The organism is Massilia aerilata (assembly GCF_042656905.1).
Taxonomy (GTDB): Bacteria; Pseudomonadota; Gammaproteobacteria; order Burkholderiales; family Burkholderiaceae_D; genus Telluria; species Telluria aerilata.
The window spans coordinates 1-42,930 of the sequence record NZ_JBHSMZ010000002.1; the positions used below are offsets into that span (position 1 = coordinate 1).

Below are 42,930 nucleotides of genomic sequence, written 5' to 3' on the forward strand. Positions count from 1 at the left end.
CACAATAACTCTTCCTTACTGCTCTCTTGCGTTTACAACAGGTTCATCCCGGAAACCCGCGATGAACCTTTTTTTTAGGCGCTTTTTTCCATTTCGCGCCGCCAGGATGCAGCTCGCGCTGCCCGGCTGCGCTTCGTCGCATCTTCCTTCCGCAGCCTGTCCGGCTGGCTACAGTGCAGCCATCCATGGTAAGTTCCACGCTGCTCAACAAGGAAAGCCGATGACGACTCCCGCCCGCGCCCAGCACCCGCTCGACATGTTCGCCCTGTTCCGGCGCTGGCCTGCATCGGTGTGGCGCAACCTGGTCTATACCGCCTTGTGGAGCAGCCTGATCGGCCTGGCCCTGACAGCCTTTTTCGTGCTGATGGGCGCCCGCACGACCATGTCCGGCCCGAGACTGCTGGGCATGACGCTGCTGACCTCGAACACGATCGGCTTCCTGATCCACTTTGCGCTGGCCGCCCTGCGCAAGGCCTTCCCTGCTGCGTGGGCGCGCCGGTCCTGGGCGATGCGCGCCTGCCAGGTGCTGCTGATCGAAGCCTGCGCGGTGCTCGGCTTTACGGTGCCGGACGCCCTGCTGCGCGGCGCCGACCCGGTCTCCGCCCTGCTGCGCGACGGCGCCCTCGCGCCCATGCTGCCGATGGGACTCGTGATCACCGCCCTGACGATGACGATCCTGGCCGTGAACGAAAGGCGCTTTGTGCGCGAAACGGAAGCCGCGCTGCAGCAGCAGAAGATCGCCGAAGCCGGCCGGTTGCTGGCCGAAGCCCGCCTGCGCACGCTGCAGGCCCAGATCGAGCCGCACTTCCTGTACAACACCCTGGCCAACGTGGTGAGCCTGATCGGCAGCGAGCCGGATCGCGCGAAGCACATGCTGGAGCGCCTGATCGACTTCCTGCGCGCCAGCCTGTCGGCCAGCCGCGCCGAGCAGGCGAGCCTGGGCGCGGAGCTCGACCTGGCCGGAGCCTACCTCGACCTGCTGGCCGTGCGCATGGGCGCGCGCCTGCGCTGGCGCATCGAGGCCGGCGCAGACTGCCGCGATGTGAAGATCGCGCCGATGCTGATCCAGCCGCTGGTCGAGAATGCGGTCATGCACGGCATCGAGCCCAAGGTCGACGGCGGCGAGATCGTCGTGCGGGCCGCGTGCGGCGAGGGCCTGCTGCGCATCGAAGTCAGCGACGACGGCATGGGCCTCGGCCTGGCGCCGCCGCGGCCCGGCGGCGGCGTCGGCCTGGCCAACCTGCGCGAGCGCCTGCGCAGCCTGCACGGCCCCGGCGCTCAGCTACAATTATTGGAAAACCAACCCGCCGGCGTGACTTCGCGCCTGCTGCTGCCACTGGACCCAGCGTGACCACCGCCCTGCTCGCCGACGACGAACCCCATCTGCTGTCCTATCTGGAGGAGCAGCTCGCGATCTCCTGGCCGGAACTGAAGATCATCGGCCGCGCGCCCAACGGTATCGAGGCCCTGCGCCTGATCGACGAACTGGCGCCCGAGGTCGTCTTCCTCGACATCCAGATGCCGGGCCTGAACGGGCTGCAGCTGGCCAGCCGCCTGGGCGAAGGCGGCAGCGCCCCTGCCGTCGTCTTCACCACCGCGCACGAGCAGTACGCACTGCAGGCCTTCGACAGCGAAGCCTTCGACTACCTGCTGAAACCGATCCGCCTGGAGCGCCTGCAGCGCACCGTGGCGCGCCTGAAGGAGACGCTGGCCGAGCGCGCGCCCGCGCCGGCGGCGAACCCGGAGGCCGCCGCGCAGCTGGCCGCGATGCTGCGCCAGCTCGGCGTGCCCGTGCCCGGCGCGCCGCCTGCAAGCTTGCCCGCAGCGCCGGCCGCGTCACCGCTGCAATGGATACGCGCGGCCCAGGGCCAGGAGACGCGCCTGATCGCGGTCGACGAAGTGATCTACTTCCAGAGCAACGACAAGTACACCAGCGTCTTCATCGCCGACGGCGAGCACCTGATCCGCACCCCGCTGCGCCAGCTGCGCGAACAGCTGGATGCCGATCGATTCTGGCAGATCCACCGCGGCGTGATCGTCGCCGCCCGCCACGTGGCCGGCACCCGCACCGACTTCCGCGGCCGCCTGCTGGTCAGGCTGAAGGGCCGGCCGGAAGAGCTGGTGGTGAGCCGGAATTTCGCGGACCTGTTCCGGCAGATGTAGGGGATTTTCCAGCCGGGCAATCGGAACAGGCGTATTCGCGCCTTGGGTTACCATGGGTGCGTTGCCGTCAAGCAAGGACCGGGATGTCCACGTTTCACGTACCTACTTCGAATCTTCGCCGCATTCACCTCACGCTCACCCTCGCGCTGGTCCTGGTCGCCGCGCTGGGCATCTTCTTCGTCCGTGAGGTCGTCGCCCTGCAAACGGCGATGGACAAGCTACGCGACAACGACCAGGCCCGTGTCGAAGTACGCAGCGTGCTGGTCGACCTGCTCGATGCGGAAACCGGACAGCGCGGCTTCATCCTGACCGGCCAGGAAAGCTATCTGACGCCATACTATCGCGGCAAGAACCACATCCGGGAAAGCATACGCCGGGTCCAGCAATCGGCCGGCGCCGAGGATGAGCGCGTGAAGGATCTCCCGAAAATCCTGCAGCTGGCGGAACGCAAGCTGGAAGAGCTGGACCGCACGGTGGTGCTCAAGAAGCAGCAAGACCACGCCGGCGCGCTGGCGGTCGTGATGGGCGGCTACGGCAAGGCCACCATGGACGAGGCGACCCAGCTCATCCAGCGCAACATCGAGCAGCTGCGGCGGCAGCGGGACGAGAATATCGACCGGCTCGATGCACGGCTGCGGCGCGCCGCCGTCCTGCTGGTCCTGATCCTTGCCACGGTGTCGGCGCTGGCCGCGCATGCCTGGCGCTCGCTGTCGAAAGCGGTCGCCGTCAACAACAGGCTGGCCCAGACGCTTTCGCGGGAGGCGTCCAACGATGCCCTGACGGGTCTGCCGAACCGACGCTTCTTCGACCGCTGGGCGCGCCAGCTGGTCAACCGGAGCCGCCGCGACAAGGGCGCGTTCACGCTGCTGCTGATCGACCTCGACGGCTTCAAGAAGGTCAACGATACGCTCGGCCACCTGGTCGGCGACGATGTCCTCAAGGAGGCCGCCCGGCGGCTCCAGGCGAGCCTGCGCGGCGGCGAGCTGCTCGCGCGCCTGGGCGGCGACGAATTCGGCCTGCTCATCGAAGGAACGATCGCCCGCACCGACCTGGAAAAGCTGGGACGCCGGCTGATCGACTCGCTGTCGCCCAGGCTGCACCACCGGCTTGCGGATGGCGCGGTCGGCGCCAGCATCGGGGTCTCGTGCTTTCCGCATAACGGCGACGATATCGACGCCTTGACCGAGGCGGCGGACGGCGCCTTGTACCGGTCCAAGGAAGGCGGCCGCGGCATGGTGTCGTTCGCGCACATCGGCAGCAACGACATGATCAAGGCACGGCCGGACGGCAGAGCCTGAACATCACTTGCCGGTCCCGACGCCCTGGTTGCGCAGGATATCGCAGGCCGTCCCCACGTGAAAATAAAAATTCGGCAGCGCGAATGTCAGCAGATGGCTCTCGCCGCTGAAGCTGCGCCTTTTTTATCGCGGCGGGAGGAAGCGGAAGGTCGGCTCGATGTTCATCGCGTGCAGGCGGCGCACGATCTCTTCCAGTGTCGCGTCCTTCAAGAGTACGCCATCCGCCGTGCCGGCCTTTGCCTTTGCAGGGGCCTTGGCCGAAGCCGGGGCCTGGACCTCGAGCGCGAACGGCTCCGCCGCCAGCGCCTCGCTCGCCGCGCTGGACGCCGGCTCCACCGGCGCGGGTGCCGGCGCGGGCGCCTGTTTCTGTTCGAGCTTGTGCAAGGCCTCGCGGAACTGCTCGTCGGCGATGCTGTCCAGGCCTTCCAGGAAGGCCGCCTGCCCTTGCAGCGGCGGCGCCATTTCCAGCCCCGATTCCTCGGCAAAGGACGCGCCCATGCCCGGATGGATGAAGGCCGCCCACTTGCCGCTGCGCGGGTTCAGGCAGGGCGGCAGGTAGACCGGCGCGGTGGCGGCGTCGGGCGCCAGCTCGGTCTGCGGAAAGTAAGTCCGCTGCAGCAGTTCCAGGAATTCCTGCGCCTCGCCGGCCGGCACCGGCGACGCCAAGGAAAGCCACAGGCGATAAGCGCTGGCGCCGTCGATGCTCACCGCCGGCGCCGGCAGGCCGAGCTCCGCCTGCAGCGCGTTCGCGACCCGGCACAGGCGGTCCCAGTGCCCCGCTTCGCCATCGCCGAAGACCTTGCGGAAGGGGATGGCAAACGCGCGCGCCAGGCCGTCCGCCGTGGTCAGCTTGATGGCGAGCGTGGTCTTGCCGGCGACATGGGCGGCCAGCGCTTCGCGCGTTACCGCTTCGGGCGCGAGGTAGAGCCGCGTCAGTTCTGCGATCAGTTTTTCCATAATCCTCCTAGTTCATTCCGCCGCGGCGGGCGGCATTCTTGCCGAGCGCCGCCAGGTCGAGGTCCGCGTCGCCGTGGTCGATGGCTTCCTTCAGCACGGCCTGCAAGGCGTCGCCGAAGGCCAGCGGCAGGTTCTTGCCCTGCCCCGCCTCCACTGCCAGGCGCACGTCCTTCTGGCCCAGGGAAAGCTTGAAGCCGGCAGGGCTGTATGCTTGCCGCGCGATCATGCCGCCATAGCCTTTATACACGGGCGAGCCGGCAAACAGGGTGGTGGTGATCAGGTCGATGAAATTCGCGGGCGGGATGCCATGCGCACCGGCCAGCGCCGCGCCCTCGCCCATCGCTTCGATCGCGCAGGCCAGGGTCAGGTTGCAGGCCAGCTTGACGGCATTCGCCTGCTCGGGCGCCTCGCCGAAGCGCCAGGTCTTCTGGCCCATCAGGTCCAGCAGCGGCTGCACGCGCGCGATCAGTTCGTCGCTGCCGCCGGCCAGGATGTTCAGCTTGCCGGCTTCGGCCACGTCGACGCGGCCCAGCACCGGCGCGGCCACGTAGCCGACGCCCTTCTCCACATGCAGCGCCGCCATCTCGCGCGCGAACGCGACGGAGACCGTGGCCATGTTGACGTGGATGCTGCCGGGCGCCATCGCGTCCAGCACGCCGCCGGCGACCATCACGTCGCGGGTCGCGTTATCGTCGGCCAGCATGGTGAAGACGACGTCGGCGATGCCGCATTCGGCGGCCGTGGCGGCCGGCCTGGCGCCCTTCGCGGCCAGGGCCTGCACGGGGCCGGGGTTGCGGTTCCAGACGTGGACGATCTGGCCTGAACGCAGCAGGTTGGCGGCCATGTGCTGGCCCATGCTGCCCAGGCCGATGAATGCGATGGTCATCTGGGTATTCCTTACGTTAGCGCTGATACCGTCGTTCCCGCGGAGGCGGGAACCCAAGTCATATTAAACCAGCAATCCGGCAAGCACGCTGCGAGCGCGCCTGTCGGGTGCGCTCAGGGACCGTCCGCCGCCGCCCGCAGCGGCAGGCAGCGCCAGGGTTCGACCATGTCGTAGTAGCGGTTGCGCACGCCCACCTGATAGCACACCTGGTTGCCCGCCACCTGGTCCAGCGGCAGCCAGGCGACCGGACGCTGGCCGTAAGGCTCCAGCCGGTCGACGGCGACGACGTCGTCGATCCGGCTGTCGGCGCGCGGGCGGAACTGCACCACCAGCCGCTGCCCTTTCGCCAGCGGGGTGTCCAGCTGGACGGCGATGCCGACCCGGCCGGCTTCGCGCACCAGAAGGCCGCGCGGCCGCGGCATGCGGTCGATGGCCGCTGCGAACGCCTCGCTCCCTCGCTTCAGTTCCAGCGCATGGTCGTTCAAGACCAGGTTGATGTCGAATCCGGCCCGCTGGAAAGCGCTGCGATACAGTTCGTAGCCTTCGAGCTCGGGCGGGAAATCCGGTTGCGCAAGCGCCGCCAGCACGCGCCGCGGCGCCTCCTTCCCGTAGCGCTTCACGAAGACCTCGATCAGGCCGGCGCCGAGCGGGTATTGCAGCCGCCAGTCGAGCTTGCGCTCCAGCGTGCGGTTGTCGAGCACCTCGTCCTGGCTCAGCAGATGGCGCCGGAACATGGCCGCCACCGCCAGGCTTTCGAGCCGGCGCATCTCCGCATCGTCCCGGTAGGCCGGCTCCGACCAGTGCGCGAGCCCCTCGTTGAACAGGGACATCCTGTCGAGTCCCCGTCCACGCTCGCCGCCGGCCAGCCAGCTCGCGATCACGTGCACGGTTTCATGGACCAGCGTGTTCTGCCAGCCGGGCTCCAGGTTGACGCGGATGCGGTTGTGCCTGGCCAGTCCCGCCGTGTGCTTGATGCTGCCCGCCAGGTCGACGTCGATCAGCGGCGCCTCCCCGATCTCGACCGACAAGGCCTGGGCGGCGGCGGTGAAGGCCTTGTCGGCCTCCTTCAACTCGCGCTCGTCGACCTTGCGGCCGGCGGGAACGTTGAACGTATAGTGCGCGGTGACGACTTTCCTGGACCGCTGGTCCGCCGCCATGGCGGCCACGGCAACGGAGGCGCCGCCGTCCGGCTCGTCCTTGTCCTTGTCCCGCGCCAGGACCATGGCGACAAGCAGGGCAATCAAGCCGCCGGCGCACATCACGATCACGAACGCCCGTTTCTGCGCCAGCCGCGCCAGGCGCAGCATGCCGGCCCCGCCGGCGCCGGCGAACAGCAGCCAGGCGGCCGCCAGGCAGGCCGCGGTCAGCGCGGCCACGGACCACACCGTGTCCCCGGCCCATCCCTGGGTCGACCAGCCATCCGCGATCAGCTGGGTCGGATCGAGCGCGGTGCCGGCGCGCGGCCAGGCGCCCCTGAGCAGCATCAGGGCCGCGGCGCCGATCGCCAGCAGCGCCCAGGCAAGGTAGCGCAGGAAGCCGAACAGCAGGCCCAGCGCCAGGCCGGACGCCAGCAGCAGCGCATAGCGCAAGCCCAGCCAGGCCAAGGACGCCACGGCGACTGGTTCGTCGATGGAATGGCGCAGCCAGGCCTGCAGCGCCCAGCCGAGGATGGGCGTGGCCGCCGCATAGACGAACAGGCAGGCGCCCGCCACCATCAGCTTGGACAGGAAGACCTCGCTGCGCCGCACCGGCAGGCCATCGAGAAAGGCCAGCGTGCCATCCTCGAGTTCGCGCGCCAGCAGGCCGCTGCCCATGGCGAAGGACAGCAGCAGCGAGAGGAAGGCGCTCTCGGTCCAGCGGGTGCCGGCAAACAGCGTGAAGCTGCGGTGCCAGGTGTACAGGTCGCCGGCCGCGAGTTCGAGCAGGTCGAGCAGGACCAGGACCACGAGCAGCCAGGCGAAGGGCCGCATGCCCGCCCACTCCTTGGCGATCAGGACACGCTTCATGGCAGCGCCTCGCGCACGGCGCCCAGGCGATAGCGGCAACCCAGGGCGGAATCGAAGGCCTCGGCCATGACGAACACGCGGGTGCCGGCGGCAAAGGTGGCAGGCAGCACGCCGCTGGCCGCCGCTCCGGCCCAGTAGGCCGTTTTCGGGTCGACGTAAGCGTCCCCCGGACTCAATGCTTTGTAGCGCACCGTCAGGCCGGCCGGGGTAGCGCCGGTGATCCGGTAGCGCAGTTCGGACATCGCGCCGGCCAGCCGGGTCGCCTCTACCCGCAGCACGGATGGCTGCGCCGGGCCCTGGTTCTGCCCCTGATCCTGGCGCATCGCCAGCGCCAGTTGCGGCAAGGGCAAGCCTTCCCGCGCCAGCAGATCGGCCGTGGCGGCGACCCGCACCAGGCTGCGCGCGTCGTCGCTGGTCGGCTGTCCAAGTGCCGCGCGCATCAGGCTGCGGTAGCGCGCCGGGCCGAGGCGCTCATGCAGGATCTGCACGGCGCGCCATGCGTAAGCGCTGCCCAGGCATTCGCCGAGCACTTCGTCGGTCGTGTCGGCCTCACGCAGGGCGGTTTCATCGTCCATGCCGTGCGCGCGCAAGAGCCGCGAGGCGAAGTCCGCGCGGCGCCGCAGCAGCGCCGCGTAGCCCTCGGTCCGTTCGGCTTCCCACCAGGCGCTGAAGCCGCGCAGCAGCCAGGTACGGTCTTCGCGCCACACATAGGCCGGCGACTGGTCGAGGATTTCGGCGATCCTGACCGTCTCCCGCAATTGCTGCAGCGCCAGCTCGGGCGCGCCGAGCGCGGCCCGCACCACCAGCTGGTTCGGACGGGCCTTGCCGAAGCTGATCTCATGCGCTTCACGCCAGGCATCGGGCACCAGCGACACCGGCGCCAGCTGCCGCAGCCCGAGCCAGGTCCGCACGGCCGCAAGATCGGACGACATCTGCGCCGCCAGTTGCGCCGCCGGCATGCCGCCGACATCGCCGCGCCAGCCGACATGGACGACGGGATCGCCCCGGCTGGAGACGGCCTGTTCCAGGCGGAAGGGCGGCGGCGGTTCGCGCTTCTCGAGCAGCGTCGACAGTCCGGCGACGAGGCCGAACGCGAACGCCATCAGGGTCCGCGCACGCGACGACATGCGCCGCGCCAGCACGACCGCGAGCGCCCCGCGCGCCGACACCGCCAGCATGATCGAGACGCCCATCAGGCCGAGCGCCAGCCCGGCGGTGATGGCCAGTTCGCGCCAGGGCGGCGGCGCCCCCAGCAAAGCCATCGCATCGCCCGCGACCAGGAAGGGCGGCCATTCCGCCATGGGCTGCTGCACGCGCTCGCTCAGGGTGGCGACCAGAAGCAGCAGCAGACCCCAGACGACGAAGCGGAAACGCAGGGTCAGCGCGATGGCGAAGGCGCCGGCATACACGAACAGGAGATAGACGATGCTGCGCAGGGCGACCAGGCCGACCAGGCCTGCGCGCAGGTAGACCTGGTCGCGCACGACATACAGCGCGATGCAGAAGGCCGGCACGAAAAACAGCATCAGCGCGCCCCAGCCGGCCAGCCATTTCGTCAGCAGCACCCTGCCGCGGCCGATCGGGAGCGTCTCCAGGAACAGCTGGGTGCCGAGACCGTATTCGCGCATCACCAGCCGGTTCGGCAGCACGACGGCCGCCAGCGTGCCGAACATCACGACCTGCGAACGCCAGGCCTGCAGCGGCGAGACCGCGCTTTGCGCGGCGATCCACAGCAGGGCGAAGATCGCGCCGCCGATCAGGTGCAGCAGCAGGACGAAGCGCCAGTGCTCGCGCCATTCCTTGCGGGCCAGCGCCATCATGCCGCGCGCAGCTCGTCGGTTCGGGCAAAGGCCAGGAAGATGTCTTCGAGGCCCAGTTCCTCCACCGCGGCGCCGGGCGGCAGGCTGGCGCCCTCCCATGCGGCGGCGTCGGCGCGGTAGACGTCGCCCCGTACCCGCTCCCATCCCGGCTGCTCGAAAGGCTGGGCCAGTCCCGCGATCCGCCTGACTTGCGCGCGCAGGCTGCGGACCGTCCCTTCGAAGCGCGTCGATCCGGCCTGGATGATGCCGACCCGCTGCGCCACCTGCTCCACCTCGCCGACCAGGTGCGAGGAGAACATCACCGTCGTGCCCTGCTCGCGCTGCAGTTCGATCAGCTGGTCGTTGAATTCGCGCCGCGCCACCGGATCCAGCCCGGTGGTCGGCTCATCCAGCAGCAGCAGCGGCGGCCGCGAGGCGAAGGCCAGCGCCAGCGACAGCTTGGTGCGCGTGCCGCCCGACATGGCCGAGGCCTTGCGGTCGGTCGGGATGTCGAGGCGCCGCAGCAGGCGCTCGAACTCCTCCGCGTCCCAGGTCGGATAGAACTCGCCGACGAAGCGGCCGAGCTGGCGCGCCTTCATCCACGGATAGAAATGCGGCTCCTGTGGCACGAAGCCGATCTTCTGCTTGAGCCGGACCGGCACGGACTTCACCTGCTCGCCGAACAGCTCGATGCGGCCGGCATCCGGCGGGCTCAAGCCCATCAGCAGGCGCAGCGTGGTGGTCTTGCCGGCGCCATTGCGGCCCAGGAAACCATAGATCTCGCCTTCCGGCACGGCCAGGTTCAGCTCGTTCAGGGCGAGCACCTTGCCGAAGCGGTGCGTGATTTGTTCGAGGCGCAGCAAGCAGGTCATCGTGTGTCGGGCAATGGGAATGTTTCCATCGTAATACAAATCGCGAGAAGTTGTATCTCTTGCAACGTCGAATTTACAAAATTATGATGCTGCGTCGGCAGGAGCGCTGCGCCACGCGAGTGTCCTTCACGTTAAGCTGGAGGTGCAATGGAAATCGCCGCCGCCACCTGTGTCCTCCTGCTGGTCGCCACGACCTTCATCCACTACGAGGTGCTGCGCCTGCTCACCGCCGGCCTTCCCGTATTGCGCATCCGGCCGCGCGTGCAGCTGATCTTCGTGATCGTCGGCGCGTTCGGGGCGCACTTCCTCGAGATCCTGCTGTATGGCGGCGCCTACTATGTGCTGGCCACCTGGTTCGACATCGGCAGCATGGGCCAGCCCGGACAGCTGCCGTTTTCCCGTTGCCTCTACTTTTCTGCCGAAACCTATACTACGTTGGGTTATGGGGATGTGCTGCCGCATGGGGACTTGCGCCTGCTGGCGGGGCTGGAGGCGCTGAACGGGATGCTGCTGATCGGGTGGACCGCGTCTTTCACTTTCCTGTCGATGGAACGCTTCTGGGGCCAGGGCCAGCGGTAAAGCAGGCTTTCCCGCGGCTCGCGCTCGAGCTTACTTACCGAGGGTCGCCGGCACGATCATGGCGATCGTCGGTTTACGTATTTGCATGACCCCACGATACGCTCGCACCGGGCGCCATTGCATTCTCGAGCGCGGCCCGCAGCATGTCCAGGGAATAAGGTTTCGGCAGCGTATCCACGTCTCTCAGCGGCGTCGCGCTGCCAAAGCCGCTTGCAAGCAAAACACGTAGATGCGGAAAGCGGGCTTTTGCCAGCTGGATCAAGTCGTCGCCCTGGATGCCCGGCAGCTGCTGGTCTGCGATCAGCAGCTGGATATCGGGCGTAAGTTGTTCCAGCGCCGCCTCCGCGCTGCCGACCGCGACAACCTCGTAACCAAGGAACTCCACCATGTCGCGCGTGTTGTTGCGGATGTCGGCGTCGTCTTCCACCAGCAGCACCTTGGTGTCCAGATGCGCCGCCGGTGCGGCCTGGTGCCCGATGCCCGCCGGCGCCGGGACGGCGGCTTGCCGCTGCTTTTCGTTTGCCAGCACATGCCGGATCTTCCTGGCCAGGCTCTCCTTGGTATAGGGCTTGCCGATCAGTTCAACGCCGCGATCGAGGCGGCCACCATGCACGATCGCATTTTCCGTGTAGCCCGAGGTGAACAGCACCGCAAGCCCTGGAAGACGTTCTTGCGCTTTGCGCGCAAGTTCGGGACTGCGCAAGGGCCCCGGCATCACGACGTCGGTGAACAGCAGATCGATGTGGGCGCCGCTGTCGATGACGGTCAGCGCGGCGCTGGCCTCATTGGCCTTGAGCACGCGGTAGCCGAGCGTGGTCAGGATATCGACTGCCGTTGCGCGAACGGCGTCGTCGTCCTCGACCACCAGGACGGTTTCGCTTCCGCCAACGACCGGCTGCGTTTCCAGCGGCACATAGCTATCTTCCGCATCGCGCGAGCGCGGCAGGTAGAGCTTGACGGTCGTGCCTTCGGCAATCTCGCTGTAGATCTTGATGTGTCCGCCGGACTGCTTTACCAGACCGTAGACCATCGACAGGCCGAGGCCGGTGCCCTTGCCTTCCGCCTTCGTCGAAAAGAAGGGCTCGAAAGCCTGGCGCATGACTTCCGGCGACATGCCGCTGCCGGTATCGCTGACGGCAATCGCCACGTACTGGCCGGGCGCAACATCCGGGTGGGTGGCGCAGTAAGCGCTGTCGAGCAGGGCATTGTTCACTTCGATCGTCAGCTTGCCGCGCCCGTCCATCGCGTCACGCGCGTTGATGGCCAGGTTGAGAACGGCATTTTCCAGCTGAACGACGTCGACCGAGGTGCTCCAGAGGCCGCCGGAGACGACGGTTTCCATCTCGACTTCCTCGCCCAGGCTGCGCCGCAACATGTCTTCCATGCCCGTCATCAGGCGGCCAATCTTGACCACCTTCGGCTCGAGCGGCTGCTTGCGTGCGAAGGACAGCAAGGAACTGGCCAGTTTGGCGCCGCGTTCGACACTGGCCAAGGCATTCTCGACCCTGCGGCGAACGGCCGGCATGGCATGCACGTCCCCTGAAATCAGCTGCAAATTACCGGAAATAACTTGCAAGAGATTATTGAAGTCGTGCGCGACGCCACCGGTCAGCTTGCCGATGGTTTCCATTTTCTGCGCCTGCTGCAGCGCGGCTTCGGACTGGCGCATGGCTTCCGCGTGTTGCAGCTCGGCCGTGATGTCCCTGCCGATCGCGTGGATGAAATGGGTGTCGGGCACGGCCGTCCAGGACAGCGTGCAGTAGGTCCCATCTTTCCGGCGGTAGCGGTTCTCGAAACGGAAAACGTGGGCGCCGCTGCTGAGGGAGCTGACCCTGTCGATAGTGGGCTGCAGATCGTCGGGATGCACGAGATCGAGGAAAGAGGTCCCGGCCGCCTCCTGCTCGGACCAGCCCAGCGTCGACGTGAAGGCCGGGTTGACGGCCGTCAGCCTCGCGTCGAAATCGGCGATCAGCATGATGTCTTTCGACAGGCGCCAGATGCGATCGCGCTCGGCCGTGCGCACCGAAACCTGCTCCTCCAGTGTCGCGTTCAGGCGGACGAGTGCTTGTGCGGTCGCTTTCTGGTCTTCGATATCGGTGTTGCTTCCGATCCAGCGAACGACCTCGCCACCCTGGTTATGGATCGGTACGCCGCGCACCAGGTGCCAGCGATACGCGCCATCGTGCCGCCGGATGCGGAACTCGACTTCGTATTCGCGCCCTGCCGCGAGCGAGGCCGACCAGCGATCCACCACGGTGGGAATGTCATCCGGATGGATGATGCTTGCCCAGGCTTCGCCATCGAGCTCGCCTTCGCGCGCGCCCGAATACTCGTAGACGCGCTGGTTGAACCAGTCGAGCTGGCCGGTCGCCGGCGCCGTCCACACCTGGTGCGGCATGGCGTGTGCAAAGGTGCGGAATTTTGCTTCGCTTTCGCGCAGCGCGGCTTCCGTTTGCACCTTGACCGTCGTTTCGACGACGACGGCGAGCACGCCGGCAATCTCACCGCTCTCCTCGACAATCGGAGAATAGTCGAGGTTCATCCAGACCGGCTCCGGCTGGCCGTTTCGATGCAGCGTCAGCTGCTGGTCGACGTAACTGAGCGTGTCGCCGCGCATGACCACCTTCATTACATGATCATTGAAGTCCGCCACTTCAGGCCAGCCTTCGCGCACCTTCGATCCGAGCAGCCGCGGGTGACGCCCGCCTGCAAAGCCCGAATACGCATCGTTATAAATCATGAAGCCGTCTTCGCCCCACAGGGTGACGATCGGCACCGGTGAACGCAGTATTGCGCCGACGGTCGTCTTCAGGACCCCTGGCCAGACTTCGATCGGTCCCAGCGCGGTTTGGCCCCATGGGAAGTCGCGTATCAGTTCCGCAGTGTTACCGCCCTGGTCGAGGAAGCTGAAGGTATGAGAGGACATGTACGAGATTCCGATGGGCCAAAAGGCCCAATTTTACGCGTTCATGGTCGTAAGTACGAACCGCGCAGCGGCCAGCACGAAAAAAAACCGGAACACGAGGTTCCGGTCTTCGATACAGCCAGCAGCCCGATCAGCGCCGCAGTCAGCGTTTCCTCGGCGCCGGCAAGTCGGTACAAACGCCCTTGTACACCTCGGCCGCCATGCCGATCGACTCGCCCAGGGTCGGGTGCGGGTGGATGGTCTTGCCGATGTCCACGCCGTCCGCGCCCATCTCGATCGCCAGGGCGACTTCGCCGATCATGTCGCCGGCATTGGTGCCGACGATGGTGCCGCCGACGATGCGGTGGGTCTCGGCGTCGAACAGCAGCTTGGTGAAGCCTTCGGCGCGGCCGTTGGCCACCGCGCGTCCGCTTGCGGCCCACGGGAAGTGGCCCTTCTCGACTTTCACGCCCTTGGCCTTGGCTTCGTCTTCGGTCAGGCCGACCCATGCCACTTCCGGATCGGTATAGGCCACCGACGGGATCACTTTCGCGTCGAAGTAGGCTTTCTCGCCGTGCGCGGCTTCCGCAGCCACGTGGGCTTCATGCACGGCCTTGTGCGCCAGCATGGGCTGGCCCACCAGGTCGCCGATCGCGAAGATGTGCGGCACGTTGGTGCGCATCTGGCCATCCACGCCGATGAAGCCGCGGTCGGTGACCGCCACGCCTGCGTTCTCGGCGCCGATCTTCTTGCCGTTCGGGCTGCGGCCCACGGCCACGAGCACCAGGTCATAGGTCTGCGGTTCGGGGGCGGCAGCGCCGGCTTCGGCGGCTTCGAAGCTCACCTTGATACCCTCCGGCAGCGCTTCCACGCCGACGGTCTTGGTCTTCAACATGATGTTGTCGAAGCGGTGCGCGTTGTACTTCTGCCAGACCTTGACGGCCTCGCGGTCCGCGCCCTGCATCAGGCCGTCCATCATCTCGACCACGTCGATGCGCGCACCCAGGGTCGAGTACACGGTCGCCATTTCCAGGCCGATGATGCCGCCGCCGATCACCAGCATGCGCTTCGGCACCTGGCGCAGTTCCAGCGCGCCGGTCGAATCGACGATGCGCGGATCTTCCGGCACGAAAGGCAGCTTCACGACCGAGGAACCGGCAGCGATGATGGCCTTCTGGAACTTGACCACCTTCTTGGCGCCGTCGGCTGCCGTGACTTCGATGTGGTTCGGGGAGAGAAAACGTCCGACACCCTGCACCACGTTGACCTTGCGGCCCTTGGCCATGCCGGCCAGGCCGCCGGTCATGGTCTTGATCACGCCATCTTTATACGCGCGCAGCTTGTCGATGTCGACGTCCGGCTTGGCGAAGCTGACGCCGAGGTCGGCCATGTGCGCGGTTTCGTCCATGATGTGCGCCACGTGCAGCAGCGCCTTGGACGGGATGCAGCCCACGTTCAGGCAGACGCCGCCCAGGGTCGCGTACTTCTCGACCAGCACGGTGTTCATGCCGAGGTCGGCGGAGCGGAAGGCGGCCGAGTAGCCGCCCGGACCCGCGCCCAGCACCATCATTTCGCATTCGACGTCGACCTGGCCGCTGTAGCTGGCGGCGTTCGGCGCCGGCACGGCGTTCGGTGCGGCTGCGTCAAGCTTGTGGGCCGGTGCGTAGGAGTCGGTCGGGGCGGCGGCGGCGGTCGGGGCCACGGCTTGCGCGCCGATCTGCGCGGCCGGTTTATCGGACGATGCAGCAGGCGCAGCGGCCGGAGCAGTGCCAGCGCCGGCTGCTTCGTCCAAGAGCAGCAGCAGCGAGCCCTCGCCCACCTTGTCGCCGACCTTGATCTTCACTTCCTTCACGACGCCGGCGTGGCTCGACGGGATCTCCATGCTGGCCTTGTCGGACTCCACGGTCGCCAGCGACTGGTCGACCTTGATGGTGTCGCCCGGCTTGACCATCAGCTCGATGACTTCGACTTCCTTGAAATCCCCGATGTTCGGGACCTTGACTTCAATGGTGCTCATCTTGTCGGCTCCTTACAGCAGCGTCTTGCGCAGGTCGGCCAGGACGTCGGCCAGATAGGCGGCAAAGCGTGCCGCACCGGCGCCGTCGATCACGCGGTGGTCGTACGACAGTGCGATCGGCTGCATCAGGCGCGGCTGGAAGGTCGAGCCGTCCCACACCGGCTTCATCGCCGACTTGGACAGGCCCAGGATGGCCACTTCCGGTGCGTTGATGATCGGCGTGAAGTTGGTGCCGCCGATGCCGCCCAGCGACGAGATGGTGAAGGTCGCGCCCTGCATGTTGGCCGGCGACAGCTTGCCGTCGCGGGCCTGCGCGGACAGCTCGCCCATTTCGGTGGCGATCTGCGAGACCGATTTCTTGTCGGCGTCCTTGATGACCGGGACCACCAGGCCGTTCGGGGTGTCGGCCGCGAAGCCGATGTTGTAGTACTGCTTGAGGATCAGCGCGCCGTTCGGCTCGTCCAGCGAGGCGTTAAAGGCCGGGAATTTCTTCAGTGCGGCGACCGAGGCCTTGATCACGAAGGCCAGCATGGTCAGCTTGACCGGCGACTTGGCTTTCGCATAGGCGGCGTTGGAATCGACGCGGAAGGCTTCCAGGTCGGTCACGTCGGCTTCTTCGAAGTGCGTGACGTGCGGGATCATGACCCAGTTGCGGTGCAGGTTCGGACCGCTGATCTTCTTGATGCGCGACAGCGGCTGGACTTCGGTCGGGCCGAACTTGCTGAAGTCGAGCGACGGCCATGGCAGCAGGTTCATGCCTGCGCCACCGCCACCGCCGGCGGCGGCCGGTGCGGCGGTCGGGCCGGCGGCCATCACGCCCTTCACGAAGCCCTGCACGTCCTGCTGGGTGATGCGGCCCTTCGGACCGGAACCCTTGACCTTGCCGAGGTCGACGCCCAGTTCGCGGGCGAACTTGCGCACCGACGGCGAGGCGTGGGCGTTGGCGAAGCTCGGCGCCGGGCCAGACGATGCTGCGGCCGGTGCAGCTGCAGCTGCCGGTGCTGCTGCCGGTGCGGCGGCGGCAGCGGACGGCGCGGCAGCAGGAGCCGCTGCGGCAGGCGCCGGCGCGGCGGCGCCACCGGCTGCCGTTTCAACCAGCAGCACCAGCGAACCCTTGGCGACCTTGTCGCCCACCTTGACCTTGATTTCCTTGACGGTACCGGCGTGGCTGGACGGGATCTCCATGCTGGCCTTGTCCGATTCGACCGTGATCAGCGACTGTTCGACCTTGATCTGGTCGCCCGGCTTGACCATCACTTCGATGACTTCGACTTCCTTGAAATCGCCGATGTCCGGCACGGTGACTTCGACGATGCCGCCCGATGCCGCCGGCGCGGCTGCGGCAGGCGCCGGCGCCGCGGCCGGAGCCGGTGCAGCGGCTGCAGGTGCCGGAGCGGCAGCCGGCGCCGGGGCAGCGCCCGCGCCCTCAGCCTCTTCCAGCATCAGCATGACCGAACCTTCGGCAACCTTGTCGCCGACCTTGATCTTGATTTCCTTGACAACGCCGGCATGGCTGGACGGGATCTCCATGCTGGCCTTGTCCGATTCCACCGTGACCAGCGACTGGTCGACCTTGATGGTGTCGCCCGGCTTGACCATCAGCTCGATCACTTCCACTTCCTTGAAGTCGCCGATGTCGGGGACTTTGACTTCCACAATGCTCATGTTGGGTAGCTCCGTTTTTATTAGTTAGCTGTAAAACCGTCGTACCCGCGCAGGCGGGTACCCAAGTTTCTGTGGTCTGCCACGAACTTGGATTCCCGCCTTCGCGGGAATGACGGCTTCTCGAGCATTACTGGGTCACAGGATTCGGCTTGTTCGGATCGATGCCGTACTTCGCGATCGCGTCCTGCACCACCGACGCCGGGATCTTGCCTTCCTCGGCCAGGGACTTCAGCGCGGCGACCGTGATGTAGTAGCGGTTCACCTCGAAGAACTCGCGCAGCTTGACGCGCGAATCCGAGCGGCCGAAGCCATCGGTGCCCAGCACCTTGTAGGTGCGGCCATTCGGGATGTAGGCGCGGATCTGCTCGGCGAACATGCGCATGTAGTCGGTGGTCGCGACGATCGGGCCTTGCGTGTCCTTCAGCAGCTGGGTCACGTACGGCAGGCGCGGCGCCTCGAGCGGGTGCGTCAGGTTCCAGCGGTCGGCATCCTGGCCGTCGCGGGCCAGCAGGGTCAGCGACGGGCAGGACCAGACGTCGGCGGCCACGTTCCAGTCGTTCTTCAGCAGCTCGGCGGCGAATTCCGACTCGCGCAGGATGGTGCCGGAGCCCATCAGCTGGACGCGGTGGGCGGCGTTCTGGTCGCCTTCCTTGAGCAGGTACATACCTTTGAGGATGCCCTCTTCGGTACCCGGCTTCAGGCCCGGCTGCTCGTAGTTCTCGTTCATGATGGTGATGTAGTAGAAGACGTCTTCCTGCTTCTCCACCATGCGCTTCAGGCCGTCCTGGATGATCACCGCCACTTCGTGGCCGTAGGTCGGGTCGTAAGGAATGCAGTTCGGGACCGTGGCCGCGATGACGTGGCTGTGGCCGTCCTCATGCTGCAGGCCCTCGCCGTTCAGCGTGGTGCGGCCGGCGGTGCCGCCCATCAGGAAGCCGCGGGCGCGGATGTCGCCTGCCAGCCAGACCAGGTCGCCAACGCGCTGCATGCCGAACATCGAGTAGAAGGTGTAGAACGGGATCATCACGCGGTTGTTCGACGAGTAGGACGTCGCCGCGGCGATCCACGAGCACATGCCGCCCGCTTCGTTGATGCCTTCCTGGAGGATCTGGCCGGCCTTGTCTTCGCGGTAGTACATCACCTGGTCCTTGTCGACCGGCTCGTACAACTGGCCCTGCTGGTTGAAGATGCCGATCTGGCGGAACAAGCCTTCCATGCCGAAGGTACGCGATTCGTCGACCAGGATCGGCACGATGCGCTGGCCGATCTCCTTGTCCTTCAGCAGCGCGGTGATCACGCGCACATAGGCCTGGGTGGTCGAGATTTCGCGGCCGGCGGCGGTCGGCTCCAGCACGGCCTTGAAGGTTTCCAGGGCCGGCACGGCCAGCTTCTCGTCGGCCTGCTCGCGGCGCGACGGCAGGTAGCCGCCGAGGGCCGCGCGGCGCTCGTGCAGGTACTTGATTTCAGGCGCGTCGTCGGACGGCTTGAAGAAGGGGATCTCGGCCAGCTTGTCGTCCGGGATCGGGATCGCGAAGCGGTCGCGCATTTCGCGGATGGCTTCGTCGTCCAGCTTCTTGGTCTGGTGCGCGGTGTTGCGCGCTTCGCCGGACTTGCCCATGCCGAAGCCCTTGACGGTCTTGACCAGCAGGACGGTCGGCGAGCCCTTGTTCTCTTGCGCGTTCTTGAAGGCGGCGTAGATCTTGTGCGGATCGTGGCCGCCGCGGGTCAGGCGCCAGATGTCGTCGTCGGTCATGTTGGCGACCATCTTCAGCAGCTCGGGGTGCTTGCCGAAGAAGTGCTTGCGCACGTAGGCGCCGTCCTTGGCCTTGTAGTTCTGGTATTCGCCGTCGACGGTTTCCATCATCACGCGCTGCAGGATGCCGTCCTTGTCCTTGGCCAGCAGGGCGTCCCAGCCCGGGCCCCAGATGACCTTGACGACGTTCCAGCCGGCGCCGCGGAAGTCCGCTTCCAGTTCCTGGATGATCTTGCCGTTGCCGCGCACCGGGCCGTCCAGGCGCTGCAGGTTGCAGTTGACGACCATGACCAGGTTGTCGAGCTTCTCGCGCGCGGCCATGCCGATCGCGCCCATCGATTCCGGCTCGTCCATCTCGCCGTCGCCGCAGAAGACCCAGACTTTACGGGCTTCGGTGTCGGCGATGCTGCGGGCGTGCAGGTACTTCAGGAAGCGCGCCTGGTAGATCGCCATCAGCGGGCCCAGGCCCATCGACACGGTCGGGAACTGCCAGAAGCCCGGCATCAGTTTCGGGTGCGGGTAGGAAGACAGGCCCTTGCCGTCGACTTCGCGGCGGAAGTTCAGCAGCTGTTCTTCGGTCAGGCGGCCTTCGAGGAAGGCGCGCGCGTAGACGCCCGGCGAGGAGTGGCCCTGGATGTACAGCAGGTCGCCGCCGTGATTCTCGCTCGGCGCTTTCCAGAAGTGGTTGAAGCCGATGCCCAGCACGTTGGCCAGCGAGGCGAAGGACGACAGGTGGCCGCCCAGGTCGCCGTCGGCGCGGTTGGCCTTGACGACCATCGCCATGGCGTTCCAGCGCATCCACGAGCGCAGGCGCTCTTCATATTCGAGGTTGCCCGGGCAGTGCTCTTCGAGGTGTGCCGGGATGGTGTTGACGTAGGCGGTATTGCTGGAGAAGGGCATCTGCGCGCCGCGGCGGCGGGCCAGGTCGACCAGGCGCTCCAGCAGGTAGTGGGCGCGATCGGTGCCTTCGAATTCGATGACTGCTTCGAGAGCGTCGAGCCATTCCTTGGTCTCGAGCGAATCCGGGTCATTGGCGGCCTGGGCCGTCAACTGATCGAGTTGAGCTGACATTGCTACGTCTCCTTGAGTGTGGTGCCCCACCCGATCCCGAGATCGCCCGGACGTTTGGTGGCGAATAAGGTATTAACAGACTATCCCTAAATTAAAGCCTGTCGATTCTACCAGTGGAGCACTTATTTTTCAAAATACGATATTCAATTTCATAATATGGAAAATGCCCATGCATCGAGGATGCACGTCGCCCCCGCGAACATACCGTCGTCCCCGCGAACATACCGTCGTCCCCGCGCAGGCGGGGACCCAAGTTTTGTTCGCATTACCGGAACGCCGGCAAACTTGGATCCTCGCCTTCGCGGGGACGACGAGGGAAACGCAACCGAGCAGCTACACCCATAAATATGACAATGAACGCAGCCGCGCGGCGCGCGATTCCGGACGCGCACGTATAATTTCGTTTTTGTCCAGACCGAGCCCCGCCATGCCCGCCCAACTGATCGACGGAGTCAAACTTTCCCAACAACTGCGCGCGGACATCGCCCGCCGCGCCGCCGAACTCACCGCCCAGGGCCGCCAGCCCGGCCTGGCCGTGATCATCGTCGGCGACGATCCGGCCAGCCACGTCTACGTGCGCAACAAGGTCAAGGCCTGCGGCGATGCCGGCTTCCATTCGGTGCTGGAAAAGTACGAAGCGGATTTCGCGGAGCAGGCGCTGCTGGACCGCATCGCCGCGCTGAACGCCGACCCGGGCATCCACGGCATCCTGGTGCAGATGCCGCTGCCCAGGCACATCGACCCGTCGAAGGTGATCGAGGCGATCGCCACCACCAAGGACGTCGACGGCTATTCGGTGCTGTCGGCCGGCGAGCTGGTCGCGAACCTGCCGGGCTTCCGTCCCTGCACGCCCTACGGCTGCATGAAGCTGATCGAGACCACCGGCATCGACTTGCGCGGCAAGCATGCGGTGGTCATCGGCCGCTCGAACACGGTCGGCAAGCCGATGGCCCTGCTGCTCTTGCAACAGAACGCCACCGTGACCATATGCCATAGCGCGACCCCGGACCTGGGCTATCACACCCGCCAGGCCGACGTCGTCGTCGCCGCGGTCGGCCGCCGCAACACCCTGACCGGCGACATGGTCAAGCCGGGCGCGGTCGTGATCGACGTCGGCATCAACCGCGACGACGACGGCAAGCTGTGCGGCGACGTCGATTTCGCCAGCGTCAGCGAGGTGGCCGCGCACATTACGCCGGTCCCGGGCGGGGTCGGCCCGATGACGATTACCATGCTGTTGATGAATACCCTCGAGTCCGCGGAACGCGGGCTCCCGAAAAATGAAGCACAGCCTGGCCAGGCGCAGGGAATGGATCCGAAGCCCGGCCTGGTTTGAACCCTGGAAGGAATACCACGATGAGCGATACCACCAGCAATCCCCTCCTCGACTTCACAAGCCTGCCCCGCTTCGACCTGATCAAGCCGGAACACGTGACGCCGGCGATCGAGCAGCTGATCGCCGATGCGCGCGGCGTGGTCCAGCAGCTGGAAGCGCCAAGTGACAGCGTCAGCTGGGACGGCTTCGTGGTCCCGCTCGAGGAGTCGACCGAACGCCTGGGCCGCGCCTGGGGCGTGATCAACCACCTGAACCACGTGATGGACACGCCCGAGCTGCGCGCCGTCTACAACGAGAACCAGCCGAAGGTGACCGAGTTCTGGACCGAGCTGGGCCAGAACGAGGCGCTGTTCGGCAAGTACAAGCAGCTGCGCGGCAGCACCGAATTCGCCACCCTGAGCCCGGCGCGCAGGCGCATCGTCGAGAACGCCCTGCGCGACTTCCGCCTGGGCGGCGCCGAACTGCCCGAACAGCAGAAAGAGCGCTTCGCCGAGATCCAGGAGCAGCAGGCCGCGCTGTCGACCCGCTTCTCGGAAAACGTGCTGGACGCGACCAACGACTTCAAGCTGCTGGTCGAAGACGAAGCCGAGCTGGCCGGCCTGCCGGAAGATGCGAAGGCCGCCGCCCGCGCCGCCGCCGAGCGCGATGGCAAGTCCGGCTGGCAGTTCTCGCTGCACTTCCCGTCCTACTTCCCGGTGCTGCAGTTCGCCGATAGCCGCGCGCTGCGCGAAAAAATCTACCGCGCCAACGCCACCAAGGCTTCCGAGATGGGCGCCGTGTTCTCGGAAGTCGAGAAATGGGACAACACGAGTAACATCGCCCAGCTGCTGAAGCTGCGCGACGAAGAAGCCAAGCTGCTCGACTTCCGCAGCTTCGCCGACGTCTCGCTGGAGCCGAAGATGGCCGAGAGCCCGGAGCACGTGATCGCGTTCCTCGAAGACCTGGCCCGCCGCGCCCGCCCGTATGCCGAGAAAGACCTGGCCGAGCTGCGCGCCTTCGCGAAGGATGAACTGGGCATCGAAGAGATGCAGGCCTGGGACGCCACCTACGCCTCCGAAAAGCTGCGCGAGCAGCGCTATGCCTTCTCGGCCCAGGAAGTGAAGGAGTACTTCCCCGAGCCCAAGGTCGTGGCCGGCCTGTTCGGCGTGATTTCGAAGCTGTTCAATGTGAGCATCGCGCCGGACCAGGCGCCGGTCTGGCATCCGGACGTACGTTTTTATCGCATCGAGCGCGACGGCCAGATGATCGGCCAGTTCTACCTGGACCTGTATGCGCGTCCGGGCAAGGGCCAGGGCGCGTGGATGGACGACGCGCGCGGCCGCAGGCTGACCACGGGCGGCATCGTGCAGACCCCGATCGCCTACCTGACCTGCAACTTCACGCCGCCCGCCACCGTCGATGGCCAGCTGCAGCCGTCCCTGTTCACGCACGACGAAGTGACGACCCTGTTCCACGAGTTCGGTCACGGCCTGCACCACATGCTGACCGAAGTCGACGAGCTCTCGGTGTCCGGCATCTCCGGCGTGGAATGGGATGCGGTCGAGCTGCCGTCCCAGTTCATGGAGAACTTCTGCTGGGAGTGGGATGTCCTGCAGGGCATGACGGCGCACGTGAAGACCGGCGAGCCGCTGCCCAGGGAACTCTACGAGAAGATGCTGGCGGCGAAGAACTTCCAGTCCGGGATGCAGACCCTGCGCCAGGTCGAGTTCTCGCTGATCGACATGCACCTGCACTACGACTTCGACCCGAACAGCCAGAAGACGGTGCAGGATCTGGTCGACGAAGTGCGCACCAGGTTCTCGGTGCTGATTCCGCCTTCGTTCAACCGCTTCCAGCACAGCTTCGGCCATATCTTTGCCGGCGGCTATGCAGCGGGTTACTATAGCTACAAGTGGGCGGAGGTGCTGTCGGCCGATGCCTATGCGGCTTTCGAAGAAGCGGTGGAGGCGGGCGGCGGTGCGCTGGACGAGACCGGCAAGCGCTTCCATCGCGAGATCCTGTCGGTGGGCGGCTCGCGTCCGGCGCTGGAATCGTTCAAGGCCTTCCGCGGCCGCGAACCGCAGATCGACGCGCTGCTGCGCCACAACGGTATGCAGGCGGCCTGACAGCCTGCATTTGGAGCGAGTGATGAGGAATGGGCGGGACAAGAGCGGCGCAGGGCGCGGGTGGCGGATGCTGCCGGGATGGATGCTGCTTGTGTGCCTGCCTGCTTTCTCCCAGATGTATAAATGGACCGATGCCCATGGCACGGTCCATTACACCGATACCCCGCCACCGCCGTCGCAGAAGGCCAGCCGGATCAAGGCGCCTTCCGCGGGCGGGCCGGCGCAGGCGCCCCTGCCCTACGAACTGGCGCGCGCCGTCAAGGCCAGCCCGGTCACCCTGTACACCACCACGCAAACGGCTTGCGCCGGCTGCGACCAGGGCCGTGCGCTGCTGCGCGCACGCGGCGTCCCCTTCACCGAAAAGACCGTCGACAACGACGAAGACAAGGAACAGCTGCGCCAGCTCACCGGCAAGCTGGAACTGCCGCTGCTGCTGGTCGGCAGCCGCAAGCTGGCCGGCTTCCAGGACGCCGCCTGGCAGGATGCGCTGAACGCGGCGGCCTATCCGCGCTCGGCCCAGCTGCCGCGCGGCTACCAGTACGCGGCGCCCCAGGCAGCGGCCACCGCCACCGCCGAGGTGCCGGCGCCGCCCGCGCGCGCGAAGAACGCGCCGCCGGCCAACGATGACGCCGACGCCGCTTCGCAAGCCGCGGAACAGCAGCCGCGCCGTCCGGCGCAAAAGCCGCGCAATGCGCCGCCCGGTTTTCAATTTTGACGCATAGCACGCCCATGACCCGGATCGACTTCCATACCAATATCCCCGACAAGCTCGGTTACGCATGCCGGCTGGCGCGCAAGGCCTATGCCGCGCGCGGCAAGGTCGTGCTGCTGGCCGAGACCAGCGACCAGGCCGACCAGTTGAACGAAGCGCTGTGGACCCTGTCCGGCACCGATTTCGTGCCGCACGTGATGGCCGGCGACCCGCTGGCGCCGGAGACGCCGGTGATCGTCACCTTCGACGAGCGCGCCGCCCTGCCCCACCACGACATGCTGGTCAACCTGACGCGCCGCACGCCGGAAGGCTTCGACCAGTTCGCGCGCGTGTTCGAGATCATCTCGACCGACGAGGAAGACGCCGCCGCCGGGCGCGCCCGCTACGTCGCCTATCGCAAGCAGGCATACCCGCTGACCCATTTCGTCGCAGGCCAGTCATGACCGATACCCCATCCTTCGACGAGATCCCGGTGCTGACCGAGGTGGTGGCCGACAAGGCGCCGGTGCCGGCGATCGTGCCGGGCGTGCCGTCGAGCGCTGCGGACGCCGTTGCGGAGGACGCGCCGCCCGCCGATGCGGCAGCCGATGCGCCGGTCGCGGAGGAACTCGAGGCGATTCCCGTGCTGGACGCGCTGCCCGAACGGGCGGCGGCTGAAGCCGCCCCGGCGCAGTCCGCGGCCCTCGACGACGAAGCCTGGCGCGCGCTGGAAGAGCGCCTGGTCACGCGCGTGCTGGACCGCCTGCAGCCGCGCATCGACGTGGTGCTGGAAGACCAGGTGCGCGACCAGATGGCGGTGGTGCTCGACCACGTGGCCGAGCGGCTCGGCGTGGAGCTGCGCTCGGCCCTGCAGCAGTCGATCGAGCACGTCGTCGCGCGCGCCGTGCAGCAGGAACTGGCGCATCTGATCGCGCGCCAATCCTGAGCGTTTCCCGCCTTGTTTGACCCGCCGCGGGGCGGTGTTGCACCGGCCCTGTGCGTGCCCCAGCTTTTGCTTTACCAAGCGCGGACAGTGATGTACCTTTTCCCGGCGTATGAACGCAATCATCTGGAGAGGACATGCAGGTCACTATGAAATTCACCCTGATCCCGGCCGCCGTCGCGCTGGCCTTCGCCGGCTCCGCCTGGGCCCAGCAAGTCGTCAAGATCGGCCACGTGGCGCCGATCTCCGGCCCCAGCGCCCACCTCGGCAAGGACAACGAGAATGCGGCGCGCATGGCGATCGACGAACTCAACGCCAAGCCCTTCACCATCAACGGCCAGAAGGTCACGCTGCAGCTGATCTCGGAAGACGACGGCGCCGATCCCAAGCAGGGAACGGCGGTGGCGCAGAAGCTGGTCGACGCCAAGGTCAACGGCGTGATCGGCCACCTGAATTCGGGCACCACGGTGCCGGCCTCGAAAATCTACAACGATGCCGGCATCGTCCAGATCTCGCCGGCCACCACCGCGCCGGCCTATACCCGCCAGCGCTTCCCGGGCGCCTTCCGCGTGGTCGCCAGCGACGCCAAGCTGGGCGGCACGCTGGCCAGGTATGCGGCCGACACGCTGAAGGTGAAGAACATCGCCGTCATCGACGACCGCACCACCTACGGACAGGGCGTGGCCGACGAATTCGTGAAGGGCGCCAAGGCCGCCGGCATGAAGGTGACGGGCCGCGAATTCACCAACGACAAGGCGACCGACTACACCGCCATCCTCACCTCGATCAAGGCCAAGAAGCCCGACCTGATCTTCTTCGGCGGTATGGACTCGGTGGCCGGGCCGATGCTCAAGCAGGTCAAGGCGCTGGGCATCCCGGCCACCTTCATGGGCGGCGACGGCATGTGCACCGAAGCGCTGGGCCGCCTGGCCGGCGACGGCCTCGGCGAGGGCAAGGTCTACTGCGCCGAAGCCGGCGGCGTCAAGGGTCCGCAGGAGAAGGTGATGGACGACTTCCGCGCGCGCTACAAGAAGAAGTTCAACCAGGACGTGCAGCTGTACGCGCCTTACGTGTACGACTCGGTGATGGTGATGGCGACCGCGATGCAGAATGCGAAGTCGGCGGATCCCGCGAAATACCTGCCGGCGCTGAAGGCGATCAAGTACGAGGGCGTGACCGGCACCATCCAGTTCGACCAGGCGGGCGACATCAAGGACGGCGCGCTGACCCTGTTCACCTACAAGGGCGGGAAGCGGACCAAGCTCGACGTGGTGCGTTAAGCCTGTCTGGACCGCGCATGAAAAAAGCGCCCTGTTCCTGGGGCGCTTTTCCGTTGAGGAGCCGAGGCGGATTATTTCTGCGACAGTACCCACTTCACCAGGCTGCGGGCTTCGGCCTCGCTCACCTGCGGATTGGCCGGCATCGGCACCGGACCCCATACGCCCGAACCGCCCTTCATGACCTTGGCCACCAGCTTGTCCTCGGCGCCCTTCTGACCCGCGTATTTCGCGGCGACGTCCTTGTAGGCCGGGCCGACCAGCTTGTTGCCGATAGCGTGGCACGCCATGCAGTTCTTGGCCTTGGCCAGGTCCGCCTGCGCGAAGGCGCTGGTCGACACCAGGGCGGAGACCGCCATCAAGATCATCAGGGACCGTTTCATTCCGTACTCTCCAAAGTTTAATCCTGTGCAAATTCTATCCTGTTTCCCATGTGTAGGGGCCGGGGATACATACCGTAACGGCTGATACACATTTCGGTTGACCAAATGGTAGGATTGTTGCTGCTGAAAAAGGATCCCATCATGCCCCTCATCCTCCTGCTCGTCGCCCTGGTCGCGCTGCGCTTCTTCGAAGTCTGGAAATTCGCCCAACTCTCCTGGTGGTGGATCGTCGCCCTGGCGGTGCTGGCCTTCATCTGGTTCGAGTTCATCGAAAAGATGCTCGGCCTCGACAAAAAGAAAGCCCACAAAGAAGACGAACTGCGCCGAAAAGCCCGCGTCAAGCAAACCTTCGACAAACGTAAATAAACCTCAAACCGGGGTCAGACCCCGATTTTGGGAAATTGCCAAAATTCGGGGTCTGACCCCGGTTTTAGGAAATTGTCCATATCACATGAACCTGGAACTGCGCCAGCTGCGCTACTTCGTTACCGTCGCCGAGGAGTTGCATTTCGGGCGGGCGGCGGCGCGGCTGCATATGACGCAGCCGCCGCTGTCGCAGGCGATCGCGGCGCTGGAGGATTTGCTGGGTGCGCCGCTGTTCGTGCGTAACCGGCGCACCGTCGAGCTGGCGCCGGCCGGCAGCGCCCTGCTGCCCGAGGCGCGGCGCCTGCTGCTCGAGGCCGATGCGCTGCCGGAACTGGCGCGAAGGGCGGCCGCCGGCGAGGCTGGTCGCCTCGCCCTGGCCTTCGTCACCTCCTGCGACTACAGCGTGCTGCCCTCCTTCCTGCGCCGCTACAGCGAGCGCTACCCGGACGTGCACCTGAACCTGCTGGAGGCGACCTCCGACGTGCAGGCCGAGGAACTGCTGCGCGGCCGCATCGACGCCGGCCTCCTGATCCCGCCGCTGCCCGACAAGGCGCTGGACGCACTCGATTACATGAAGGTGCTCGAGGAGCCCCTGATCCTGTGCGCCCCCACGGGCCTCACCACAAGCGACCCTGTCCGCCTGCAGGACCTGCCCCGCCTCCCCCTGATCGTCTTCCCGCGCGATATCTCGCCGGCCCTGCACGACGCCATCCTGTCCTGCTTCCGCGCGGCCGGCATCACGCCCGTCATCGGCCAGCTGGCGATCCAGATGCAGACCATCGTCAGCCTGGTGTCCGGCGGCATGGGCTTGGCACTTGTGCCACAATCCGTGTCTAAGTTGATGCGGCCCGGCGTAGAATACCGTGCCCTCGCGGACCCGACCCCACTGGTCGAGACCGGCATCGCCTGGCGCCGCGACAATCCGTCGCCCGTGCTGCAGGGCTTTCTGGAACTACTGAGGAATCACTGACCATGCTCGTCCACCCAAACTGGGACCCCGTCGCCTTCAACATCGGTCCCGTACCCATCCACTGGTACGGCATCATGTACGTCATCGCCTTCGCCCTCTTCATCATCCTCGGCCGCGTGCGCATCAAGACCCAGCCGCACATCCAGGCCCAGGGCTGGACCAAAGAGGACCTCGACGACATGCTGTTCTACGGGATGCTCGGCGTGGTGATCGGCGGGCGCCTGGGCGAGGTGCTGTTCTACCAGCCGGCCCACTTTGCCGCACACCCGATCGACATCTTCAAGACCTGGCAGGGCGGCATGTCCTACCACGGCGGCTTCATCGGCGTGCTGGTGGCGATGGCGCTGTGGGCCCGCAAGCGCAAGCGCAACCTGCTCGACGTGTATGACTTCATCGCGCCGATGGTCCCGATCGGCTATGCCTGCGGACGCCTCGGCAACTTCATCAACCACGAGCTGCCGGGCCGCATGGCCGATCCGTCCCTGCCCTGGGCCATGCAGTGGCCGGGCATCACCGACCACCTGGTCCACCCGTCGCCGCTGTACCAGATGCTGGTCGACGGCGTCCTTTGCTTCGTGATCATGTGGCTGTTCGCCCGCAAGCCGCGCCCGCGCCTGGCGGTCGGCGCCCTCTACACCCTGCTGTACGGCTGCGCGCGATTCTTCACCGAGTACTTCCGCGTGCCGGACTGGGAAACGACCTTCCTCGGCCTGCCGATCACCTCCGGCCAGGTCTTGTCGCTGCCGATGATCGTGGCCGGCCTGCTGATGCTGGGCTGGGCCTACTCCCGCAAGGGAAACGGCACGCGCGCCGTTCACGCATAAATAACAGCGACGACGCATGCGCCGCCGCCTCCTGATCGCCGCCGCCGTCCTGGCACTGGGCGGCTGCGCCGGTACGCCGCCGCAGGACAAGGCCGGCGAGCTCGCCGTCGGCAAGTTCAAGAGCGCGCTGCAGGACGGCGTGCTGCTTCTGCGGCCCGCGCGCGGCTCCATGCAGGTCGTCACCGCCCAGGGCCAGGCCCGCATCGAGCAGCCGCTCGCCAACGAAGCGCACACGCGCTTCCTGGTCGGCTCGATCTCCAAGTGGATCACCACGGTGGCGGTGCTGCGCCTCGTGGACCAGGGCCGCGTCGACCTCGACAAGCCGATCACCTTCTACCTCCCCGAGCTGCCGCGCGAAAGCGGCCGCGTCACCGTGCGGCACCTGCTGTCGAACACCAGCGGTATCCCGAACGGCCTGGCGCAGGCGCTGAAGCAGGACCGCGCCGCTACCGAAAACTCGAAGCTCACGCCATCCCAGGGCGCGCTGCGTTACGGCGCCGGCGCCCCAGGCTTCGAGCCAGGTACGAAATTCGACTACTCGTTTACCAACTGGGTGCTGGTCGGCGCCATCGTGGAAAAGCTGACTGGCCTGGACTTCCAGCAGGCTATAAAGACGCTGGTGCTGCAGCCAGCCGGCGTGCGCGACACCGGCTTCGCCAACGATGCCTGGACGTCCATGCCGCAGGCCGCCCTCGCCTACGACAAGGAAAAATCGAAGCGCAAGATGAGCGCGATGCCGCCCATGGTCGCCGCCAGCGGCACGGTCTACAGCACCGCTGCCGACCTGGTCGCGATCGCCGACGCCGTGTATGCGGGCGATCTGTTGTCGGGCAAGTCGCGCGCCGAACTGCTCACCGTGCAGCATGCAGAAGAAAACTATGCGCTGGGCGGCAGGGTCCGCGACATCGGCAGCGGCGCAGCGAAACGCAGGGTGATCTGGAATGGCGGCGTCATCGGCGGCTACAAGACCCTGCTGGTGTATGCCCCGGCGGACGGCGCCGCGGTGGTCCTGCTCAACAACACGGACATCGACCAGTCCGACCAGAACAAGCTGGCGGAAGCCCTGCTGGACGAACTCTTACAGGCGCACTAGGCGTTCTCCTGCAAGCGCCTGGGAGGCCGTCCGCTGGCAGCATCCCGATGCGCTCCATGGGTTAGATGGAGCACTGTTCGTGACCGCATGGGAATCTATCGTGGTCCCATGAAGCCCGCCATCTCACCCAGAAAGCTGTACGCGATGCAGCGCATGTCGACCGCCCTGAGGCGGGCCGCCGCGGCGCGTCCGTTCGGCGCCGCCACCGACCAGGCGCTGCGCTGGGCCGCAGCCTGGGGCATGTGCGCCGGCATCCGGCCGCCGCATACCCGTTTGCGCATCCGGCGCGACACGCTGTCAGGCGCCTGCTGAAGCGAATAAAATAGGCGGATGGACATCCACCAGCTGAAGTCATTGGTCACCATCGCCCGCTGCGGCACCGTCGCCCGCGCAGCGGAACTGCTGCACCTGAGCCAGCCGGCGATCAGCGCCCACATCAAGCAGCTCGAAGAGGAGCTGCGCGTGCGCCTGTTCGACCGCCACGCCAAGGGCATGCAGCTGACCGCCGCCGGCGAGGCGGTGTTCGGCCATGCCAAGCGCGCCCTGCACGCGGTGGACGCGATCCGCGACGAAGCCAATACCCTGAACGGCGAAGTGGCCGGCGAGCTGGTGATCGGCACCGTCAACGATCCGGCCTTCCTGCGCCTGCCGGCCTTCCTGCGCCACATGCGCGAAGCCGCGCCCCATGTGGTGCTGTCGCTGGTGCAGACGACGTCGGGCGCGGTGCTGAAGAACATCGAGGACGGCGTGTTCGACGCCGGCTTCGTCGAGGGCAATCTGGACGGCATGGCGTTCGACGCGACCCTGCTGCGGCGCGCCGAGTTCGCGGTCGGCTACCCGGCCGCCTGGCGTGACCGCGTCGAAGCAGGCGGCCTGGCCGGCGCCCTCGCCCTGCCCTGGATCGGCACCTCCGACGACTGCTCCTTCTTCCGCCTGACGACGGCGCTGTTCGCGAAGCACGGCCTCCCCTTTGCGCCCGCCATCCGCACCGACGACGAAAGCCTGCTGCTCGAACTGGTGGGCCAGGAAACCGGCCTCTCGCTGATCCGCCGCGACCTGCTGGAAAAGCCCGGCGCCGCGGATGCCGTGCGCACGCTGGACGGCCTGACGGTGGACGCCGGCGTGCATTTCGCGAGCGCCATCGATCCCGCCAAACCGAGCCTGCTGCGTGTCGCCCGGCGTGCAGTGCAGCGTGCCTGGCAAGACTGACTACACGACCACGTTCAAGGCGCTGACAACCCTGGCGCTGCCGCCGGCGTACAGGCCGGCGATGCGCCCTTCCTCCAGCCGCAGTTCGACCGCGATGCGCGAGGGCGAAGGCTCGCGCATGAATGCGCCCTGCCGGATCTGCATCGAGGCTTCGCGAACGCCCAGGCGGTCGTACAGGTAGCAGGCCAGCGGCCCGGCGGCCATGCCGGTCGCGGCTTCCTCTTCGATGCCGTAGGCCGGACCGAACATGCGGGCGGTGGCTGCGAACTCGCCGTCGCCGGTGGCGAAGACGTAGTAGCCCACCGCGCCGAAGGCTTCGCTCACAAGCGCGATCTCGCCCATGTCGGGCGCCAGCGCGGCGAGCACCGCGCTCGAGCGCGCATGCACCAGCACGAAACGGTTGCCGGTGCCGACCACGCAAGGCGAAGTCAGGACGTCCGCGGGACCGAGCCCCAGGCTGGCGAGGATGCGGGCGCCCGTCACGTCCGGCGGAAAATCCGCCTCGTCGACGTAGGTGGGGGCGCGCTGCTCCATGAAGGCCTGCTCGCCGCGCAGCACGATGCGGCGCTTACCGTCGATGGTCTCCTTGGAAGACTCGGGACCGCTTACCAGCCCGCGCTGGGACAGCAGCGCGAAGCTGGCGATGGTGGCGTGGCCGCAGTGGGCGATCTGGCGGCTGGGGGTGAAGAATTCGAGCTTGAAGCCGGCCATCTTCGAGGCCGAGACGAAGGCGGTTTCGGACAGGCCGGCCAGCCTGGCGATGGCCTGCTTCTGCTGCGCGGACAGGCCGTCGGCGTCGAGCACGACGCCGGCCGGATTGCCGCCGCGGCCGCCGTCGACGAAGGCGTTCACGATGTTGACGATAGCTGCCATGACTGCTCCTTTGTTGAGGGAGCAGCTACTCTACGGGACGCCACGCGGGCGCGTCCAATCAGGTTTTGCGGCCTGCCCTCAGGATTCCTGAAGGAGCCGTTGTTCGATGAAGCGCCATTCCGCCGGCTCCACCGGCGTGACCGACAGGCGGCTGCCCTTCGCCAGCAGGCGCATGCCTTCGAGTTCCGGATGGCTGCGCAGTTCGGCGAGCGGCACCAGGCGCGTGGTGCGCAGGTGGCGGATGTCGACGCTGTCCCAGCGCGGGGTCGCCGGCGTGGCCTTTGCATCGAAATAGGGGCTGGCGGCGTCGAACTGGGTGGCGTCCGGATAGGCGTCGCCGACGATTTCCACGACGCCGGCAATGCCGATGTTGGCGCAGCTGGAGTGGTAGAAGAAGGCCTGGTCGCCGGGCCGCATCTCGCGCATGAAATTGCGGGCCTGGTAGTTGCGAACGCCGAACCAGGCGACCGTTTTATTCCTGGCGGCCGCCACGTCGTCGATACTGACTTCATCGGGTTCGGATTTCATCAACCAGTAGCGCATGCGCTTCGCTCCATAAAACGCGGACAATAAAAAAGCGGCTGCGCATCGAGTACGCAGCCGCTCCGAATTATGCCCCGCCTGTGCCGTTTTTGCCGGCATCCCGAACCTAAGCGGCTCAAGGTGGTCACAGTCAGCTCAATTTCGGGTTCGTCAAACTAGTGACGATCACGCCCACCAAGCATATCCCGCAACCTATGCGAATGAATGGTTCAAGGAATATATGGCAAATCTCGAACACCGCAGGGTAGACGGCAGTTTACTACGATGAACTGCCATGTCAAACGAATTCCGGCTCAGGCGAGATTTTCTTGCGGCGCCAGAGCCTGATCCAACACCGAATGCATGGCTTCCAGTTTCTGCTTGACTTCCAACATGGACTGGTCCCCGAGCGGGCCTTGCGGCGACTTCACGGACAGGAATTCGGCGGTCACCGACAGCGCGGCCATGACGGCGATGCGGTCGGTGCCCTTCACCTTGCCCGAGTCGCGCAGCGCACACATCTTGGTGTCGAGGTAATGCACGGCTTCGCGCAGCGTCTGCTGCTCGCCCTCGCGGCAAGCCAGGCGGTAGGCCTGGCCCATGATCAATACGTCCAGGTGGATCATCGTGCGGCCTCGGCGTCGTCGGGATTGGCGGATGCGTCGTCGCCGGCGCCATCCTCATCGGCACCGGCCGGTTCGAGCTGGACCAGCATCGCTTCGACTCTTTGCTGGGCCTGCAGCAGCCGGTGCTTGAAATCGAGGTTTTCGGCGCTCAGCAGGGCGTTGGCCTGGCGCAACAGGTAGTTCTCGCTACGCAGCGACTGGGTCAGCTGGGCGAGCCGATCGATTTTATCGGACAGTTCTTGGAATTCGGAAATCATCCCAACACTATAGGAGCGGGAGCGATTCTTCGTCAACAGGATGCGTTCCGTGCGCAGGATTTAAAAAATGGGTGGTAGGCTTCGGCGCTTTCTTGCGCCAGGCCAGGCCGTCAGTTTGCGAAACCACAAAAAAGTCTGCCGAATCGCCAACATGGCCGCTTGAAATGCCCCATTATCGTCCCTATAATTAGCACTCGTTAGTGAGGAGTGCTAACAGCCCCTTACCCGCCGCCGAAACCGGGGCGGTTTTCAAACGAACAGTCAATCAACACACAAAGGAGTTTTGCATGAACCTTCGCCCATTGCACGATCGCGTGATCGTGAAGCGTCTCGACCAGGAAACCAAAACTGCGTCCGGCCTGATCATCCCCGATGCAGCGGCCGAGAAACCGGACCAGGGTGAGATTCTCGCCGTGGGCAACGGCAAAGTGCAAGAAAACGGCAACGTCCGTCCGCTGGAAGTGAAAGTCGGCGACCGCGTCCTGTTCGGCAAGTACTCGGGCCAGACCGTCAAGGTCAACGGCGAGGAACTGCTGGTCATGCGCGAAGAAGACATCATGGCCGTCGTGGCCCAGTAATCAGTCCAACACTTTCCTGAATACGGAGAACTAAGAAAATGGCAGCTAAAGACGTAATTTTCGGCGATGTGGCACGCGCCAAGATGGTTGAGGGTGTGAACATCCTGGCCAATGCAGTCAAAGTCACCCTGGGCCCGAAAGGCCGCAACGTGGTGCTGGACCGTTCGTTCGGCGCCCCGACCGTCACCAAGGACGGCGTCTCGGTCGCGAAAGAGATCGAGCTGAAAGACAAGCTCATGAACATGGGCGCGCAGATGGTCAAGGAAGTCGCTTCGAAGACCAGCGACAACGCCGGTGACGGCACCACCACCGCGACCGTGCTGGCACAAGCCATCGTGCGCGAAGGCATGAAGTTCGTTGCCGCCGGCATGAACCCGATGGACCTGAAGCGCGGCATCGACAAGGCCGTCGCCGCCACCGTCGAAGAACTGAAGAAGATCGCCAAGCCGACCACCACCTCGAAAGAGATCGCCCAGGTCGGTACCATCTCGGCCAACTCGGATGCATCCGTTGGCGAGCGCATCGCCGAAGCGATGGAAAAAGTCGGCAAGGAAGGCGTCATCACCGTCGAAGACGGCAAGTCGCTGAATGACGAACTGGACATCGTCGAAGGCATGCAGTTCGACCGCGGCTACCTGTCGCCTTACTTCATCAACAACCCGGACAAGCAGGTTGCCGTTCACGAGAACCCGTTCGTCCTGCTGTGCGACAAGAAGATCTCGAACATCCGTGACCTGCTGCCGGTGCTGGAGCAAGTCGCCAAGGCCGGCCGTCCGCTGGTCATCGTCGCCGAAGACATCGACGGCGAAGCGTTGGCGACCCTGGTGGTCAACAACATCCGTGGCATCCTGAAGACCGTCGCCGTCAAGGCCCCGGGCTTCGGCGACCGCCGCAAGGCCATGCTGGAAGACATCGCCATCCTGACCGGTGGCCAGGTCATCGCCGAAGAAGTCGGCCTGACCCTGGAAAAAGTCACCCTGAACGAACTGGGCCAGGCGAAGCGCATCGAAGTCGGCAAGGAAAACACCATCATCATCGATGGCGCCGGCGCCGCTGAAGGCATCGAGGCACGCGTCAAGATGATCCGCGTCCAGATCGAGGAAGCGACCTCGGACTACGACCGCGAAAAACTGCAAGAGCGCGTGGCCAAACTGGCCGGCGGCGTTGCCGTGATCAAGGTTGGCGCTGCCACCGAAGTCGAAATGAAAGAGAAGAAAGCACGCGTGGAAGACGCGCTGCACGCCACCCGCGCTGCCGTCGAAGAAGGCATCGTTCCTGGCGGCGGCGTGGCCCTGCTGCGCGCCCGCGCTGCAATCCAGGTCAAAGGCGACAACCCTGACCAGGACGCAGGCATCAAGATCGTCCTGCGCGCCATGGAAGAGCCGCTGCGCATGATCGTCCAGAACGCCGGCGAAGAGCCGTCGGTCGTCGTCTCGGCCGTCCTGGCCGGCACCGGCAACTACGGCTACAACGCCGCCAACGGCACCTACGGCGACATGGTCGAAATGGGCGTGCTGGATCCGGCCAAGGTCACCCGCTCGGCGCTGCAGAACGCAGCCTCGATCGCCGGCCTGATGCTGACCACCGACTGCATGGTCTCGGACATCGCCGAAGACAAGCCGGCCGGCGGCATGGGCGGCGGCATGGGCGGCATGGGCGGCATGGGCATGGACGGCATGATGTAATCAAGCCGGACGGCTTTCCAGCCAACCGAGTAGTAAAGTAAGGCCCGCGGGGTTTGCGCCCCGCGGGCTTTTTTGCTTTCAGCGCGCCGCGATGCCGTCCAGGATCAGGTCGATCCCTGCGAGGAAATCGGCGCGGTCGTCGTGCTCGCGCATAGGAACGATCATGCTGCGCACGAAGGGAAAGGCATCCTCGTCGAGTGCGGACCAGGCGCTCGACACCGCATCGAAAAAGCTGGCCCGGACCAGGCCCTGCGCGCGCGCATATTCCGAGTTGGCCGCATTCTGCCCGGCCACGCCCAGGATGAAGTTCAGCAGAGACGATGCCGCCAGCCAGAGTTCCTGCTCGGCCACGCCAAAGGTCCGCATCTGCCGGCCGATCGCTTCGAGGATGCGCACCATCGGCATCTTCATCGGCGAGCGCGCAAGTTCCGCCCCCACCCAAGGATGCGCGTCGATCGCATCGAACAGGCCCAGGCCGAGGATGCGGACGGTCTCCCGCGGCGGCGCGGCGGTGACGGCCGCATCCATCGCACGGGCCACCATCGCGTCGCAGGCGGCGCTCAACAATTCGCCTTTGTTCGCCACATGCCAGTAGATCGCGCCGGCGCCCGTCGCCAATTCTTCCGACAGCGCGCGAAAGGTCAGTCCGCTTTCCCCGTGTTCATCCAGCAACGCGATCGCCGCCTCGACGATGCGCTCGCGCGACAGCGATGCCTCGCCGCGCTGGGTGCGGCGTGTGTTCTTCACCATACTCTTCTTGACATGAATGGAATACCGTTCCAATAATACAGTGGAACAACGTTCCATTAAATAGATGAGGAAATAAAAGATGACAACTTCGATCGCAATCGCCGGCGCCGGCCTCGGCGGCCTGGTGCTGGCGCGGGTCCTGCACCTCCACGGTATTGCCGCGACGGTGTATGAGGCGGATGCAGCGCCGGATGCGCGCACCCAGGGCGGTATGCTGGACATTCACGAACACGACGGGCAACTGGCGCTGCGAGCCGCCGGCTTATACGAGGCCTTCCTGGCGCTGGTCCAACCCGGCGCCGAGACGATGCGCATGCTGGACCGCGACGGCGCGGTGCTGATGGAGGAAGCCGACGACGGCCACGGCCGCCGTCCCGAAATCCTGCGCGGCGACCTGCGCAGGCTCCTGCTCGACTCCCTCCCCGAAGGTGCCATCCAGTGGGGCCGCAAGCTTGCGACGGTCGACGCGCTCGGTGGCGGGAGGCACAAGCTGCGTTTCGCCGATGGCAGCAGCGCCGAGGCGGATCTGCTGGTGGGCGCGGATGGCGCGTGGTCGAAGGTGCGCCCGCTCGTATCGAAGGAAAAGCCGGTCTACACCGGCACTGTCTACGTCGAAACCTGGCTGGCCGACAGCGACGTACGCCACCGGGCCAGCGCGCAGGCGGTCGGCGGCGGTTCGCTGTTCGTGCCCTCGCCCGGCAAGGCGATCTTTGCGCACCGCGAGCCGGGCGGCGTGCTGCATACCTACGTTGCCCTGAACCGGCCCGAAACATGGATCGCCGAAATCGACTTCGCCGACAAGGACAGCGCCCTGGCGCGGGTCGCCGCGGAGTTCGAAGGGTGGGCGCCGGCGCTGCGGGCGCTCATCCTCGATGCCGACTCGGCGCCCGTGCCGCGACCATTGCACGCCCTGCCGGGCGGGCACCGCTGGGAACGCGTGCCCGGCGTCACCCTGCTCGGCGACGCCGCCCACTTGATGCCGCCGTCCGGCGAAGGCGCCAACCTTGCGATGATCGACGGCGCCGACCTGGCGCAAGCCATCGTGGCGCGTGTCGGCGATACCGAAGCCGCGCTCGCCGCCTACGAAGAACGGATGTTCGCACGCAGCGCCGCGGCGGCCGTGGACGCGGAAGCCTTGCTGCATGCCTGCCTGGGCGATGGCGCGCCGCAGAGCATGCTCGACATGTTCAACACGGGACGGGCCGGCGAATGAGGCGCCGGAGGACGCCGCTTTGCCGCATACTGGGTCCCCCATTCCGCCTGGAGCCTGCCATGCCCGCCATTAAACTGGACGAACTGGAAAACGCGGCGATCCTGGTCGAGGACGGCGCAGGCAGCGCCCACGCGCTCGTTGCGCGCGACAGCGGCATGATCCACCTGCTCAACGACGAGTACATGGACGAGGAGGCGCCGCTGCCGGGCGATATCGAAGCGGGCGGCAACTATGTCCCGGTGCCGGCCGCCAGCGAACTCGGCCTGGGGCGCGAGCTGATGCGGCGCTTCGGCATAGGCCATCTGCAGGGCGACCAGCAGCGGCTGCAGGATATCTTTGCGCGCCAGGATCCTTACGACCGCTTCTCCCGCCTGCTTGAGGAGCGTGGATTGCTGGATGCCTGGTACGGTTTCCGGGAGAGGGAAACCCGTGCCGCGCTGGAGGCTTGGTGCCGGCAGCACGGGTTGATGTTTCAGTGATCCCCGGCAGCGCTTAGCAGATCGACCCATAGGTACTCTTGCCGGTTGGTACATCGAGACCAAAATAGCAAGAGTATCCATCGGCCTTATCCCAAATACAGGTGAGGTGCCCATCGACACCTTCCGGTCCTTCGCCGTTGGCGGAACCGAATCGCCGAGGCTATGAGCGCTCCCAAAGTCCAACATGAAGGTGATCATCATGTTTTGGCCAAGGCACTACGTGTGGACTGCCAACGATCGCGCGCAGCTCCTTGTCGTTGAAATAGATGACTTTCACCAGCAGGTGCTGCAAAAACAGACGGACCAGCTTGACCGTGGCTTCTCGGTCGTAGATCACATCCCTGTACGAACAGCGCGCAGCTTGGCCGGTTATATGGTCTTTCCGCACAGGGCGAATGTCCATCTCAATGCCCTTCCTGTGAGTGGCGTGCTCGGACTTGATCCCATTGGCAAGGCTGATGTTTCCGATCCCGAATTTCCGGTCACACATGGCCTGCCACTCTCGCTCGACCACTTCACCTTCGAAAAACACAGGCCGATCTCGTCCAGAACGATCCCTCCGCCCTCACGCATCACCTGGTCCATATGCGACAGCATCACATTCTCCAGGTGGCCCACGGTGTGGCCTCCGGCGGTAGAGACAGAAGAACTTCTGGGCTGCGTTACACCCCAATGGGCCGAAGTCAATTCGATCCAGCCCTGATGGCCCGAGTCGGCCGATTCGCCCTTGATGCCATCGATCTGCATATGCGTCAGCTGCCATTTCCGATCTCCTCGTGGTTGAGTGCATCGGCGATTCTTGCTTAGCAGCCTCTGCCGTAGGTTGAGGAGACACAATCCAACAGGCGTTTCGATCTGACGACGGTTTTGATTGACGCTCTGTCGAACAGGCAATTAAACTTGCGCTGTTTTCATTTTTTGGGTCCATCCATGGGCACTTGTTCGAGCGATAGTTGTTGCCAGTCCGACCCTGGCGCATTCTCGGCAAGATAACGCAGGCTCCCCGTCTCCTGCCGTCATCCTGCCGCGGATGATGGTATCTTTTCTACGCCGCCCCTTTCGGCGCATTCACGTTCCAGCAACACATGCATTGCAGGCCAGCCATCGCTGCTGGCCGCGCCGGCTTGCGGCCGTGCGCATCCCGACGGCGCAGTCTTCGCAAGGAAAGTGAATGTTCGAGTTTTTCAATGGCCGCCAGATGGCCGCCGGCCGCGGCGAGCGCGGCTTCAACCGCTGGGACTGGTTCCTGCTGCCCCTGGTGCTGGCCGTATTGGCCGCCGCGGCCTATGGCGCCATGCAGATGGCGCGCCCCTTCGTGCTGGGGCAGCCGACGCCGATCTCACTGGACGTGGTCCAGCTGCCGTATTACCTGCTGCGCACCATCCTGCGCATGTTCATGGCGCTCGGCTGTTCGCTGCTGTTCAGCTTCGTGTTCGCGGCCGTCGCCGCCAAGTACCGCGCCGCCGAGAAGATCCTGATTCCGCTGCTCGACATCCTGCAGTCGGTGCCGATTCTCGGCTTCCAGGCGATCGCGATCGCGCCCTTCATCGCCCTGTTTCCCGGCAGCCTGCTGGGCGTGGAGTGCGCGGCGGTCTTCGCGATTTTTACTTCGCAAGCCTGGAACATGGCGTTCAGCCTGTACCAGTCGATGCGCACCGTCCCCGACGAATTGAACGAGGCGGCGCGGGTCTTCTGCCTGTCCGGCTGGCAGCGCTTCTGGCGACTGGAACTGCCCTACGCGATGCCGTCACTGCTGTGGAACATGATGATGTCGATGTCCGGCGGCTGGTTCTTCCTGGTGGCGGCCGAGGCGATTTCCGTGTCCGGCCAGGACATCAAGCTGCCCGGCATCGGCGCCTTCATCGCCGTCGCCATCGAGCAGGAAAACGGGCGTGCGGTGGCCTGGGCCATCGTCGCCATGCTGGCCGGGATCATCCTGTACGACCAGCTGTTCTTCCGCCCGCTGCTGGCCTGGGCCGACAAGTTCCGTTTCGAGGAGTCGCAGGGCGAGACCGCGCAGCGTTCCTGGCTGCTGGACTGGGGGCGCCGCAGCCGCTGGGTGAGCCGGCTGGCGGACCGCTTCTGGGCCGCCATGCGCGCCACCCTTGGCTGGTTCGGCACGGCCGGACGCCCCGCCGCGCCCGCGCGTGCGCCCGGCCGCTGGCAGCGCGCGCTGCCGCGCCTGTGGGACATCGGCCTCGCCATCGTGGTGCTGGCCGCCACGCTGCGCCTGATCGTCTACGTGCACAGCGTGGTCGGCTGGAGCGAAGCCGGGCACGTGGTCCTGCTCGGCCTGGCGACCCTGACCCGGGTCATGCTGCTGATCGGGCTGGCCTCGCTGTTCTGGGTGCCGGTCGCGGTGTGGATCGGGCTGCGGCCGCGCTACTCGCAGCGGGTGCAGGCGGTGGCGCAGTTCCTGGCCGCCTTCCCGGTCAACCTGATGTTCCCGCTGGTCGTGTTCCTGATGGTGAGCCTGCACCTGAACCCGAACATCTGGCTCAGCCCCCTGATGGTGTTCGGCACCCAGTGGTACATCCTGTTCAATGTGGTGGCCGGCGCGTCGACCATTCCGACCGAGCTGCGGCTGGCGGCGGACAACCTGGGACTGCAAGGCTGGCTGCGCTGGAAGCGGGTGTACCTGCCGGCGGTGTTCCCGGCCTACGTGACCGGGGCGATCACGGCCAGCGGCGGTTCCTGGAACGCCAGCATCGTGGCCGAGTATGTCACCTGGGGCAAGACCACCCTCGCCGCCCAGGGGCTGGGCAGCTATATCAAGCAGATGACCGACGCCGGCGACTTCCACCGGATCGCCCTCGGCATCGGCATCATGTGCATCTTCGTGATGCTGTTGAACCGCTTCTTCTGGCGCAAGCTGTACGTGCTGGCCGGACACCGTGAAATCTGAGGAAAGCAACATGACACAAGACATCCTGATCCGGCTGGAAGCGGTCGGCAAGTCCTTCACCAGCGCCGACGGCGCGCCGCGCCGCATTCTCGACGGCGTCGACTTCACGCTGCGCCAGGGCGAGATCGTGGCGCTGCTCGGCAAGTCGGGCTCCGGCAAGTCGACCCTGCTGCGCATCATGGCCGGCCTGGTGCCGGCCGACGGCGGCAAGGCCGACTATGCCGGCCGCGCCATCGCCGGCCCGGCGCCCGGCGTGGCCATGGTGTTCCAGTCCTTCGCGCTCTTTCCCTGGCTGACGGTGCAGCAGAACGTGGAGCTCGGCCTCGAGGCGCAGGGCGTGGCGCCGGCGGAACGCGAGCGCCGCGCCGACGCCGTGCTCGAACTGATCGGCCTGGCCGGCTTCGGCGGCGCCCTGCCGCGCGAACTCTCGGGTGGCATGCGCCAGCGCGTCGGCATCGCGCGCGCGCTGGTCACCAATCCGGACGTGCTGCTGATGGACGAAGCCTTTTCCGCACTCGACGTGCTGACCGGCGAGACCCTGCGCAACGACATCCTGGCGCTGTGGGACGGCAAGCAGATTCCGACCCGCGGCATCGTGGTCGTGTCGCACAACATCGAAGAAGCGGTGATGATGGCGGACCGCATCATCATCCTGTCCAGCGACCCAGGACGTATCGTCAGCGAAGTCAGGGTCGACCTGCCGCGGCCGCGCGACGCCGACAGCGCGCGGGTGCGGGCCCTGATCGACGAGGTCTACGGACTGATGACGACGCGACGCGCGGCGCCCGCCGTGCCGGCCGGCGTGCCGGCGCCGCAGCCGGACTTCGGCCTGCCCGATACCGACGTCGAGCGCATCGAGGCCGTGCTCGACCTGGTTGCCGAGCCGCCCTTCGACGGCCGCGCCGACCTGCCGCAACTGGCCGAGGAAGCCGAGCTGCCCGACGAAGAACTGTTCCCGACCTTCGAAGCGCTGGCGATGCTGGGCCTGGCCCAGGTCGAGAGCGGCGACATCATGCTCACGCCGCTCGGCAAGCGCTACGCCACTGCGCAGCAGGCCGAACGCCAGGAAATCTTCGGCCGCCAGGTGCTGGCCCACGTGCCGCTGGCGGGGCGCATCCGCACCGCGCTGGCGGAAAGCAGCGGCGGCACGCTGTCCGAAGAACCCTTCATCGAGCTGCTGGAAGTGGGCATGAAGGAAAACCGCGCCCGGCGCACGCTGGGCATCGCCGTGGAGTGGGGCCGCTACGGCGAATTGTACGAGTACGACTTCCACTTGAAGCGCCTGAAGCTGCCGGAGGACGAACAGGCTTGAGACGCGGCGATAAGTTGCTGTGGGACTATGCTGGGTGTAAACTGACTGAATGCCTATCCATCCTGCCCGCCTGCTCGGCGCCACCGCCCTCGCCCTCTGCGCCCTTGCCGCCTGCAAGCGCGAAGCACCGCCGCCGCCCAAGCCGGCCGCCGTCGAAGCGCCCGCCGCGCCGGCGCGCACGCGCGACCAGGCCATCGCCGAGCTGATGGCGGTGCCCGAGCTGAAGGCATGGTCGGCGCAGATCGAAAAGGATTCGCGCGGCAAGGTGCACGGCGCCGTGATCGAGGACGATCCGACGCCGCGCGTGATCGAGGGCAAGCCCTACTACCAGCTCAGCTTCGTGGAAAACCGCAAGCAGAACGTGCACCGCCGCGCCAGCTTCCTGGTCGCGAAGACCGGCGAGGAAATCCTGGTCGAGGATGCGGAAAGCGATACGCTGCAGTCGCTGGCTGAGTGGCGGCGGAATATCAAGCGCGTGGAATTAAAGTCCAATTAACTTGGGTCCCCGCCTTCGCAATGGGATGGACGCCCCCACCCGAAACGGCATCAGATGTGCCAAAGT

The 42,930-nt window shown here is 66.1% G+C and carries 39 protein-coding genes, 1 other RNA gene and 1 pseudogene; 23 read left to right on the forward strand and 18 right to left on the reverse strand.

All coding sequences use genetic code 11. The features are described from left to right. Positions 1-220: 220 nt before the first annotated feature. The 3 genes from ACFPO9_RS04345 (at position 221) to ACFPO9_RS04355 (ending at position 3,461) form a co-directional block, all read left to right on the forward strand. Entirely contained in the window at positions 221-1,351 is a 1,131-nt protein-coding gene (locus ACFPO9_RS04345; RefSeq protein ID WP_379767631.1) for a sensor histidine kinase, read from the forward strand. Beyond that, positions 1,348-2,163: a LytR/AlgR family response regulator transcription factor gene (locus ACFPO9_RS04350; RefSeq protein ID WP_379767634.1), complete on the forward strand. Its 816-nt coding sequence runs from the start codon at positions 1,348-1,350 to the stop codon at positions 2,161-2,163. Before ACFPO9_RS04345 ends, ACFPO9_RS04350 begins: the two co-directional genes overlap by 4 nt. 83 nt (positions 2,164-2,246) lie before the next feature. Further along, complete coding sequence (locus ACFPO9_RS04355) at positions 2,247-3,461, forward strand: diguanylate cyclase domain-containing protein (protein WP_379767637.1); 1,215 nt, start codon at positions 2,247-2,249, stop codon at positions 3,459-3,461. Between the two features lie 3 nt (positions 3,462-3,464). Here the strand turns inward: ACFPO9_RS04355 and ACFPO9_RS04360 are convergent. The 6 genes and pseudogenes from ACFPO9_RS04360 to ACFPO9_RS04385 all read right to left on the reverse strand — a co-directional run. Then, positions 3,465-3,572 (reverse strand): annotated as a pseudogene (locus tag ACFPO9_RS04360) (DUF1993 family protein); the annotation flags it as partial. A 12-nt stretch (positions 3,573-3,584) separates the two neighbouring features. Further along, positions 3,585-4,418, reverse strand: coding sequence for a hypothetical protein (locus ACFPO9_RS04365; protein ID WP_379767640.1), 834 nt, complete (start codon positions 4,416-4,418; stop codon positions 3,585-3,587). A 7-nt stretch (positions 4,419-4,425) separates the two neighbouring features. After that, a complete protein-coding gene (locus ACFPO9_RS04370) occupies positions 4,426-5,304 on the reverse strand; it encodes an NAD(P)-dependent oxidoreductase (RefSeq protein WP_379767643.1) in 879 nt (292 codons plus the stop codon). Between the two features lie 113 nt (positions 5,305-5,417). After that, positions 5,418-7,310 (reverse strand): ABC transporter permease, encoded by a 1,893-nt coding sequence (locus ACFPO9_RS04375; protein WP_379767646.1) that lies wholly within the window; start codon positions 7,308-7,310, stop codon positions 5,418-5,420. Further along, on the reverse strand, positions 7,307-9,130 hold the full coding sequence (locus tag ACFPO9_RS04380; protein WP_379767649.1) for an ABC transporter permease: 1,824 nt from the start codon (positions 9,128-9,130) through the stop codon (positions 7,307-7,309). Before ACFPO9_RS04380 ends, ACFPO9_RS04375 begins: the two co-directional genes overlap by 4 nt. Continuing rightward, positions 9,127-9,981 carry an ABC transporter ATP-binding protein gene (locus tag ACFPO9_RS04385; RefSeq protein WP_379767652.1) on the reverse strand — a complete coding sequence of 285 codons (855 nt, stop codon included), beginning with the start codon at positions 9,979-9,981 and terminating at the stop codon, positions 9,127-9,129. The genes ACFPO9_RS04380 and ACFPO9_RS04385 overlap by 4 nt, the downstream gene beginning before the upstream one ends. 147 nt (positions 9,982-10,128) lie before the next feature. Here ACFPO9_RS04385 and ACFPO9_RS04390 point away from each other — a divergent pair, with 147 nt between their 5' ends. Continuing rightward, positions 10,129-10,560 carry an ion channel gene (locus ACFPO9_RS04390; protein WP_379767655.1) on the forward strand — a complete coding sequence of 144 codons (432 nt, stop codon included), beginning with the start codon at positions 10,129-10,131 and terminating at the stop codon, positions 10,558-10,560. A gap of 73 nt (positions 10,561-10,633) precedes the next feature. Here the strand turns inward: ACFPO9_RS04390 and ACFPO9_RS04395 are convergent, their stop codons facing one another. The 4 genes from ACFPO9_RS04395 to aceE form a co-directional block, all read right to left on the reverse strand. Beyond that, positions 10,634-13,486, reverse strand: a complete 2,853-nt coding sequence (locus ACFPO9_RS04395) for a PAS domain S-box protein (RefSeq protein ID WP_379767658.1) — start codon at positions 13,484-13,486, stop codon at positions 10,634-10,636. A gap of 142 nt (positions 13,487-13,628) precedes the next feature. Beyond that, positions 13,629-15,482: a dihydrolipoyl dehydrogenase gene (lpdA, locus tag ACFPO9_RS04400; RefSeq protein WP_379767661.1), complete on the reverse strand. Its 1,854-nt coding sequence runs from the start codon at positions 15,480-15,482 to the stop codon at positions 13,629-13,631. Between the two features lie 12 nt (positions 15,483-15,494). Beyond that, a complete protein-coding gene (aceF, locus tag ACFPO9_RS04405) occupies positions 15,495-17,147 on the reverse strand; it encodes a dihydrolipoyllysine-residue acetyltransferase (protein ID WP_379767664.1) in 1,653 nt (550 codons plus the stop codon). A 127-nt stretch (positions 17,148-17,274) separates the two neighbouring features. Then, positions 17,275-19,971: a pyruvate dehydrogenase (acetyl-transferring), homodimeric type gene (gene aceE, locus ACFPO9_RS04410; protein ID WP_379767667.1), complete on the reverse strand. Its 2,697-nt coding sequence runs from the start codon at positions 19,969-19,971 to the stop codon at positions 17,275-17,277. Positions 19,972-20,398: 427 nt separating this feature from the next. Here aceE and folD point away from each other — a divergent pair, with 427 nt between their 5' ends. The 6 genes from folD to ACFPO9_RS04440 all read left to right on the forward strand — a co-directional run bounded on the left by folD (position 20,399) and on the right by ACFPO9_RS04440 (position 26,326). Beyond that, positions 20,399-21,307, forward strand: coding sequence for a bifunctional methylenetetrahydrofolate dehydrogenase/methenyltetrahydrofolate cyclohydrolase FolD (gene folD, locus ACFPO9_RS04415; protein WP_379767670.1), 909 nt, complete (start codon positions 20,399-20,401; stop codon positions 21,305-21,307). A 20-nt stretch (positions 21,308-21,327) separates the two neighbouring features. Further along, positions 21,328-23,412, forward strand: coding sequence for a M3 family metallopeptidase (locus ACFPO9_RS04420; protein ID WP_379767673.1), 2,085 nt, complete (start codon positions 21,328-21,330; stop codon positions 23,410-23,412). Positions 23,413-23,494: 82 nt separating this feature from the next. Further along, a complete protein-coding gene (locus ACFPO9_RS04425) occupies positions 23,495-24,127 on the forward strand; it encodes a DUF4124 domain-containing protein (RefSeq protein WP_379767676.1) in 633 nt (210 codons plus the stop codon). Positions 24,128-24,141: 14 nt separating this feature from the next. Continuing rightward, positions 24,142-24,567, forward strand: a complete 426-nt coding sequence (locus ACFPO9_RS04430) for a DNA polymerase III subunit chi (protein ID WP_379767679.1) — start codon at positions 24,142-24,144, stop codon at positions 24,565-24,567. Then, a complete protein-coding gene (locus ACFPO9_RS04435; RefSeq protein WP_379767682.1) occupies positions 24,564-25,049 on the forward strand; it encodes a hypothetical protein in 486 nt (161 codons plus the stop codon). The genes ACFPO9_RS04430 and ACFPO9_RS04435 overlap by 4 nt, the downstream gene beginning before the upstream one ends. Before the next feature lie 134 nt (positions 25,050-25,183). Then, the gene (locus ACFPO9_RS04440) at positions 25,184-26,326 is read left to right on the forward strand and encodes a branched-chain amino acid ABC transporter substrate-binding protein (protein WP_379767684.1); all 1,143 of its coding nucleotides are present in this window, start codon (positions 25,184-25,186) and stop codon (positions 26,324-26,326) included. A gap of 71 nt (positions 26,327-26,397) precedes the next feature. Here ACFPO9_RS04440 and ACFPO9_RS04445 read toward each other — a convergent pair whose 3' ends face one another. Further along, a complete protein-coding gene (locus ACFPO9_RS04445; RefSeq protein WP_230019888.1) occupies positions 26,398-26,706 on the reverse strand; it encodes a c-type cytochrome in 309 nt (102 codons plus the stop codon). A gap of 141 nt (positions 26,707-26,847) precedes the next feature. Between ACFPO9_RS04445 and ACFPO9_RS04450 the strand changes: the two genes are divergently transcribed. The 6 genes from ACFPO9_RS04450 to ACFPO9_RS04475 all read left to right on the forward strand — a co-directional run bounded on the left by ACFPO9_RS04450 (position 26,848) and on the right by ACFPO9_RS04475 (position 31,168). After that, on the forward strand, positions 26,848-27,072 hold the full coding sequence (locus ACFPO9_RS04450; protein ID WP_379767687.1) for a TIGR04438 family Trp-rich protein: 225 nt from the start codon (positions 26,848-26,850) through the stop codon (positions 27,070-27,072). Positions 27,073-27,157: 85 nt separating this feature from the next. Then, on the forward strand, positions 27,158-28,042 hold the full coding sequence (locus ACFPO9_RS04455; protein WP_379767690.1) for a LysR family transcriptional regulator: 885 nt from the start codon (positions 27,158-27,160) through the stop codon (positions 28,040-28,042). Between the two features lie 2 nt (positions 28,043-28,044). Continuing rightward, complete coding sequence (lgt, locus tag ACFPO9_RS04460) at positions 28,045-28,866, forward strand: prolipoprotein diacylglyceryl transferase (protein ID WP_379767693.1); 822 nt, start codon at positions 28,045-28,047, stop codon at positions 28,864-28,866. Between the two features lie 16 nt (positions 28,867-28,882). Further along, positions 28,883-29,959, forward strand: a complete 1,077-nt coding sequence (locus tag ACFPO9_RS04465) for a serine hydrolase domain-containing protein (RefSeq protein ID WP_379767696.1) — start codon at positions 28,883-28,885, stop codon at positions 29,957-29,959. 87 nt (positions 29,960-30,046) lie between these two features. Continuing rightward, on the forward strand, positions 30,047-30,271 hold the full coding sequence (locus ACFPO9_RS04470; protein ID WP_379767699.1) for a hypothetical protein: 225 nt from the start codon (positions 30,047-30,049) through the stop codon (positions 30,269-30,271). A gap of 18 nt (positions 30,272-30,289) precedes the next feature. Continuing rightward, a complete protein-coding gene (locus ACFPO9_RS04475) occupies positions 30,290-31,168 on the forward strand; it encodes a LysR family transcriptional regulator (RefSeq protein WP_379767702.1) in 879 nt (292 codons plus the stop codon). Here the strand turns inward: ACFPO9_RS04475 and ACFPO9_RS04480 are convergent, their stop codons facing one another. The 5 genes from ACFPO9_RS04480 to ACFPO9_RS04500 form a co-directional block, all read right to left on the reverse strand. Continuing rightward, on the reverse strand, positions 31,169-32,041 hold the full coding sequence (locus tag ACFPO9_RS04480) for a PhzF family phenazine biosynthesis protein (protein ID WP_379767705.1): 873 nt from the start codon (positions 32,039-32,041) through the stop codon (positions 31,169-31,171). A gap of 78 nt (positions 32,042-32,119) precedes the next feature. Continuing rightward, positions 32,120-32,584, reverse strand: coding sequence for an EVE domain-containing protein (locus ACFPO9_RS04485; RefSeq protein WP_379767708.1), 465 nt, complete (start codon positions 32,582-32,584; stop codon positions 32,120-32,122). 67 nt (positions 32,585-32,651) lie between these two features. Further along, a non-coding RNA gene (ssrS, locus tag ACFPO9_RS04490) (6S RNA) lies at positions 32,652-32,833 on the reverse strand. Between the two features lie 44 nt (positions 32,834-32,877). Beyond that, entirely contained in the window at positions 32,878-33,189 is a 312-nt protein-coding gene (locus tag ACFPO9_RS04495) for a cell division protein ZapA (protein WP_230019878.1), read from the reverse strand. After that, complete coding sequence (locus ACFPO9_RS04500; protein WP_379767711.1) at positions 33,186-33,446, reverse strand: hypothetical protein; 261 nt, start codon at positions 33,444-33,446, stop codon at positions 33,186-33,188. Before ACFPO9_RS04500 ends, ACFPO9_RS04495 begins: the two co-directional genes overlap by 4 nt. A 287-nt stretch (positions 33,447-33,733) precedes the next feature. On the opposite strand from ACFPO9_RS04500, the gene groES reads away from it, so the two are divergent. After that, positions 33,734-34,024: a co-chaperone GroES gene (gene groES / locus ACFPO9_RS04505; RefSeq protein WP_052233260.1), complete on the forward strand. Its 291-nt coding sequence runs from the start codon at positions 33,734-33,736 to the stop codon at positions 34,022-34,024. Between the two features lie 38 nt (positions 34,025-34,062). Beyond that, positions 34,063-35,709 (forward strand): chaperonin GroEL, encoded by a 1,647-nt coding sequence (gene groL, locus ACFPO9_RS04510; protein ID WP_379767714.1) that lies wholly within the window; start codon positions 34,063-34,065, stop codon positions 35,707-35,709. 78 nt (positions 35,710-35,787) lie between these two features. Here groL and ACFPO9_RS04515 read toward each other — a convergent pair whose 3' ends face one another. Further along, a complete protein-coding gene (locus ACFPO9_RS04515; RefSeq protein ID WP_379767717.1) occupies positions 35,788-36,459 on the reverse strand; it encodes a TetR/AcrR family transcriptional regulator in 672 nt (223 codons plus the stop codon). 79 nt (positions 36,460-36,538) lie between these two features. Here ACFPO9_RS04515 and ACFPO9_RS04520 point away from each other — a divergent pair, with 79 nt between their 5' ends. Then, positions 36,539-37,672, forward strand: a complete 1,134-nt coding sequence (locus tag ACFPO9_RS04520) for an FAD-dependent oxidoreductase (protein WP_379767720.1) — start codon at positions 36,539-36,541, stop codon at positions 37,670-37,672. Between the two features lie 59 nt (positions 37,673-37,731). Continuing rightward, entirely contained in the window at positions 37,732-38,151 is a 420-nt protein-coding gene (locus ACFPO9_RS04525) for a hypothetical protein (RefSeq protein WP_379767723.1), read from the forward strand. A gap of 369 nt (positions 38,152-38,520) precedes the next feature. Here ACFPO9_RS04525 and ACFPO9_RS04530 read toward each other — a convergent pair whose 3' ends face one another. Further along, positions 38,521-38,898 (reverse strand): type VI secretion system tube protein Hcp, encoded by a 378-nt coding sequence (locus tag ACFPO9_RS04530; RefSeq protein ID WP_379767727.1) that lies wholly within the window; start codon positions 38,896-38,898, stop codon positions 38,521-38,523. Positions 38,899-39,322: 424 nt separating this feature from the next. Between ACFPO9_RS04530 and ACFPO9_RS04535 the strand changes: the two genes are divergently transcribed. The 3 genes from ACFPO9_RS04535 to ACFPO9_RS04545 are packed head-to-tail and all read left to right on the forward strand — an operon-like array spanning position 39,323 to position 42,864. Next, positions 39,323-41,056: an ABC transporter permease gene (locus ACFPO9_RS04535; protein ID WP_379767730.1), complete on the forward strand. Its 1,734-nt coding sequence runs from the start codon at positions 39,323-39,325 to the stop codon at positions 41,054-41,056. Positions 41,057-41,066: 10 nt separating this feature from the next. After that, entirely contained in the window at positions 41,067-42,368 is a 1,302-nt protein-coding gene (locus ACFPO9_RS04540; RefSeq protein WP_379767733.1) for an ABC transporter ATP-binding protein, read from the forward strand. 49 nt (positions 42,369-42,417) lie between these two features. Beyond that, positions 42,418-42,864, forward strand: coding sequence for a hypothetical protein (locus ACFPO9_RS04545; protein WP_379767735.1), 447 nt, complete (start codon positions 42,418-42,420; stop codon positions 42,862-42,864). The last annotated feature ends 66 nt before the right edge of the window (positions 42,865-42,930 follow it).

Excerpts from the sequence above, each read along its gene's own strand:
- ACFPO9_RS04345 (WP_379767631.1), top strand. The coding sequence starts at position 221 with ATGACGACTCCCGCCCGCGCCCAGCACCCGCTCGACATGTTCGCCCTG.
- ACFPO9_RS04355 (WP_379767637.1), top strand. The coding sequence starts at position 2,247 with ATGTCCACGTTTCACGTACCTACTTCGAATCTTCGCCGCATTCACCTC.
- ACFPO9_RS04365 (WP_379767640.1), bottom strand. The coding sequence starts at position 4,418 with ATGGAAAAACTGATCGCAGAACTGACGCGGCTCTACCTCGCGCCCGAA.
- ACFPO9_RS04370 (WP_379767643.1), bottom strand. The coding sequence starts at position 5,304 with ATGACCATCGCATTCATCGGCCTGGGCAGCATGGGCCAGCACATGGCC.
- ACFPO9_RS04375 (WP_379767646.1), bottom strand. The coding sequence starts at position 7,310 with ATGAAGCGTGTCCTGATCGCCAAGGAGTGGGCGGGCATGCGGCCCTTC.
- ACFPO9_RS04380 (WP_379767649.1), bottom strand. The coding sequence starts at position 9,130 with ATGATGGCGCTGGCCCGCAAGGAATGGCGCGAGCACTGGCGCTTCGTC.
- ACFPO9_RS04385 (WP_379767652.1), bottom strand. The coding sequence starts at position 9,981 with ATGACCTGCTTGCTGCGCCTCGAACAAATCACGCACCGCTTCGGCAAG.
- ACFPO9_RS04390 (WP_379767655.1), top strand. The coding sequence starts at position 10,129 with ATGGAAATCGCCGCCGCCACCTGTGTCCTCCTGCTGGTCGCCACGACC.
- ACFPO9_RS04395 (WP_379767658.1), bottom strand. The coding sequence starts at position 13,486 with ATGTCCTCTCATACCTTCAGCTTCCTCGACCAGGGCGGTAACACTGCG.
- lpdA (WP_379767661.1), bottom strand. The coding sequence starts at position 15,482 with ATGAGCACCATTGAAGTCAAGGTCCCGAACATCGGGGATTTCAAGGAA.
- aceF (WP_379767664.1), bottom strand. The coding sequence starts at position 17,147 with ATGAGCATTGTGGAAGTCAAAGTCCCCGACATCGGCGACTTCAAGGAA.
- aceE (WP_379767667.1), bottom strand. The coding sequence starts at position 19,971 with ATGTCAGCTCAACTCGATCAGTTGACGGCCCAGGCCGCCAATGACCCG.
- folD (WP_379767670.1), top strand. The coding sequence starts at position 20,399 with ATGCCCGCCCAACTGATCGACGGAGTCAAACTTTCCCAACAACTGCGC.
- ACFPO9_RS04420 (WP_379767673.1), top strand. The coding sequence starts at position 21,328 with ATGAGCGATACCACCAGCAATCCCCTCCTCGACTTCACAAGCCTGCCC.
- ACFPO9_RS04425 (WP_379767676.1), top strand. The coding sequence starts at position 23,495 with ATGCTGCTTGTGTGCCTGCCTGCTTTCTCCCAGATGTATAAATGGACC.
- ACFPO9_RS04430 (WP_379767679.1), top strand. The coding sequence starts at position 24,142 with ATGACCCGGATCGACTTCCATACCAATATCCCCGACAAGCTCGGTTAC.
- ACFPO9_RS04435 (WP_379767682.1), top strand. The coding sequence starts at position 24,564 with ATGACCGATACCCCATCCTTCGACGAGATCCCGGTGCTGACCGAGGTG.
- ACFPO9_RS04440 (WP_379767684.1), top strand. The coding sequence starts at position 25,184 with ATGCAGGTCACTATGAAATTCACCCTGATCCCGGCCGCCGTCGCGCTG.
- ACFPO9_RS04445 (WP_230019888.1), bottom strand. The coding sequence starts at position 26,706 with ATGAAACGGTCCCTGATGATCTTGATGGCGGTCTCCGCCCTGGTGTCG.
- ACFPO9_RS04450 (WP_379767687.1), top strand. The coding sequence starts at position 26,848 with ATGCCCCTCATCCTCCTGCTCGTCGCCCTGGTCGCGCTGCGCTTCTTC.
- ACFPO9_RS04455 (WP_379767690.1), top strand. The coding sequence starts at position 27,158 with ATGAACCTGGAACTGCGCCAGCTGCGCTACTTCGTTACCGTCGCCGAG.
- lgt (WP_379767693.1), top strand. The coding sequence starts at position 28,045 with ATGCTCGTCCACCCAAACTGGGACCCCGTCGCCTTCAACATCGGTCCC.
- ACFPO9_RS04465 (WP_379767696.1), top strand. The coding sequence starts at position 28,883 with ATGCGCCGCCGCCTCCTGATCGCCGCCGCCGTCCTGGCACTGGGCGGC.
- ACFPO9_RS04470 (WP_379767699.1), top strand. The coding sequence starts at position 30,047 with ATGGGAATCTATCGTGGTCCCATGAAGCCCGCCATCTCACCCAGAAAG.
- ACFPO9_RS04475 (WP_379767702.1), top strand. The coding sequence starts at position 30,290 with ATGGACATCCACCAGCTGAAGTCATTGGTCACCATCGCCCGCTGCGGC.
- ACFPO9_RS04480 (WP_379767705.1), bottom strand. The coding sequence starts at position 32,041 with ATGGCAGCTATCGTCAACATCGTGAACGCCTTCGTCGACGGCGGCCGC.
- ACFPO9_RS04485 (WP_379767708.1), bottom strand. The coding sequence starts at position 32,584 with ATGCGCTACTGGTTGATGAAATCCGAACCCGATGAAGTCAGTATCGAC.
- ACFPO9_RS04495 (WP_230019878.1), bottom strand. The coding sequence starts at position 33,189 with ATGATCCACCTGGACGTATTGATCATGGGCCAGGCCTACCGCCTGGCT.
- ACFPO9_RS04500 (WP_379767711.1), bottom strand. The coding sequence starts at position 33,446 with ATGATTTCCGAATTCCAAGAACTGTCCGATAAAATCGATCGGCTCGCC.
- groES (WP_052233260.1), top strand. The coding sequence starts at position 33,734 with ATGAACCTTCGCCCATTGCACGATCGCGTGATCGTGAAGCGTCTCGAC.
- groL (WP_379767714.1), top strand. The coding sequence starts at position 34,063 with ATGGCAGCTAAAGACGTAATTTTCGGCGATGTGGCACGCGCCAAGATG.
- ACFPO9_RS04515 (WP_379767717.1), bottom strand. The coding sequence starts at position 36,459 with ATGGTGAAGAACACACGCCGCACCCAGCGCGGCGAGGCATCGCTGTCG.
- ACFPO9_RS04520 (WP_379767720.1), top strand. The coding sequence starts at position 36,539 with ATGACAACTTCGATCGCAATCGCCGGCGCCGGCCTCGGCGGCCTGGTG.
- ACFPO9_RS04525 (WP_379767723.1), top strand. The coding sequence starts at position 37,732 with ATGCCCGCCATTAAACTGGACGAACTGGAAAACGCGGCGATCCTGGTC.
- ACFPO9_RS04530 (WP_379767727.1), bottom strand. The coding sequence starts at position 38,898 with ATGCAGATCGATGGCATCAAGGGCGAATCGGCCGACTCGGGCCATCAG.
- ACFPO9_RS04535 (WP_379767730.1), top strand. The coding sequence starts at position 39,323 with ATGTTCGAGTTTTTCAATGGCCGCCAGATGGCCGCCGGCCGCGGCGAG.
- ACFPO9_RS04540 (WP_379767733.1), top strand. The coding sequence starts at position 41,067 with ATGACACAAGACATCCTGATCCGGCTGGAAGCGGTCGGCAAGTCCTTC.
- ACFPO9_RS04545 (WP_379767735.1), top strand. The coding sequence starts at position 42,418 with ATGCCTATCCATCCTGCCCGCCTGCTCGGCGCCACCGCCCTCGCCCTC.